The sequence below is a fragment of the Kitasatospora sp. NPDC004615 genome, assembly GCF_042873545.1.
Classification (GTDB): Bacteria; Actinomycetota; Actinomycetes; order Streptomycetales; family Streptomycetaceae; genus Kitasatospora.
In genome coordinates, this window is sequence record NZ_JBIALQ010000006.1 from 497532 (window position 1) to 554075 (window position 56544).

Genomic DNA, 56544 nt, shown 5'->3' on the forward strand with positions numbered 1-56544 from the left:
GACCCGCGGGTGGGGGGTGGGTATGGGGGGGGGGGGGGCCCCGGGGGGGGGGGGGGGGGGGGGGGGGGGGGGCCCGGGGGGGGGGCGGCCCCCCGGGGGGGGGGGGCCCCGGCCCCCACACCCCCCGCCCCCCCCGCCCCAGGTTTCCCTTACCGGGCGTACAGCGCCTCGATGTCGGCCGCGAAGTCCTTCAGGACGACGTTGCGCTTGAGCTTGAGGGACGGGGTGAGGTGGCCGCTGGCTTCGGTGAAGGTGGTGGTGAGGAGGCGGAACTTCTTGACGGCCTCGGCGTGGGAGACGGCCAGGTTGCCGTCGTCGACGGCGGCCTGGATCGCGGCGAGGAGGTCGGGGTCCTCGCGGAGGTCGGAGACCGTCGCGTCGGCGGGCTTGTTGTTGAGGGCCTTCCAGCGGGGGAAGAACTCGTCGTCGACCGTGACGAGGCAGGCGATGAAGGGCTTGCGGTCGCCGACGACCATGACCTCGCCGACGATCGCGTGGGCGCGGATGCGGTCCTCGATCACGGCGGGGGCGACGTTCTTGCCGCCGGCGGTGACGATGATTTCCTTCTTGCGGCCGGTGATGGTGAGGTAACCGTCGTCGTCGAGGGTGCCGATGTCGCCGGTGGCGAACCAGCCGTCCCGGAGGGCCTCGGCGGTGGCGGTGGGGTTGTTCCAGTAGCCGGTGAAGATGTTCGGGCCCTTGAGCAGGACCTCGCCGTCCTCGGCGATGCGGACCGCGGAGCCGGGGAGCGGCTGGCCGACGGTGCCGATCTTGGCCCGGTCGTTGGGGTTGAAGGTGGTGGCGGCGCAGGACTCGGTGAGGCCGTAGCCCTCCAGGACGGAGAAGCCGATGCCGCGGTAGAAGTGGCCGAGCCGTTCGCCGAGCGGGGCGCCGCCGGAGATGGCGGTCTTGCAGCGGCCGCCGAGCGCGTTGCGGAGCTTGACGTAGACCAGCTTGTCGAAGATCGCGTGCTTGATCCGCAGCATCAGCGAGGGGCCGCCGGCGTCCAGGGCACGGCTGTAGGCGATGGCGGTGTCGGCGGCGCGGTCGAAGATCTTGCCCTTGCCGTCGGCCTGGGCCTTGGCGCGGGCGGTGTTGTAGACCTTCTCGAAGACCCGGGGGACGCCGAGGATCAGCGTCGGCTGGAAGGAGCCGAGTTCCTCGGTGACGTTCCGGATGTCGGAGACGTGGCCGAGCTTGACCGGGACGATGGCGGCGGCGATCTCGGCGATCCGGCCGAGCACGTGGGCCAGCGGCAGGAACAGCAGGACCGAGGACTCGCCGGTGACGAACAGCTCGGGCATCCGGGCGGTGACGTTGCCCAGTTCGGCGAGGAAGTTGCCGTGGGTGAGCTGACAGCCCTTGGGGCGGCCGGTGGTGCCCGAGGTGTAGACGATGGTGGAGATCGAGTCGGGGTTCGCGATGACGCGGCGTTCGGCGATCACCTGGTCGGCGACGTCCTGGCCGGCCCGGGTCAGTTCGGCGATGCCGTCGCGTTCGATCTGCCAGGTGTGCTTGAGCCCGGGCACGGCCTCGCGGATCTCGGTGATCACGGCGGCGTGCTTGTCGGTCTCGGTGATCACGACGAGTGCGCCGGAGTCGCCGAGGATCCACTGCACCTGCTCGGCGGAGGAGGTCTCGTAGACGGGGACGGTGATCGCGCCGGCGGTCCAGATCGCGAAGTCCAGCAGCGTCCACTCGTAGCGGGTGCGGGACATCACGGCGACCCGGTCGCCCGGGCCGACGCCGGACGCGATCAGGCCCTTGGCTACGGCGTGCACCTCGGCGAGGAACTGGACGGCAGTGAGGTCCTGCCAGTGCCCGTCCGCCTTGCGGCTGAGCACAGCGACGCCCGGGTGCCGCTCCGCGTTCTGGTGGACCAGGTCGGCGAGGTTGCCGTCGCTCGGTACCTGGTAGCGGGCCGGAAGGCTGAACTCCTCGAGCAAGACTGCTCCTCGTCTGCGACGCTGCGGGACGACTGGACGTTACTGCTGGGTAGGTGAGTTCGACCAGAGGGGTCGGCCTCGGTGTTCCGATCGTCACATCGCAGGTCGGACGTGGGATGGATCGATGCGAACCCTACGGCAGACGCAATGTGACCCGCCGGTAAGGTGCCCGGGCGGAAAGTAGCCGGGCCCGCCCGCGATAGCCTCTGGTGGGCGCACAGCAGCACAGGGAGATCGCGGAGGCCGCAATGGCGGAGCACACCAGGTCGAGCATTGTCATCGACGCCACCCCGGCCGAGGTCATGGCGGTGATCGCCGATTTCGCCGCCTACCCGGAGTGGACCGACGAACTGAAGGAGATCGAGGTCCTGCAGACCGGACCGGACGGCCGCGCCGCCGAGGTGCGGCTGCTGCTGGACGCCGGCGCGATCCGCGACGAGCACTCCCTCGCCTACACCTGGGACGGCGACCGCGAGGTCAGCTGGACCCTGGTCCGGAGCCAGATGCTGCGCTCCCTGGACGGCTCCTACCGGCTCACCCCCGCCGGCCAGGGCCGCACCGAGGTCACCTACCAGCTGGCCGTGGACGTCAAGATCCCGATGCTCGGCATGATCAAGCGCAAGGCCGAGAAGGTCATCATCGACCGGGCGCTGGCCGGCCTGAAGAAGCGCGTCGAGGGCTGACCGGGTCCGTGGCCACCCGCACCGTACTCGTCAGCGGCCCCGAATCCGCCAGGATCGCCGCCGCCACCGCCCTGCACCACGCCCGGCAGGGCAGCGAAACCCTGCTGCTGGCCGCCGACGACCCGCACCGGGCCGTCGACGACCTGCTCGGCGTCCGGCTCGGGCCCGAAGCCGTCGAGCTGGAGCGCTTCCTGAGCGCCGCCAGGGTCGACGAACAGGCCGCGTTCCGCTCCGCCCTGGACGGCTACCGCGAGCGGCTCGCCCCCGCGCTCGACCTGATCGGCGCCCAGCCGCTCGATCCCGACGAGCTCGCCCCGCTGCCCGGCACCCGCGCCCTCGCCCTGCTGCGCGCGCTGCCCCGGGCCAAGGCCGAGGTCCTGGTGGTCGCCGCCCCGCCGCCCGCCGAACTGATCGCCACCCTCGCGCTGCCCGACCAGCTGGAGCGCTACCTGACCCGGCTGCTCCCCGAACAGCGCCAGGCCGCCCGCGCGCTGCGCCCGCTGCTGGCCGGACTGGCGGGCGTCCCAATGCCCACCGACAAGCTGTTCGAGGCCCGGGCCGCCGCGTCCGCCGCGCTCGCCGAGGCCGCCGCCGTGATCACCGCGCCCGGCACCACCGTCCGCCTGGTGCTGGACGCCGCCCGCCCCGCGCCGCGCGCCCTCGCCCGGATCCGGGCCGGACTCGCCCTGCACGGCCTGCCGCTGGACGCGGTGGTCGCGCACGGCGCGCACCCCGCCGAAGCCGTCGACTCCCCGGACCCGTGGCTGGCCCGCACCGCCGCCCGGCAGCGCGAACAACTCGACACGCTGGCAGAGGCGTTGGACGTCCCACTGCTGACCGCCCGGCAGCCGGACAGCACCCTGGAAGCGCTCGCCGAGCAGCTGTACCGGGCCGGCGCCCCGCGCATCCCCGCGCCCGCCGAGCCCTGGACCGAGGACCGGCTGGCCGCCGAGAACCTGCTGATCTGGCACCTGCCGCTGCCCGGCGCGGACCGCGAGGACCTCGAACTGCTGCGCCGCGGCGACGAATTGGTCCTCGGCGCCGGAACCTACCGGCGAGTCGTGGCACTCCCGTCCGCGCTGCGCCGTTGCACCGTCAGCGGGGCCGGCCTGGTCGACGGGACGCTGTCGGTGCGGTTCACCCCCGATCCCGCACTGTGGCCGCGCGGGTAGCGGAATCCGACGGACGGGAGCGTGTGATGAGTACGGAACAGCCGGGCGGGACGGGCGAGTTCGCGCCGCTGGTGGAAGAGGTGCGGAAGTTCGCGACCGCGCTCGGCGGCAAGGCCGTGGAGATCGGCGGCAAGCTGCGTGAGTCCAACCCCGAGGTGTACGGCCACCTGGCCGCCGCCGGCGGCGAGCTGCTGGCCGCGTACCGCGCCGCGGTGGCCGGTCACGAGCGGCGCTGGTCGGCGCCCCAACACGCCGAGACCGAGCGGGTGGACCTGGACGGGCCCCAAGAGGCCTCCGACAAGTAGTTAAGCCGGAAGTTCGTCAGCGTCACTTTGCGGTTTCGAGCCATCACCGAACGGGACAGTCGATATGACTCCTGAAGGCAGTTTGCCCGATGGGTCGAGGGTTGCCTTCGGATAATGTAGGCCGAACTGTGTACGTGGGCACCCCTCAGCCGGTACCGTTCCGCCTGAGCGGGAACGAGTGAATAGCTGAGGGACACATGGCTCTGACCATCGGCGTGGACGTCGGCGGTACCAAGATCGCAGCAGGTGTGGTCGACGAGTCCGGCGAGATTCTGGCCAAGACCCGGGTGCCCACCCCGGCCGACCCCCAGTGGGCGGTCGACGCCATCGCCCAGGGCGTACGGGAGTTGAAGGAGCAGTACCCCGGCGTCGCCGCCGTCGGCGTCGGCGCGCCCGGCTTCGTCAGCCGGGACCGCTCCACCGTCCTGATGGCGCCCAACATCGCCTGGGAGAACGAGCCCCTCAAGCAGCGCGTCGAGGAACTCACCGGCCTGCCCACCGTGATCGAGAACGACGCCAACTGCGCCGCCTGGGCCGAGTTCCGGTTCGGCGCCGCGGCCGATTACGAGGACATGCTGCTGATCACCGTCGGCACCGGCATCGGCGGCGGCATCGTCCTCGACGGCCGCCTGCACCGCGGACGGTTCGGCGTCGCCGGCGAGATCGGCCACCTCAACATGGTCCCCGACGGCCTGCCCTGCGGCTGCGGCGGCCACGGCTGCTGGGAACAGTACGGCTCCGGGCGCGCGCTGCGACGCTACGGCCGCGAGAAGGCCGCCGCCGACCCGATCGCCGGCAAGCGGATGCTCGAACTCAACGAGGGCCTCGCCGAGACCATTCGCGGTATCCACATCACCCAGGCCGCGGAGGAGGGCGACCCGCTGGCCCTCGCCTGCTACGCGGAGGTCGCCGACTGGCTCGGCCGCGGCATGGCCGACCTCGCCGCGCTCTTCGACCCGGCCGTCTTCGTCCTCGGCGGCGGCGTCTCGGACTCCGGCCGTCTGCTGCTCGACCCTGTCTCGGTCGCCTTCGAGAAGTACCTGACGGGCGGGCCGGCCCGGCCGCGCGCGAACGTCGTGCTGGCGTCGATGGGGTCGGCGGCGGGGATCGCCGGGGCGGCGGACCTGGCGCGCAGCTGAGAGAGCTGGCGGGCGCGGGGAGACTGGCGCGAGCTGGCGGGTGACCGAATCAGGGGCGCGTGGGGGCACCTCCCAGCCCCCTAGGGCTGGGGGAGAACTGCGCGACAAGCGCACACCACGTCCGCGAGGTCGCGATCAAGTGCAGGTCATTGTCCCGCGTCGCGATCTTGCGGGTGGGTGCCTTCCGCTTCGCGCAGTTCCCCGCGCCCCTGGTTTCGCACCCACTCGCGCCCCCGGCTGTGCTCTCCCTGTTACTGTCGGTCAGGTGACGGACACTGATGTTGCGTTGGCGTCCTCCGGGGTGGAGCCGGACGGGGCGCGGCGGGTGCGGGTGATGAGTTACAACGTGCGGTCGTTGCGTGATGACCGGGCGGCGGTGGCTCGGGTGATCCGGGCGTGCGATCCGGACGTGGTGTGTGTGCAGGAGTCGCCGCGGTACTGGAAGAGCGAGAAGGCCGCGGCGTGGCTGGCGCACCGGACCGGCATGGTGATTCTGGCCGGCGGCGGCCGCGTCGCGGCGGGGCCGTTGTTGCTCGGCAGGTTGCGGGTGGACGTGCTGGAGCTGCGGGACACGCTGTTGCCGAAGGCGCGGGGGCTGCATGCGCGGGGGTTCGCGAGTGCGTTGCTGCGGATCGGCGGGTCGCGGCCGTTCTCGGTGACGAGTTGCCATCTGAGTCTTCAACCGGAGGAGCGGCTGCGGCAGTTCGAGCTGTTGCGGCGTCAACTTCGGCCGGGGGAGCCGGGCGTGGTGGCCGGGGATTTCAACGAGCCGCCGGAGGGCCCGGGTTGGCGGGCGTTCGCGGAGGAGTTGACGGACGCTCACGCGAAGGCGCCGTGGGGCGGGACGTTCACTTCGGTGCCGGCGCAGCCGTACCAGCGGATCGACGGGGTGTTCGCGACGCCGGACATCGATGTGCTGGGCTGCGGGGTGCCGTATCCGCTGCCGGGTGTCTCGGCGGAGGACCTGCGGGCGGCGACGGATCATCTGCCGGTGCTGGCGGCACTGCGGGTGCCCGCTCCGTGACGGAACGGTCGCGCCGGGGCTGAGCGGTCTTCGGCCCCGGCGCGGGCGGGGTCAGACGACGGCGCCGCCGTTCGGGTCGTCGGGCTCGTCGTCGTTGCGGTCCTTCATGCGGGCCACCAGGGTGGCGAAGCCGCCGAGGAAGGCGATGCCGCCGACCCAGGCGGGCCAGCCGGAGACCTCGCGCCACACCAGGGCGTCGAACATGATCAGTGCCGGTCCGCCGAGGACGGCCAGCCAGGCGAACTTGGCGGTGGTTTCGGCCGGGGGCAGCGGCGGGGGCTCCGGCGGGACGAAGTGGCCCTCGTCCTCGTCCTCGGCGACGGTGTAGTCGCGGGGGCCGCCCTCGGCGGGGCGGGGGACCGGGCGGGGGGTGAAGTCGCCGAGGCCGGTGGGGCCGGTGGGCGCGCTGGGCCGCCGGGGGCGCTCGGTGACGTTCTCCGCGTCGGGCCAGGCGTGCTCGGTGGCGTCCACGGGTTCGTCGAACCGGCCGACCAGCTCGGCGAAGATCGCGTCCTGTTCGGCCTGGCTGCCGGCGGCGGGGCGCCGCGGGGCGGGCTCGGGCGCGGCTTCTTCGGCGGGTTCGGCCGCCTTCGGGTCGTCGCGGGGCAGGTCGTCGTCGTTCGCTTTGCTGGTCTCGTTCACTATCGGCCTTTCAGCCCGAGTGGTTCCCGGCATCGACCGCCGCTGCCGGGGCCAGCCGCCGGACGAAGTCGAGGCTCGCCCCGAAGATCAGACCGGCGTCGTGGTCCAGCGTGGCCACGTGGAAGCTGCGGTCGAGCAGCAGCTCCGTCACATCGGTCGAGGATATCCGGGCGAGCACCATCGCCGAGTTGTGCGGCGAGACCACGTGGTCCTGCGGACTGTGCAACAGCAGAACGGGCTGGGTCACCCTCGGCATTCCCGCCTGGACGCTCTTCCACAGCCGGGCCAGTGACCAGGCGGCGTGCAGCGGCAACCGGTCGTAGCCGACCTCGGTCGTGCCGGGCTTCGCGATGTCCGAGGCGATGCCGGGCAGCGACGGCAGCAGGTGGCGCAGGACCGGAAGAAGCACCGTCGCGGGGTTGTCGGAGCGCACCGACGGGTTGACGAGCACCAGCCCGGAGATCCGGTCGCCGTGCTTCTCGGCGAGCTTGAGGGCGAGTGCCCCGCCCATCGACAGCGCGCAGACGAAGACCTGCTCGCACCGGTCGGCGAGCTCGAGGAGGGCGGTCTCCGCGGTGGCGTACCAGTCCTCCCAGCGGGTCGGCTGGAGGTCCTGCCAGCGGGTTCCGTGGCCGGGCAGCAGCGGGACGCTGACGGTGAGTCCGGCGTCGGCCAGATGTTCGGCCCACGGCCGCATGGACTGCGGGGAACCGGTGAAACCGTGAACGAGCAGCACGCCGACCGGCCCGCCGTCGTGGCGGTAGGGCTCGGCTCCCGGCATCAGCGGCATCGGCGGAACTCCTGGAGGTGTGGGGGGTTTTCCCCGATCGTCCCACGGGCGGGTTGCCCCGTACAGAGGTGCGCGGCGGCCCTGGAACGGGTCGCCGGTGCACGGGCGGGCGAGCACAAGCATTAGGATCGTCCGGTCCGCACAACAGGAGGCCCCGGTTGTTCTACCGACTGATGAAGATGATCGTCGCGCCGCTGCTGCGGATCTTCTTCCGGCCGTGGATGGAGGGCGAGGAGAACATTCCGGACGAAGGCCCGGCCATCCTCGCCAGCAACCACCTGTCCTTCTCGGACTCGTTCTTCCTACCCGCGCTGCTCAAGCGGCGGGTGACGTTCATCGCGAAGGCCGAGTACTTCACCACGCCCGGCATCAAGGGCCGGCTGACCGCGGCGTTCTTCAAGGGCGTCGGCCAGCTGCCGGTGGACCGCTCGGGCGCCCGCGGCGCCGGCGAGGCGGCGATCCGCAGCGGCATCGCGGTGATCGAGCGCGGCGAGGTGTTCGGCGTCTACCCGGAGGGCACCCGCTCGCCCGACGGCAAGCTGTACCGCGGCAAGGTCGGCGGCCTGGCCCGCGTCGCGCTGGCCACCGGTGCGCCGGTGATCCCGGTCGCGATGATCGACACCGAGAAGGTGCAGCCGCCCGGCCAGGTGATCCCCAACTTCGGCGTCCGCCCCGGCATCCGGATCGGCCGTCCGCTGGACTTCTCCCGCTACCAGGGCATGGAGAACGACCGGTTCATCCTGCGCTCGGTCACCGACGAGGTGATGTACGAGATCATGCGGCTGTCCGGCCAGGAGTACGTGGACATCTACGCGACCGCCGCCAAGCGGCAGCTGGCCGAGGAGAAGAAGGCCGCCGACGCGGACCGCAAGGCGCAGCAGAAGGCCGAGAAGGCCGCCTCCGCCGAGCAGGAGAAGGCCGAGCAGGAGACGGCCGCAGGTCGGGAAAAGGCAGAGCAGGAGAAGGACGCCGGGGCCTGACCGGCCGTCAGGGGGGCTTGCCGTGGGGGAGCACAGACCCGCCGTGCCGCAGCCGGGGCCGTCAGGTCCGGCCGCGGCCGTGGTGGCCGGCGGGATGTCGGTGGAACTGCCGCTGTGGCGTGCCATGGGGTACTTCCGGGTGCTGGCACTCGCGTACGCGGTGCTGCGGTTCTTCACCGCGTACCGGGAGTTCCTGCACCCGGTGTCCGGCTGGATCTACCTGGGCGCGCTGACCCTGTGGACGCTGGCCAGCACCCGGGCGTTCGCCGGGCCGAAGCGGTGCACCTGGGCGGTGCTCGGCACCGACCTGCTGTTCGCGGTGTTCGGCATCGTGCAGAGCGGCTTCATCGACACCCCCGCCCGGATCCACGCCGGCGCGCCGACGCTGCCCACCATCTGGGCGGCCGGCACCGTGCTCGGCTTCGCCGGCAAGGGCGGCTGGCGGCCCGCCGCGTTCGCCGGAGCGGTGATCGGCGCCGCCAACATCTTCGGCCACGGCGGGGTCAGCCCCGACAACCTGCACAACATCGTGCTGCTGCTGGTCGCGGGCTGCGCGATCGGCTACGTCATCGAACTCGCCCGGGCCAGCGAGGCCGTGCTCACCCGGGCACTCCAGGTGGAGGCCGCCACCCGGGAACGCGAACGGCTGTCCCGGGACATCCACGACGGGGTGCTCCAGGTGCTCGCCCTGGTGCACCGTCAGCAGGGCGACGCCGCCGAGCTGGGACGACTGGCGGGGGAACAGGAACGCGCGCTGCGGGCCCTGATGACAGGCGCCCAGCAGCCGGAACTCGAGGACGGCGAGGCGGACCTGCGCCCGCTGGTCTCCCGGCACGCGGACGAGCGGATCACCGTTGCCGCGCCCGCCACCCCGGTGCTGATGCCCGCGCCGGTGGCCGCCGAACTGGCCGCCGCGGTCGCGGCCGCGCTGGACAACGTACGGACGCACGCGGGTGAGGGCGCCCGCGCCTGGATCCTGCTGGAGGACGAGCCGCAGGCCGTCACGGTCTCGGTCCGCGACGACGGCCCCGGCTTCCCGGCCGGACGGCTGGCCCAGGCGCAGCGCGACGGCCGGCTGGGCGTGTCGCAGTCGATCCGCGGCCGGATGCTGGACCTCGGCGGCAGCGCCGAGCTGTACTCGGTGCCCGGAGAGGGCGTCGAGGTGGAACTGCGGTGGCCGAGGAGGGGTGGCGATGTCTGATCAGCCGGTGCGGGTGATGGTGGTGGACGACCACCCGATGTGGCGCGACGGGGTGGCCCGGGACCTGGCGGAGGCCGGGTTCGCGGTGGTCGCCACCGCCGGGGACGGCGAGGAGGCGGTGCGCCGGGCCAGGGCCAGCGCCCCGCAGGTGGTGGTACTCGACCTCAACCTGCCCGCGCTGCCCGGCGTCGAGGTGTGCCGCCAGGTGGTGGCCGCCGACCCGGCGGTGCGGGTGCTGGTGCTGTCCGCGAGCGGCGAGCACGCCGACGTGCTGGAGGCGGTGAAGTCCGGAGCGACCGGCTACCTGGTGAAGTCGGCCGGCCGCGAGGAACTGATCGACGCGGTGAGCCGCACCGCCGTCGGCGACCCGGTTTTCACCCCCGGCCTGGCCGGGCTGGTGCTCGGCGAGTTCCGCCGCCTGGCCACCGAGCCCGGCACCCCCGCCCAGCCGGCCGTGCCGCAGCTGACCCCCCGGGAGACGGAGGTGCTGCGGCTGGTCGCCAAGGGCCTGTCGTACCGCCAGATCGCCGACCGGCTGGTGCTCTCGCACCGCACCGTGCAGAACCACGTGCAGAACACCCTCGGCAAGCTGCAACTGCACAACCGGGTCGAGCTGGTGCGGTACGCGATCGAGCAGGGGCTGGACGAGGAGCTGGGCTAGGCCGAGCAGTCCTCACCGACGGCGTTGGTGACGGGCTGGAAGGTGTCGCGGATCTCCTCGTTGGTGAAGTCGTCGAGCCCGAGGTCCTGCTTCAGGGTGGTCGTCCAGTCGGTGTCCTGGAGGTAGTCGGCGATCGCCTTGCGGAGCAGCTCGCAGGCCTTCTGGTGGCCCTTGGGCAGCATCATCATCAGGTACTGCGGCCTGCCGATCCGGGCGTTCCGGGGGACCCGGTAGGTGTGCTCGGTACCGGAACCGGAGTTGATCGCGATGCCCTGCAGGACCACGTAGTCGGCGAGCACCGCCTCGGCGGTGCCGTCGTTGAGCCGGTCGATGCACCCGCCGAGGTCCGTGGCGCTGACGGGGGGCCGACCGCCGTTCTGCTCCAGGGTGCTGTAGGCGGTGGTCTTCTCCTGCGCGCAGACGGCGAGCGGCCGGAGGTCCTCGGCTTTGTTGATCTCCCGGGTGTCCGAGGCCTTCAGCAGGACGCCGAGCGGGGTCTGCAGGTAGGGGCCGGCCATGTCGAAGTCGTGCTTCAGATCGTCCCGTTCGGAGATGTCGGCTATCACCAGGTCGACCTTGTTGTGGTTGGTCTTGCCGTCGAGGAGGGCTTCCTTCCAGTTGGCCGTGGTCACCGGCAGCGAGGTGAAGTCGCGGTGCAGTAGACCCTGCACCACCTTCTGCGCCACGTGCGGCTCGAAGCCGTCGTAGTTGCCCTTGCCGGTGAGGACCGACATGCCTGGGCGGCCGTCCTTGAAGCCGATCTTGATCGGATCGCTGTCGAACGGATTCGGCTTGCTGTCGTCGGAGCAGCCGAATGCGGCGGCGGCCAGCAGGAGCAGACAGGCCGCCAGACGGACGGTGCGTGGTGCGTGCACGGGAACCTCCTATCGCTCGAACTCGACGCGCTGGGTGTCTATCTTTCGTACGCAGCCGGGCGAGGCATTCATGCGCAGGGTGACGCGCAGGCCGTTGTGGCCGGGTGGGACGGCGACGGACAGCGGCTTGTCCGGCGGCTGCCAGCCGGTGCTCCCGCCCGGTTCGGCGGAGAGGGCGATCTGGATCCCACGGCAGCTGCCTTGGTCGGGATGCTCGTCCGTCAACTCGATGTGTGCCACCAGACGCTTCGCCTCGGGCGGGACGTTCACCAGGGCGAAGGACGCGTTGCCCGGATCCACCGACCCCGGTTGCCAGGTCACCGCCTGGTCGGGCAGCGGCGCCGGCCCCTTGTCGAGCACCAGGGCCGCCAGCCCGCCCGCCAGGGCCAGCAGCGCGACGGCGACCGCCACCGCCCGCCAGACCGGGGGTGGCGGGGACGGCACACGCTGGACGTAGCTGCGCGAGCGGTCCACCGCGACTCGGGCCTGCTGGGCCAACTGCTCCTCGACGCGGTCGATTTCGAGCAGCAGCAGGGCGGGGCTGCCGCCGGCCAGGGACCGTTCGGCCAGGCCGAGCAGCTCCAGGCCGGAGGCGCGCTCCGGCAGCGGCGCCGGGAAGCACAGCACCTGGGCGATCACCACGAAGTCGGCCCGCTGGTCCATCGTCAGCCCCCGGGCGTCCTGCACCCGGCCGAGGAACCCGACCCAGTCGCCGCGCAGTTGGGAACCGAAGGCGTCGGTCAGCCAGTCGTACAGGTGGCTGATCGCGGCGGCGGGCTGGGGGTGGTCCTCGGCCAGGTATTTGGCGATCCGCTGGGCGGCCTGCGGGAGGCCGGCGAAGTTCACCTGGACGACGTAGTCGGTCTGTTCGGCGAGGTGCTGCTCCAACTGGGGCAGCGGTACGGCCAGTTCGAACCAGCCCGACAGGATGCGCTGCAGCATGTGCCGGGTCTCCCTGGTGCAGCGGTCCATCCCTTAGCCCTCCGGGTCGATGTGCAGCAGTCTTCTGAGTTCGTCGAGCGCCTGGTCCGGTCCGGACAAGGCGAAGGCGCAGTCCAGCAGGGCGTGCAGGGCGCTGGTCGGGTCGCGGTGCTTGAGGCAGGCGGCGGCGATGCCGCTCAGGTGCAGGAATGCATGCCCGTGGTAGGGCACCTTGATCCCCGCGCCCGGGCCGAGTTGCTCGTTCATGAACTGGATCAGTTGCAGTCGCGCCGGCGGGTCCTGCAGCAGCGCGACCTCGGCCAGCAGCCGGGCGCACGCCTGGGCGGTGACCTTCCGTTCCGGCGCGGCCGGGCGTTCGCCGAGCAGCGGCAGCAGGTCGGACAGCGGGGTGATCCAGCCGCCCAGCGTGCCGACGCTGTCCGCGGTGGCCTTCAGCATGCCGATCACCCGGCCGTCGCCGTCGATCGCCATGCTGCCGCTCAACCCGAACGGGACCGCACCCAGTTGCACCCGCAGGCCGAGCCCGGAGGGGCCCGCCACGGTCAACCGGGCGGATTCCGGGCCGACTTCGCGGGTCAGCTTGTTCTCCGCGAAGCCGTGCACCAGCACGGCGGCGCCGTTGGCGACGTCCCGCCCGGCGAGCGGCACCGCGGGTGCGCCCGCCAGGCCCGGGACGTCCAGCACCGCCAGGTCCGGCGGCGGGTGCACGGCCGCGCCCGGCGGGCGTTCGGGCGGGGCCAGCAGCACCACCCGGGCCGGATGCGCCGTGCCGGAGTGGTGGGCCGTGACCGACGGGTGTCCGGCCACCACGTGGGCGCAGCTGACCACCCGGCCCGCGCCCAGGTGGAAGCCGCTGCCGAGGAACTCCCCGTCGGGTCCGGCCAGCCAGAGCGCGGCGGCCGGCGCGCCGTGCGGCGTCACTCGGCGTCGGCGGGGCGGCCGTCGGGGCGCGACCAGCCCAGCCGTACCACCAGGCTCGCCTCGCCGGACGCCTCCGCCAGCACGCTGATCAACTGGCCTGATTTCACACCCAGGTTGAGGCCGAACTCCACCTCGAAGGAGTCCGGGTCGCCGGCCTCCCGCGCGGTGTCCCGGGCCCAGCGGCCCACCGCGCGGACCGTCCGCCGCACCTCGCCCAGGCTGTGCGTCACCGCCCTGGAGACCGCCCCCGCGTCCCCGGCCGTCGGTTCCGAGCCCGCGCGGACGGCCGCGTGCAGGACGGTGCCGTCGTCGAGGACGATCTCCACCGTGTCGTGTTCCGTTGAATGCGCCATGTCCCCCTCCATTCCCGCTCGCGAAGCAGGATATGAATATCAGTCAACTCCACTCCGTACTACGCGTTTTAAGGGTTCGTTGCGGGTGTGGCGGGTGGGTCAGCTGCGTACTGCCGGGACGGCGTTCAACAGTTCGGCGACGATCTCCACGCCGTCCCTGGTGAGCACCGACTCGGGGTGGAACTGGAGGCCCGCGAAGCCCGGTCCGCGCAGCGCGTGCACGTCCCCGCTGCGCGGGTCGCGGGCCACCTCGATGCCGTCGGCGGCCAGGCGCCGCGCCGCGTCGTCGTCGCAGCGGGCGGTGAAGGTGTTGTAGAAGCCCACGGTGCGGCGGACGCCGAACAGGTCGACGCTCTCCTGCGCGCCCTGGTACGGCACGGCCTTGCGGGCCAGCGGCAGGCCGAGCTGCGCGGACAGCAGCTGGTGGCTGAGGCAGACCGCCAGCAGCGGGGCGGTCCGGGAGCCGTCCCGGGCGGCGGCCAGGGCGTCGGCGACGACCGGGCGCAGCAGTGCCATCTTCGGGTCGTCCGGGTCGGCGGGGTCGCCGGGGCCGGGGCCGAGCACCAGCGGGCCGGGGTGGGCGGCGGCCTGTTCGCGCAGCGACGGGGCGTCGTAGCGCAGCACGGTGACGGTGTGGCCGAGCGAGCGCAGCAGGTGGGCGAGCATCGCGGTGAAGGTGTCCTCGCCGTCGACCACCAGCGCGTGGGCGCCCGGGCGGGGCTCGGCGGGCTGCTGCATCCGCAGCCAGAACGGGGCGAGGCCGGCCCGCCGGGAGCCCAGCGCGGACTGCACCCGGTGGTCCTCGGCGAGCCGGGGCCGGGCGGCGGCGGCCTTCGCCGACCGGGCCGGGCGGGCGCCGATCGCGGAGAGCACGCCGGCGGCCTTGGCATGCGTCTCGGCGACCTCCGAGTACGGGTCGGAGTGCCGGACCAGGGTGGCGCCGACCCGGACCACCAGCGAGCCGTCGGCGGGGTCGATGTCGGCGGCCCGGATGCAGATCGGCGAGTCCAGCTGCTGGCCGCCGCCGGCGGAGCGCCCGATCAGCGCCAGCGCGCCCGAGTAGTAGCCGCGCCCGCCGCGTTCGTACCGGTCGATGACCCGGGTGGCGTTCTGCACGGGGCTGCCGGTGACGGTGGCGGCGAACATGGTCTCCCGCAGCACCTCCCGGACGTCCAGCGAGGTGCGGCCGCGCAGCTCGTACTCGGTGTGCGCGAGGTGCGACATCTCCTTCAGCCGGGGCCCGAGCACCTGCCCGCCAAGGTCGCCGACCGCGCACATCATCTTCAGTTCCTCGTCGACCACCATGGTGAGCTCCTCCAACTCCTTCGGGTCGCGCAGGAATTCGAGGAGGGATTCGGCGGTGGGCCCGCTCGACGGATAGCGGTAGGTGCCGGAGATCGGGTTCATCACCACGGTGCCGCCGGACTGCCGGACGTGGACCTCGGGGGACGCGCCGACCAGCACCCGGTCGCCGGTGTGCACCAGGAACGTCCAGTAGGCGCCGCGCTCGTGCTCCAGCAGCCGCCGGAACAGGGTCAGCGCGGTGGCGGTGGAGAAGCCCGCCAGCTCGGCCCGGAAATCGCGCCGGATGACGAAGTTGGCGCCCTCGCCGCGCCCGATCTCGTCCTCGATCACCCGCCGGACGATCCCGGCGTACTCCTCGTCCGCGATGTCGAACTCCCCGCCGCGCAGCTCCACCGGCGCGTCCGGCAGCGCCGCCAGCAGCTCGGCCAGCGGCAGCGCGTGCTGCTCCTCGACGGCCAGGGCGCGCAGCGGGGTGCCGTCCTGGCGGGCGGCGAAGCCGCGTTCGCGCAGCTGGGCGTAGGGGACGAGGGCGAGCAGGTCGTGCCGGGGCCCGTCGGCGGGCACGCCGTGCCGAACCGGCAGTTCGGCCAGCGTGTCGTGCTCGGAGACGGTGCCGAGCAGCAGCTCTACGGTGTCGGGGGCGAGCCGGGGCGCGCGGCGGTGCAGCAGGGCGAAGGCGGGGGCGCCGGGCGCGGTGAGCCGGGCGAGCAGGTCGGCTGCGGTGGTGGTCACGACTGCGGTGTTCCCTTCCGGGGGTTGGCTGCGGGCTTCTGCCGCCGCCTCCGGGGAGGGCCGTGACGCTGGACACAGACGCCGACGGCCGCCCCGAAGGGCGGCCGTCGTTCGTCTCTAGGGACGCGCGATCCGTGGGCCGCCCAACGGGCAGGCCCACCACCAGGAGAAGGTGTGCGTCGCGGTCATGGAGCAGACCATAGCCCACCGGCCGGACGCCCGGGGCGATGTCCACGAGCTGTCTCACCCACCGGGCGGCGTCCCCAAGCTGCCGGGGCGAACCCGTAGCCTTGCTTCTGTGACCGTGACTAACCACTCCTGGCAGTCCCTGCCCGCGGCGCAGCAGCCTGAATGGCCGGACCAAGAGGCTCTGCGCAAGACCCTTGCTGAGCTCGCCTCCTATCCGCCGCTCGTCTTCGCCGGCGAGTGCGACCAGCTGCGCGCCCGGCTCGGCGCCGTCGCGCGTGGTGAGGCGTTCCTGCTGCAGGGCGGTGACTGCGCCGAGGCGTTCGACGCCGTGTCGGCCGACCAGATCCGCAACAAGCTGAAGACCCTGCTCCAGATGGCGGCGGTGCTCACCTACGCCGCCTCCGTCCCGGTGGTGAAGGTCGGCCGGATCGCCGGCCAGTACTCCAAGCCGCGTTCGAAGAACACCGAGACCCGTGACGGCGTGACGCTGCCGGTGTACCGCGGTGACTCGGTGAACGGCTTCGAGTTCACCCCCGAGTCCCGGATCCCGGACCCGGAGCGCCTGAAGCGGATGTACAACGCCTCCGCGTCGACGCTGAACCTGGTGCGCGCCTTCACCACCGGTGGTTACGCCGACCTGCGCCAGGTGCACGCCTGGAACCAGGACTTCGTGCGCAACTCCCCGGCCGGTCAGCGCTACGAGCAGCTGGCCCGGGAGATCGATCAGGCGCTGGCTTTCATGAACGCCTGTGGGGTGGCCCCCGAGGAGTTCAAGACGGTCGAGTTCTTCTCCTCGCACGAGGCGCTGATCCTGGACTACGAGACGGCGCTGACCCGCACCGACTCGCGCACCGGCGACCTGTACGACGTCTCCGGCCACATGGTGTGGATCGGTGAGCGCACCCGCCAGCTGGACCACGCGCATATCGAGTTCGCCTCGAAGATCCGCAACCCGATCGGCGTGAAGCTCGGCCCGACCACCACGGTCGACGAGGCGCTCACCCTGATCGACCGGCTGGACCCGGACCGCGAGCCCGGCCGACTCACCTTCATCACCCGGATGGGCGCGGGCAAGATCCGCGACCACCTGCCCACCCTGGTGGAGAAGGTCACCGCGTCCGGCGCCCAGGTGGTGTGGATCAGTGACCCGATGCACGGCAACACCTTCGAGGCGTCCAGCGGCCACAAGACCCGCAACTTCGACGACGTGCTCGACGAGGTCAAGGGCTTCTTCGAGGTGCACCGCGCGCTCGGCACCCACCCGGGCGGCATCCACATGGAGCTGACCGGCGACGACGTCACCGAGTGTGTCGGCGGCGGCGACGAGGTGCTGGTCGACGACCTGCACCAGCGCTACGAGACGGCCTGTGACCCGCGGCTCAACCGCAGCCAGTCGCTGGACCTGGCGTTCCTGGTCGCGGAGATGTACCGCAACCAGTAGCCCCGGCCAGGTGTGACGAAGGCCCCTCCGTTTTCGGGTGATCCGAGGCGGAGGGGCCTTCTTCGTGCCCGAAGCATCAAGTAAGGTAAGGCTCAGTAAACAACGCCGAGCACGGAAGGGGCCGCACATGTACGTGTGCATGTGCCACGCGGTCACCGAGGCCCGGGTCAAGCAGGAGATCGACGAGGGTGCCACCACCCCGCGTCAGATAGCCCGGGGCTGCAAGGCCGGCACCGACTGCGGTTCCTGCGTGCGGCGCATCCAGGCGCTGCTCGGCGAGCACGGCGCCCGCCCGTGTCCGACGGCCCGGTTGGCCGAGCGCCTGGGCCTGGCCGGGCCGGCCGCCCCGCAGGCCGCCTGACCGGCGCCGCGGCTCAGGTCTCCGGCTGTTCGATCAGCTGCGCCAGGTAGAGCGCCTCGCCGAGCTTGTCCAGCAGTTCCAGCTGGGTGTCCAGGTAGTCGATGTGGTGTTCCTCGTCGGCCAGGATGTCCTCGAAGATGTTCGCCGAGGTGACGTCGTTCTTGGCGCGCATCACCACGATCCCGCGCTTGAGGCGGTCGATCGCCTCCACCTCGACCTGCCGGTCGGCCTCGAACATCTCCTTGACGGTCTGCCCGATCCGGACGTGGAACAGCCGCTGGTAGTTCGGCAGGCCCTCCAGGAACAGGATCCGGTCGGTGAGTGTCTCGGCGTGCTTCATCTCGTCGAAGGACTCGTGCCGGGTGTACTTGGCGAGCTTGGTCCAGCCGTTGTTCTCCTGCATCTTGGCGTGCAGGAAGTACTGGTTGATCGCGGTGAGTTCGGCGGTCAACTGCTCGTTGAGGAACTCGACGACCTCGGGATCTCCCTGCATGGCCTGCCTTCCTGACGTGGTCAATTCCGGCCGGTGCCGGTTTGCCCGCATCGTGGCAGCCGGTCGGGTTCACTTCCAGTAAGTTCACGCTTACCGGGCGGCCGGGAATCGGCGTTTCTGCCGGTACGGAAATTCGCTGACCTGCGCGAACGTCGCACGGATTGGGCCGTACGGAGGTATCTGGCCCGAACGCCTGAACGGAGGTCCGGGCGGATTTGCCTCGTGTTGCCCCCCTCCGTCGGAATGCGTTCCGGAAGGGGCGCGCGGCGGGGGCGCGCACGGTTCGCCGGGCGCCGTCTGTCACCATGGAGCCATGGGTCAGCACCAATCGGAACAGCCGCCGCCGTCTGACCCGAGGCTTCCGCCCGGCCAGCGCCGGCAGCGCGGCTGGCCCGTTCTGCACTACGGTCCGGTGCCCAGATTCAAACCGGACAGCTGGGACTTCCAGGTGTTCGGGGCGACCGCCGACGCGGAGAAGGCCAGGTGGGACTTCGCCGCCTTCCACGCGCTGCCCAAGGTGACCGTCCGCGGCGACTTCCACTGCGTCACCAAGTTCTCCATGCTCGACAACGAGTGGTGCGGCGTCGCCGCCCGGACAGTGCTCGACCTGGTCCCGCCCGACCCGGGCGTCACCCACGTCATGGTGTGGGCCGAGTTCGGCTACAGCGCCAACCTGCGGCTCGCCGACTTCGCGGATCCGGCGACGGTCTTCGCCACCCACCACGACGGGCAGCCGCTCACCCTCGAACACGGCTTCCCGGTCCGCCTGGTGGTGCCGCACCTGTACGCCTGGAAGGGCCCCAAGTGGGTGCGCGCCGTCGAGTACATGCGCGCCGACCGCCGCGGCTTCTGGGAGGAACGCGGCTACCACAACCGGGCCGACCCCTGGCAGGAGCAGCGCTACTCCTACCAGGAGCAGGACGGCGACGGCCCGATGCGCTGAACCCCGGCGGGGCGAGGCTCAGAAGAGGCTGATGGTGATGGTCACCGTCGACCCCTGCGGGCGCGGCGTCCCCGCCGCCGGGGACTGCTCCGTCACCTTGCCGAACGGCAGCAGACCGGAGACCTGAGCGGTGAAGCCCGCGTCCTGCAGGGCCTTCGCCGCGTCGTCCTTGCTCATCCCGGAGACGTTCGGCACCAGGTGCATGCCCTTGGAGACCGTCAGCGCCACCGGCGAGTTCGGGGACAGCGCCGTGCCGGGCGCCGGGTCGGTGGAGATCACCGCGCCCTTCGGCACCGAGTCGCTGAACTGCTCGGTGGTGGTGCCCGCCGTCAGCCTGGCGCCGGACAGCGCCTTGGACGCCTCGGCCAGCGGACGGTTCGCCACCTCCGGCACCGGCACCCGCTCCGGGCCGCGCGAGACGACCACCTTCACCGCGTCGCTCTTGCGGACCTTGGCGCCCACCCCCGGGTCGGTGGAGATCACCTGGCCGGCCTGCACCGACTCGCTGAACTGCTCGCTGAACGTGCCGTGCAGGCCCTGCTTGTCCAGCACCGTGACGGCCTGCTGCCGGCTCTGCCCCAGCACGCTCGGCACCGTCGCGTACACCGCGCTGGACAGCGTGTACGTCACGCCGCCGACCAGCAGCACCACCACGAGCACCACCGCCGACCAGATCAGCGGGGTGCGGCTGCGCCGGGGCGCGCCGCGGCGGCGGCGCGGCGGCGGGTCCTCGTTCACCGGGCGGATCGGCGGCAGCAGGTCCGGCGGGACGTCCAGCACGCTGGTGCGCTCCAGGCCGGGCGGGGCGCTGATCACCGCGGTCGCCTCGCCCGGGCCGAACTGCGGGGTGGGCCGGTGCGAGGCCGGCGGCTCCGCGTCCAACTGCCCGTCCGGCAGGGCCCGGCGCACCCGTTGCACGGCCGCCAGCAGCTCCACCGCGTCCCACGGCCGGGCCTGCGGGTCGCGGGCGGTGGCGGCGGCGACCAGCGCGTCCAGCTCCGGGCCCACGGCCGGGGCGGTGCGGGACGGCGCCGGGACGTCCTCGTGCAGGTGGCGGTACATCACCTGGGCGGCGTTCTCGCCGGTGTGCGGCTTGGTGCCGGTCAGCATCTCGTACAGCAGGATGCCCGCCGCGTAGACGTCCACCCGCTGGTCGGTGGCCGCGTCCTGGCGGATCTGCTCCGGAGCCAGGTACGAGACGGTGCCGAGCAGTTGGCCCGCCTCGGTGGCGGCGGTGGTGTTCGAATCGGCGGCGCCCATGATCCGGACCAGGCCGAAGTCCGCGACCTTCACCATGCCGTTGTCGGTGATCAGCACGTTCTCCGGCTTCACGTCCCGGTGCACCAGGCCCGCCCGGTGCGCCGCGCCGAGCGCCGCCAGCACCGGCTCCAGGACGTCCAGCGCGGCCCGCACCGAGAGCGCGCCGCGATCGCGCAGCAGGTCGCGCAGGGTGTGGCCGGGGACGTACTCCATCGCCATGAACACCGCGCGCGGATCCGCGCCCTGGTCCAGCACGTTGACCACATTGGGGTGCGCGAGCCGGGCCACCGCCTTCGCCTCACGGATGAACCGCGCCGTGAAGTCGGCGTCGCCCGCCAGCGAAGGATGCATCACCTTCAGCGCGACGGCCCGGTCGAGCCGGGTGTCGGTGCCGCGGTAGACGGTCGACATGCCGCCGACGGCGATCCGCTGCTCGACCCGGTAGCGCCCGTCGAGCAGCACGCCGAGCAGAGGGTCACCTATGGTCATGTCCACCCGAGGAGTCTAGGGGCCGAACCGGGTACGGTCCGGCCAGCCGGTCGCCGCGGTGCCCGGCTCGTCCCATGGAAGCCTCCTCCCGGAGGGGGACGCGCGGGGGTGCCCGGCGGTTCGGGCGCGCCGTCAGAACGCGGGGCGCTCCCGGGTGTCGGCCAGGCCGGTGGTGGGGGAGGAGGCCTCGGCGTAGTAGCGGCGCGGGATCCGGCCGGCCCGGTGGGCGAGGCGGCCGGCCTCGACGGCGCGGCGCATCGCGTCGGCCATCAGGACGGGCTCCTGGGCGCGGGTCACGGCGGAGGCCAGCATGACGGCGGAGCAGCCGAGTTCCATCGCCAGGGCGACGTCGCTGGCGGTGCCGGCGCCCGCGTCGAGGACGACCGGGACGTTCGCGGACTCCACGATCAGCTGGAAGTTGTGCGGGTTGCGGATGCCCAGGCCGGAGCCGATCGGCGAGCCCAGCGGCATGATCGCCGCGCAGCCGACGTCCTCCAGCTTGCGGGCCAGCACCGGGTCGTCGTTGGTGTACGGCAGCACGGTGAAGCCGTCGTCGACCAAGGTCTCGGCGGCGTCCAGGAGTTCGATCGGGTCGGGCAGCAGGGTGCGCTCGTCGGCGATCACCTCGAGCTTCACCCAGTCGGTGCCGAGCGCCTCGCGGGCCAGGCGGGCGGTGAGCACGGCCTCGCCCGCGGTGTAGCAGCCGGCCGTGTTCGGGAGGATCCGGATGCCGTTGCGGGCCAGCACCTCCAGCACCGAGCCCTGGGTGGCGGTGTTGACCCGGCGCATCGCCACCGTGGTCAGTTCGGTGCCGGAGACCCGCAGCGCCTGCTCCAGCACATCCAGGCTGGGGGCGCCGCCGGTGCCCATGATCAGGCGGGAGGTGAAGGTGGTGTCGCCGATGGTCAGCAGGTCGTCGGCCATCTCAGCCTCCCTGCACGGCGGTGAGGATCTCCACCCGGTCGCCGTCGCCGAGCGCCGTGGCGGGCCACGAACTGCGCGGCACCACGGCCTCGTTGACGGCGGCGGCGACGCCGGTGTTGGCGGCGGACACCTCGGCGACCAGCACGTCCAGCGTGGTGGCGGCGGGCAGCGTGCGGGGTTCGCCGTTGACGGTCAGGGCGACGGTGTTCATGCGGGCACCTCGGTGCGGAAGCGGTCGGGGGTGAAGTCCGCGGCCAGCGGGTGGAGTTCGCCGGTGGCCAGGTAGTCGGCGAGCAGGTCGGCGGTGACGGGGGTGAGCAGCACGCCGTTGCGGTAGTGCCCGGTGGCGGCGACCAGGCCGGGCAGCGCGGTCGGGCCGAGCAGCGGCGCGTTGTCGGGGGAACCGGGCCGCAGCCCCGCGCCCGTCTCCACCAGCGGCAACTCGGTGATGCCGGGGACGAGTTCGTGCGCATCCCGGAGCAGCTCGTACACGCCGCCCGCGGTGACGGTGGTGTCGTGGCCCATCTCCTCGGTGGTCGCGCCGATCACCAACTCGCCGTCGGCGCGCGGCACCAGGTACAGGTGCTGGCCGCGCACCACGGCGCGCACATTGCGGGACAGGAACGGCGCGTACAGCTTCGGGACGCGCAGCCGCAGCACCTGCCCCTTGACCGGGCGGATGGCCGGCAGCACCCCGTCCGGAAGGCCCGGCAGCAGGTGGCTGCGCGAGCCGGCCGCCAGCACCGTCCGGTCGGCCGTCAGCTGCTCGCCGCTCAACAGGCGGACGCCGAGCGCCCGTTCGCCGTCCGTCACCAGTTCGGCGGCCTGGGTGCGGTGGAAGGCGACGCCGAGCAGCTTGCAGGCCGCGACCAGCGCGGCGGCGAGGCGGCGGCCGTCCACCTGGTGGTCCTCGGCGACGTGCAGGCCGCCGCGTATGCCCGGGGCCAGCATCGGCTCCAGCCGGCGGCACTCCCGGCCGGTCAGCCACGTGGACTCCAGGCCCAGCCGGCCGTGGAAGGCGTGCAGTTCGCGCAGTTCCTCGCGGTCGTCGGAGTCCAGCGCGACGGCCAGCGTGCCGGTGCGGCGGTAGCCGGTGTCCAGGCCGGTCAGCTCGGTCAGCTCGGCGGCGAACGCCCCGTAGCGCTCGTTGGACGCCATGCCCAGGCGCAGCAACGGCTCCTCGCCGTACTGGAGTTCGGTGACCGGCGCGAGCATGCCCGCGGCGACCTGGGCCGCGCCGCCGCCCGGCGACGGGTCCACCACCGCGACGCTCAGCCCGCGCTGCGCGGTACGCCAGGCGACGCCGAGGCCGATGATGCCCCCGCCGATCACCAGCACGTCGGAATGTGCCACAGCGCTTCTTCTCCCTTCGCCGGCATGACCCGGATCAGGTTCGGACGGTCGCGGGCCGCCACAGCCCGCCTCTCAGCCCGGTGCGCCGGGCTCCCGTGATAGTTCAGTCCCTCCACTTTAACGCCGGTGCCCCTGCCGACATCAGGCCGGTTAGGGTGGACGCCGTGGCTGAACTGAGGGCAACGGACCGGGTCGTCGTGGTCGGGGCGGGCATGGCGGGCGCACAGGCCGCCCTGAACCTGCGACAGGGTGGCTGGCAGGGCGCGATCACCCTGGTCGGCGAGGAACTCCACCTCCCGTACGACCGGCCGCCGCTGTCCAAGGACGTGCTGCTCGGCAAGACCGACGCCACCGCCTTCGAGATCGACTGGACCGACCTCGGCGTCGAATTGCGCACCGGCCACCGCGCCACCAGCCTGAACGCCGGCGTGCTGCACACCGACCGCGGCGAACTCCCGTACGGTGCCCTGGTGATCGCCACCGGCGCCGACCCGCGCACGCTGCCCGGTCTGCCCGACGCCCGCACCTTGCGCACCGTCGACGACGCGCACGCGCTGCGCGCCGCGCTCACCCCCGACAAGCGGATCGTGCTGGTCGGCGCGGGCTGGATCGGCGCCGAGACCGCCACCGTCGCCCGCGCCCTGGGCTGCCACGTCACCGTCGTCGAGGCCGCCGCCACCCCGCTGGCCGGGGCGCTGCCCGCCGAACTCGGCACCCTGATGACCGAGTGGTACGCCGCCGCCGGCGTCGAACTGCGCTGCGGCGTCGGCGTTGCCGGGGCCGCCGACGGCGGGGTGCTGCTCGCCGACGGCACCCACCTGCCCGCCGACGAGGTGGTGGTCGGCATCGGCGCCCGCCCCGCCACCGGCTGGCTCGCCGGCAGCCCGCTCGCCCTCGACCCCGACGGCACCGTCCCGGTGGACGACCGGCTGCGCACCGCGCTGCCCGGCGTCTGGGCGGTCGGCGACTGCGTCTCCTACCCGTCCGCCCGGTTCGGCACCCGGCTCGCCGTCCAGCACTGGGACCACGCCCTGCACTCCGGCGGCGCCGTCGCCGCCTCGGTGCTCGGCACCCTGGACGCGCCCTACGACCCCGTCCCGTACTTCTGGTCCGAGCAGTTCGACCGCATGGTGCAGTACGCGGGCCGGCACGCCGGCGCCGACCACCTGCTGTGGCGCGGCTCCCCGTCCGAGCGCGACTGGACGGTGCTCTGGCTGCGCGACGGCAAGCTGGTCGCGCTGCTCGCCGTGGACCGGCCGCGCGACCTCGCGCAGGGCCGCCGCCTGATCGAACGCGGCACGGTGCTCGATCCGGCGCTCGCCGCCGACCCGGCCGTCCAGCTGAAGGCCGCCGCCGGGTAGCGGGTGGGTAGGCTGGGTGCCGTGAGCAAGATTGATCCCAAGATTGACGCCCTGGTCCCCGCGTGGCTGTACCTGCCCGACATCTCGGAGCGGTGGGGCGTGGTGATCACCGAGGTCCGCGACATGGTGAAGAACCGCACCCTGCTGGCCGTCCGCCGCGGCGCGAACAACTCCCTCCAGGTGCCCGCCGACTTCATCGAGGACGACGGCCCGGTCAAGCACCTGGTCGGCACCCTCACGGTGCTCCGCGACTGCGGCTTCTCCGACGAGGAGATCCTCGAGTGGATGTTCACCGAGGACCCGTCCCTCCCCGGCAGCCCGATCCAGGCCCTGCGCGAGAACCGCGGCACCGAGGTCAAGCGCCGCGCCCAGGCCATGGCACTGTGACGCCCCGGCAGCAGCTCGCCGACGCCAGGCTCTACCTCTGCACCGACGCCCGGCGCGAGCAGGGCGACCTGGCCGACTTCCTGGACGCCGTGCTGGCCGGTGGCGTCGACATCGTCCAGCTCCGGGACAAGAACCTGGAGGCCCGCCAGGAACTCGAGTACCTCGAGGTCTTCGCGGACGCGGCCAAGCGCCACGGCAAACTGCTGGCCGTCAACGACCGCGCCGACGTCGCCTTCGGCGCCCGCCCCGACGTGCTGCACCTCGGGCAGGACGACCTGCCGGTGGCCATGGCCCGCGCCATCCTCGGCGAGGACGTGCTGATCGGGCGCTCCTGCCACTCCGAGGCCGAGGTGGACGCGGCGATCACCGAGCCCGGCGTCGACTACTTCTGCACCGGCCCGGTCTGGCCCACCCCCACCAAGCCCGGCCGCCACGCCCCCGGCCTCGACCTGGTCCGCCACGCGGCTGCCGTGAGGCCTGTCCGGCCGTGGTTCGCGATCGGCGGCATCGACCAGGACAACCTCGACCAGGTCCTGGCTGCCGGCGCCACCCGCATCGTGGTCGTCCGCGCCCTCACCGCCGCGGAGGACCCGGGCGCGGCGGCGGCACAACTGGCTGCCAGGCTGCGGTAGGTGGGCAGGGAGGGGGGCGCGAAACTGGGGGCGCGGGGAACTGCGCGACAAGCGCTCACCATGTCCGCAAGGTCGCGATCAAGTGCAGGTCATTGTCCTGCGTCGCGATCTTGCGGTTGGGTGCCTTCCGCTTCGCGCAGTTCCGCCCCCTCGGCTTCGCCTGGGGGTACCCCCAGCGCCCCTGGTTTCGCACCCGTTCGCGCCTCCCTGGAACCGCGGCACGGCTCGGCGGCCTCCGTGCAGTCGTGAATCCCATATCCCCGGCCCGCCGGGCCGTGCTGCTCGCCCCGGTCGCCGTTCTCGCCGCGGCAGTGGCTTTCGTCGCGCAGCGGCCGTTGCATCACCGTGCCGGGTGGCAGCCGTGGCTCGGGACGGTCAATGCGGCGGTGTTCTGGTCGTTGGCCGCGTTGCCGCTGTCGGCCGTGCTGATGCGGGTGCTCTCCCGGCGCCGAGCCGCCTTCGCCGAGGTCGCCATGGTGCACGGGACGGTGCCGTGGGTCTGGATGATCCTGCTGCCGGGCCCGGGGGCGGGTGTCGCGCCCCGACGGGTAAGCCTGGTGCCGTTTCGGGACCTGTACGAGGTCCTCTCCCAGGGCACGCCGGTGACTGCGACGGTGCAGATCGGCGGCAACCTGCTGGTGTTCGCGGCGCTCGGCTTCTTCGCGCCGATCCGGTTCCGATCGCTCACGGTGCCGCGGGTGCTGGCGCTGGGTGCGGCCTGCTCGGTGCTGGTGGAGACGGCCCAGTACGTGCTGTGGCTGGACCGGGTCTCCTCGGTGGACGACGTCCTGCTGAACGCCGCCGGCGCCGGGCTGGCCGCACTTGCCTCCCGGCGGTGGCGGGACCGCTGATCAGTACTTGCGCACCGTCGCCGCGTCCGCCAGGGCCTGGAGCACCTCGCGGGTCGGGCCGTCGGCGATCGGGGCGTTGTGCAGGGCGGTCAGTGCCTCGGTGAGCAGCTGGTCGATGCGGGCCTCGACGATCGCCGGGGCGCCGCTGGCGGAGATCAGCTCGCGCAGCTCGGCCACCTCGTCCGGGGTGAGGTCGGGCGCACCGAGCCGGGTGTCCAGGGTCTTGGCGTCGACCTCCGAGAGGCCGCGCATCGCGTGGGCGACGAGCAGGGTGCGCTTGCCCTCGCGCAGGTCGTCGCCGGCCGGCTTGCCGGTGACCGCCGGGTCGCCGAACACGCCGAGCAGGTCGTCGCGCAGCTGGAAGGCCTCGCCGAGCGGCAGGCCGAAGTTGCCGAGCGCCTCGACCAGGTCGGGGCCGGCGCCGGCCAGCAGTGCGCCGACCTGCAGCGGGCGCTCGATGGTGTACTTCGCGGACTTGTAGTGCAGTACCGTCCGCGCCCGGTCCAGCGCGTCGGCGTCGGTGGAGTCGCCGGCCACCGGCTCCAGCACGTCCAGGTACTGGCCGAGCATGACCTCGGTGCGCATCAGGTCGAACGCGGGCTTGGCGGCGGACACCGCAGGGGCGGGCAGGCCCGAGCGCTGGAACAGCTCGTCGCACCAGATCAGCAGCAGGTCGCCGAGCAGTACCGCGGCGGACGCGCCGTACTGTTCGCGGTCGCCGCGCCAGCCGTTGGCCCGGTGCATGCCCTCGAAGCGGCGGTGCACGGACGGCAGGCCGCGGCGGGTGTCGCTGCGGTCCATCAGGTCGTCGTGCACCAGGGCGCTGGCCTGGAGCAGTTCCAGGGCGGCCGCGGCGCGTTCGATGCCGGGTTCCTCGGCGCAGCCGCCGGCCGCGCGCCAGCCCCAGTAGCAGAACGCCGGGCGCAGCCGCTTGCCGCCGTCGAGCAGGAACTCGCGCAGCGCGCCGGCGACCGGACCGAGCTGGTCGGAGATGCCGGAGAGCAGGGCGGTCCGTTCGGCCATGAACGCGCTGAGCGCGGCGTTGACGCGGTCGCGCACGTCCTCCGCATCGACGGGGTTGCGGGGAAGACGGATGGAGGAGGGCACCTGGAACTCCGGATAGATTGGTCTGACAGTCAGACTAACGCCCCCGCCTGGGTGCACTCGTCCGCCGACGCCCGGGCCGGACCGCCGGGACGCGCCCGGGGGAATCTCGATTACTGTCTCAACCCCTGGACTCGGTTTGTCCGGGCCGCGCCGCCGAAGGCTAACCTGCCTTCATGGCACTCGGGATTCCCTCCACCAGAAGCGACCGCGCCCAGACCGTGCGCGACCTGCTGGCGGCAGGCGACCGCTCCTTCTCCTTCGAGTTCATGCCGCCCCGCAACGAAGAGGGCGAGCGCAAACTCTGGGACGCGATCCGCCGCGTCGAGGCGCTCGACCCGAACTTCGTCTGCATGACCTACGGCGCCGGCGGATCCTCCCGAGGCCGCACCGTCAACCTGGTCGGCCGGATCGCCACCGAAACCACCCTGACCCCCGTCGCGCACCTCACCGCCGTCGACCATTCGGTGGCCGAACTGCGCAACATCATCGGCCAGTACGCCGACGAGGGCGTGCGCAACGTGCTCGCCGTCCGCGGCGACCCGCCCGGCGACCCGATGGGCGAGTGGGTCCGTCACCCCGACGGCGTCAGCTACGCCTACGAACTGGTCGAACTCATCAAGGGCATCGGCGACTTCTGCGTCGGCGTGGCCGCGTTCCCGCAGATGCACCCGCGCTCCAGCGAGTGGGACGAGGACATCAAGCACTTCGTCGCCAAGTGCCGGGCCGGCGCGGACTACGCGATCACCCAGATGTTCTTCGAGGTCGAGGACTACCTGCGGCTGCGCGACCGGGTCGCCGCGGCCGGCTGCGAGACGCCGATCATCCCGGAGATCATGCCGGTCACCAACATCCGCCAGCTGGTCCGCTTCCCCCAGCTGTCCGGCTCCGACTTCCCGCCCGACTTCCGCCGCCGCCTGGAGGCCGCCGCCGACAACCCGGCCGAAGTCCGCGCCGTCGGCCTCGAACACGCCACCGTCATGGCCGAGAGGCTCCTCGCGGAGGGCGCCCCCGGCCTGCACTTCATCACCCTCAACCACAGCACCTCGACGCTGGAGATCTACCAGAACCTGGGCCTCCACAAGCACTGACCGCCGTCCGGGTGGACGGGATGCTGTGGTGTTTGCCCGGAGGCGGTACAGTCGCCCGCAATCGCGCGGTGATGGTGGCGTCTGGAGGTTGCGGGGATGGGCATCGGAAACCTGTTCCTCTATGGCGCGTTGGCGCTGGTCGCGGTCTGGCTGACGGCCGAACTGCTGCTGCAGAACCGGGCCGCGCTGCACTGGCGGGCGCTGGCCCTGGTGGGCTTCCTCGGGGTGGTCGCGGGGATGACGCAGTCCTCCGTTCCGGTGATAGTCGCGGGCGCCGCGGCCTTCGCGGCCGGGCAGGCGATGGTCACCCTCTCGGTCAAGCGCGGCCGCCCGGTGGGCTGGTCGCTGCGCCGCGCGGACGGCACCCTCCCCGGCCCGCTGGCCAAGGTCCCGCTGCTTGCCGCGGCCACCGGCGGGGCGACCGCCGCGGCGGTGGTGGCCGCGGCGGCCCCGAAGGTCGGCGAGGTCGGCCCGGTCGAGGACGAGCCGGTGGACGAACAGCCGTACGCGTACGAGGAGTTCCAGGAGATCGACGCGGGCATCTACACCGACGAACCGGTCGCCTACCAGCAGCAGCCCGACCAGCAGCAGTACTACTACCAGCAGCCGGAACCGCAGTTCGGCCACCAGCAGCAGGCCTACCAGGACCCGTACGCCCAGCAGCCGCAGCTGATCGGCTACGACGAGTACGGCCAGCCGGTCTACCAGTACCCGCAACAGCAGCAGTACCAGCCGGAGCAGTACCAGCAGCAGCCGTACATCCCGCAGCAGCCGGGCGAGCAGCAGCACAACTGGGGCTACCAGCAGCAGTACTGAGCCGCCGTCAGGCCGGACCGACCAGCCCGGCCGTGATCGAGGCGGACATCCCGACCCGGGCCAGCCCGCCGCCGGGATGGGCGTACGCGCCGATCAGGTACAGGCCGGGCTCGCCCGCCTCGTTGGCCTGGCCGAGCCGCCCGCCGGCCAGCGCGGGTGCCGGGACGGAGGCGGTCAGCCGGGTCTCCCGCCAGCGCAGCCGCGCACGCAGGTCGACGCCCGCGGCGGCCAGCCGGGCCAGCAACTCGTCGGCGTAGGCGTCCTGCTGAGCGTCGGTCAACTCCAGCCCGGCCGGGACGGTGACGGTCAGCACGGCCGCCTCGGAGTCGGGCCCGGGCACCAGCAACGGGTCGTCCGGGCGCAGCAGTTGGACGGTGGGACGCTCGGGCAGGGTGCGGTCGGCGAAGACCGCGCGGGCCTCGGCGGCGACGTCCGCGCCGTGCAGCACGGTGCGGTGCGCGGTGCCGGCCGGGCGGGCACCGTTCAGCGCGAGCAGCACCGTGAAACGGCCGGGCGCGGGCTCGGCGGGCGCGGCGACACCCAGCCCGGGAACGGCCGACAGCACCAGGTCGGCGGCCAGCGTCCCGTCGTCGGTGCGGACACCGGTGACCCGGCCGCCCGAACGCTCCAACTCCCGTACGGGCGTGCCGAAACGGAACTCGACCCCGCGCTTCTCGCAGCGCTCGAACACCGCGTCGGCGAGCGCCCGCAGACCGCCGTCCACGTACCAGACGCCGAACGACTGCTCCATGTACGGCAGGACGGTCGCCGAGGCGGGCGCGGTCAACGGGTTCAGGCCGTACCGCAACGCGTACTCGGCGAGCAGCGCCGACGGGCCGGGCGCACCCGCCAACTCCTGGGCGGCGACATCGGCCAGCGTGTGGCGCCCGCGCGGCAGCAGCCGGGACAGCCCGCGGCGCGGCGGCACCGGGTACGGATCGGCCGGGTCGACCGCCGGACGGGGCTCCTCCAGCAGCGGACGGCGGGTGGCCTCCCACACCGTGCGGCCCCGGTTGACCATGTCGTTCCACCGCGCACCCGCGCCCGCGCCGAAAGCCCCGTCCAGGGCCTCGCCGACCCCGCCCCGCGACGCGTTCGGCAGCACCAGCTCGGTGCCGTCCGCGAACAGGTGCCGGCTCTCCGGATCCACCGGCCGCAACCCGACCAGCTGCTCCAGCGGCTCCCGGCCGGTCTTCAGCGCGAGGTCCCGGTACACCGCGGGCAGCGCGAGCAGACCCGGCCCGGTGTCGAACCCGAACCCCTCCCGCCGGTACGCCCCCACCTGCCCGCCGTACGTCCCGGCCGCCTCCAGCACCGTCACCCGGTGCCCGAGAGTGGCCAGCCTGGACGCGGCGGCCAGACCGCCCATACCTGCGCCGACGACGAGAATGCGAGCCATGGCAGGAGATCTTATGCGGCCTTCACGTGGCGCTGCCGGGGAGTGCCCGCCTGCGAGGGCGCGTCCACGTTCAGGTCACTGTGCGGGGTCGCGATCTTGCTGCCGGGTGCCTTCCGCCTCGCGCAGTTCTCCCCCAGCCCTGGCGGGCTGGGAGGTGCCCCCACGCGGCCCCTCGTTGCGCTCTCCCTGGTTTCGCACCCTTGCCTTCGCCTGCCGGCGCTCCTTGCGGCGCAGCCAGAAGCGTCGGATCCGGGACACCGCGAACCACACCAGCAGCACGCCGAGCAGCAGCAGGACCGCCGCCGCCGAGGCGGCGAGCCAGGGGTGGAAGACCGCGAGGGTCACCAGGCCCGCCACGGAGAGGTCTTCGGCGAGGCTGACCAGGATGTTGGTGGCGGGTTCCGGGGAGGTGTTCACGGCCATTCGCAGGCCCGCCTTGACGCCGTGGCTGAGCAGGGCCGTCGTTCCGCCGATCGCGCCGGCGGCGACTTCGCCGAGGGAGCCGGGGTCGTGGGCCGCCATCAGGGCGCCGACGGTGGCGCCGGCGATGGGGCGGACGAAGGTGTGCAGGACGTCCCAGACGCTGTCGACGTAGGGGATCTTGTCCAGCACGGCCTCGCAGAGGAAGAGCGCCGCGGCGGCGATCAGCACGTCGGTGCGTTCCAGCACCGGCGGTACCGTCTCGGCGCCGCCGAAGCGGCCGAACAGGCCCAGCAGCAGCACCACGGCGTAGGCGTTGATCCCGCTCGCCCAGCCACTGGTGAAGATCAGCGGAACGGCTCCCACCACAGCCCCCCTTCGCTCGCCCGGCTCTCGGGCGGAAATCCGGCCCACCGTACCCGCCCCCGCCGACCGCCGGGGGTGTCTGAGTACGCGTACTCAGATCACCGGTTGAGTACTCGGGCGGGTTCCCGCTGTGACGCCGCGACGGCACAGTAGTGGGCAACGGGAAGGCCGCCGCCGGGTGAGCCGCCCGAAGCGCCCGGGGCAGGCCACCGTCAACGGGGGACAGCTGGCCCGCACCACAGGCCCTGGGCGCGACCAAACGGCCGCCCGACGGGGCCGGGCACCGCCGACACGGGGCGGCGGAGCCCGGCTTCGACCGGGGGAGCGGCCGTGGGGACGACCGGCCGGGCACGAACGGTCCGGAGTTGTCAGACCCCCCGTTCACGATGGATGCATGACCGGGCCGACCGGCCCGGGCAAGGTCCGGAGTGAACGGGGGAGACCCATGACCATCAGCCGTCCTGAGCCTGTCGCCCGCCCTGCCGTCGATCAACCCACCGTCGACCAGCCCACCCTGCCCGCCGCGCGCGGAGCCGACGTCCACCCGGTGCTGCGGCGGGTTCCCGTCTCGCCGGCCGCGCTCGAACTGCTCCGGCACGCGCACCGCACCCTGGTGCACGCCCGCGGCCGGCAGGATCCGCTGGAGCGCTACGCCACCGCCCATCTCGCCGCGCTGCGCGCCACCGCCGCCGTGCTCGCGGTCCGCGGCCGTCCGGAGCGCAGCCCGCGCCGCCGGCACGCGATCCGTCCGGCCTGGGAGCTGCTGTCCGAGGTCGCTCCCGAACTCACCGAGTGGGCCGCCTACTTCGCCGCCGGCGCCCGCCGCCGCGCCGCCGCCGAGGCCGGCATCGCCGGTGCCGCCGGGGAACGCGACGCGGACGACCTGATCCGCAACACCGCCCTCTACCTGCGCATCGTGGAGCGGATCCTGGCCGTGCACCCCTGAGCCCGGCACCGGCGCCGTACCGGAGGCGCCCTCTCCGGCCGGATAGGGTGAGGGCGTTCCCGCCGTGGAAGTCCTGCCTATGAGGGGTGCCGCCTTGTATCCGACTCGTCCCCGCAGTGCGCTGCGTACCGCCGTGGTGTGGGAGGTGCTGCGGTCGGCGCTGGAGCGGCGCTCCGCCGAGCTCGGACGGCCGGTCCTGGAGGTCGTCGACACCGGCGGCGGCACCGGCAACTTCGCCGTGCCGGTGGCCCGGCTGGGCCACCGGGTCACCGTGGTCGACCCCAGCCCCGACGCGCTGTTCGCCCTGGAACGGCGGGCCGCCGAGGCCGGGGTCACCGACCTGGTGCGCGCCGTTCAGGGCGACACCCAGACGCTGCCCGAGCTGGTTCCGGCCGGCTCGGTCGACGCGGTGCTCTGCCACGGCGTGCTGGAGGTCGTCGACGACCCGGCCGAGGCGCTCGGCAACCTGGTCGGCACGCTCGGCAAGGGCGGCTTGGTCAGCCTGCTCGCCGCCAACCGCAACGGTGCCGTGCTGGCCCGCGCGGTGGCCGGCCAGTTCGCCGACGCCCGCGCCGTGCTGGACGCCCCCGACGGCCGCTGGGGCGCCGGAGACCCGATGCCCCGCCGCTTCACCGGCGACCAGCTCGGCACCCTCGCCACCGACGCCGGCCTGAAGGTCACCTCGGTGCACGGTGTCCGGGTCTTCGCCGACCTGGTCCCCGGCGTCCTGGTCGACACCGAGCCCGGCGCGTTCGACGCCCTGCTCAAGCTGGAGCTGGCCGCCGCCGAGCAGCCCGCCTTCCACGCTGTCGCCACTCAGCTCCACCTGCTCGCCGAAGCGGTCTGACCGCCCGGAGACGCGTACCGGGGCACCAAGTTGCGGGTCCGCTCGTTGCAGAGGTGCGGGCCCTGCGTCGCAGTGGCCCGACCCACGCCTGATTGACCACGCCGAACAGGGCCGGTGGACCGTATGATCTGGGTAAAGCCGGTAAGCATGACGGCCAGACCGGTGGGGCATATGGACCACACAGGCCCGAGCCAGGGGTGGCGGACCGGTCGCCCCGCGACCGACGAGTAGGAGGACTCCGTGCCGCTCTCGGAGCACGAGCAGCGACTGCTCGAGCAGATGGAGCGAGCGCTGTACGCCGAAGATCCCAAGTTCGCGTCAGCGCTTGAGGGAACCGGCCTGCGCACCTACACCCGTCGGCGGGTCTACCTGGCCGCGGCGGGGTTCGTGGCGGGCATCGCGCTGCTCATGGGCGGCCTGGTCGCGCAGGTCATCTGGGTCAGCGTGGTCGGGTTCCTGGTAATGCTGGGCTGTGCGGTCCTCGCGGTCACCGCGTGGCGTCGAGGCCCGGCCGGACACGGTCCACGGCAGGCGGCAGCGCCTCGCCGGAAGACCGGTGTCGTGGACCGAATGGAACAGCGCTGGCAGCGGCGCCGCGATGAGCAGAGCGGGCTGTAGCGCAACCGGAACCAATACAGAGATCCGCCCGAGGAGGGAGTTTTCCTCCTCGGGCGGATCTCTTTTTGCACTGCCGGGGCGGTCAGTCCTTCGGCGCCCGCCGGAACGGCCGGGGCAGCCGGTCGCGGACCGCTGCGCGGACCCTGGCCGTGCGTTCGGCGGTGCGTTCGCGGAGGGCGGCCACGCGGTCCTGGGTGCGCCACCAGAAACGGACGGTGGAGGCGGGCAGCAGCAGGGCGCGCAGCCGCCGGCGGCGGGTGGCCTGGGTGAGCAGGCCCGTACGGACGGTGTGGACATCGCTGCCGAGTTGCGGGGACGGGTCGGACTCGCGGGCGTACATGACGCGTTCGGTGGCGAGCGCGACCCGGCCGGCGGCCTCGGCGGCGGCGGGGGCGAGGTGGGCGTCCTCGGCGAGCCGGCGGGCGGCGTTCCGGGGAGTGCGTGCCTCGTCCGGGGGCAGGCCCAGGTCCCAGGCGGAGTCGACGAGTTCGGCCCAGGCGGCGAGCACCTGCTCGTCGCTGAGCCGGGGCCCGTCGGCGCCGGGCGCGTGCCGTCCGACGCCGAGGCGGCGCTTGCGGAGCCGTCGCCGCAGCACCATGGGCGTGGCCGCCAGGACGAGCAGCAGGAGCAGGCCGGCCGCGGCGAGCAGGGCGGGCCAGGTCTGCCACCACGGGGTGCTGGTGGTCCGGTGCTCGGCGAGCACGGCCTCGTCGGCGCAGTCGCCGATCCGGTGCTGCTGCTGCGTGACGCAGGAGCTGGACGCGGACGGCCCGGCGGAGGGCTGGTCAGCGGACGCGGAGGCGCTGGGCTGGGTGCTGGGCTGGGCCGAGTTGGCGGTCTTCGGGAGCGAGTACAGCGGGACGGTGCCCCGGCCGGGGGTGGGCTCGAAGCGCATCCAGCCGAGGCCGGAGAAGTACAGCTCGGGCCACGCGTGGTAGTTGGAGCTGCGCACGATCCGGTTGGAGGCGTCGCCGGTGCCGGGGGTGAAGCCGATGGCGACCCGGGACGGGATGCCGAGCTCGCGGGACATCGCGGCCATGGTGGCGGCGAAGTGCACGCAGAAGCCCTCCTTGTCCTGGAGGAACTTGGCGATGGCGTCCGGCCCGGTACGCGGTTCGATCTTGGTGTTGTAGGTGAAGTCGCCCTTGGTGAAGTACTGCTGGAGGGCGACGGCCTTGTCGTACGGGTTGTCGGCGCCCTGGGTGATCTTCTTGGCGGTCTCGCCGACCACGGAGGGCAGGTTGTTCGGCAGCCCCAGGTAGCGCCGGGTGATGTCCTCGGGCGGCGGGGCGGCCGCGCGCAGTTGGGTGGCGTCGGCGGCGACGCTGTACGAGCCGACCTTGTACGACAGACCGTTGGTCTTCTGGCCGTTGACGGCGGCCACGGTGCGGGAGGTCTTGTCGAAGCGCCAGTTGCTGGTGGACGGCAGTTCCATCCAGGACACCGGGTACGGCATCGGCAGCCAGGTGGTGCCGAGCCGGTCGGAGATCTTGATGTTGGTGTTGACCGTGGTGTTGGAGATGCCGGGGCCCTGGCCCTCGGGCTGGGGCAGCGTGGTCGGCAGCGGCTCGGCGGACTGCTCGCCGGCCTTCCACTCCGCGCCGTCGAACTCGCTGAGCGCGGCGACCCGCAGGTAGAGCTGGTCGGCGTCGGTGGCGTTGGTGGAGAAGCGCAGCAGTTCGGTGTCGTCGTTGGCGCGCAGGTTGGCGGTGAGGGCGACCACCAGGTTGAGCGAGCGTTCGTCGCCCGCCCCGGTGCCGCTCCCGTTGCCGTTGCCCTGGCCGCCGAAGCCGCTGAACAGTCCGGCGCCGGTCGCGGGTGCGAGGGCCGGCAGCAGGACGGCGGCGGCCAGCGCGATCAGACCGACCCGGCGGCCGCCGTTGGACATCGCCACGGCGGAGCGGCCGGTGCCGTGGAAGACCCGGCCCCAGCGGGTGAGCCGGTCCTGACCCTCGGTGTACAGCAGGACCAGGTAGCCGGCCGCGGCGAACAGGAACCACAGCCACATGCCGCCGGGCGAGTCGGCCAGGCCGCAGCCCACCGAGTACAGGGCCAGCAGCGGCAGGCCCGCGGCGGCGGCCCGGCGGTAGGTGACGGCCAGGGCGTCGACCAGGACGGCGACCAGGGTGACCGAGCCGACCACGACCAGCCGCAGGCCGTCGGTGGTCGGGGCGGGGATCGCGTACTCCTGGATGTCGCTTCCGCCGGAGGCCAGCAGCGTGGAGACGGCGTCCAGCGCGCCCGGGCCGGGCAGCACGCCGAAGCTCATCGCGGACTGCACGGTGGACAGCATCAGCACGTACAGCACCGCGAGCAGCTGGAGCGGCAGCACCAGGGCCCGGGGCAGCGGCAGGGCGCGCAGGCCGGAGCCGACGGCGGCCGCGGCGACGATCATCAGCAGGCCGTGCGGGGCCAGTGCGAAGGAGTCCTTGAACAACGGGGACAGGGACAGCGCCGCCAGGGCGGTCGCCAAGGCAGCGCAGAGCGTCAACTTGGCCCGGGTGGTCACGCGCCGACCTCGTCTCGGTAGGGAACGGAGTTCTGGGTGCGGTCGGCGGCCCGCCACAGCGCGGGCAGCGAGTCGCCGGCCCGCACCGGGAGGACGGTCCAGCCGGCCGCGCGCAGCCGGCCGACCGCCGAGTCGGTCTGCTCGTCGGAGGCGTCCGGGAAGAGGTGCCGCAGGCCCGCCCAGGTGCCGGTGTCCAGCAGCAGGGCGACCGCGCCGCCCACGCGGCGGCGCAGCCGGGACAGGCGCTCGATCTGCTCGTCGTCGAGGTCGCCGACGATCGCCACCAGCAGGCCCTCGCCGCCCAGCCGCAGCACCTCCTCGGCGCGGGCCAGGCCGGTGCCGTCGGAGTGCTCGACCACGGCGAGGGCGTCCAGCAGCACGCCGACGCTCTCGGCGGCGGTGGTGGCGGAGGCGCCCTGCTGCGGGTGGGCCCGGCCGGTGTCGGTGAGCAGCCGGGTCTGGTAGCCGCGCTGCACCAGGTCGACGGTGACCGAGGCCGCGCAGGACACCGCCCACTCGAACGAGGAGGCCGGGCCGGAGCCGCGGTGCGCGATCTCCCGGGTGTCCAGCAGCACGGTGGCGCGGGCCCTGAGCGGCTGCTCCTCCCGGCGGACCATCAGCTCGCCGTAGCGGGCGGTGGACTTCCAGTGCACCCGGCGCAGGTCGTCGCCGTGCCGGTACTCGCGCGGGATCACGTCGTCGTCGCCGGCCAGCGCCAGCGTGTGCGTGTTGGACTCGCCCTGCCCGGCGGACTCACCGGGCAGCCGCACCGGCGGCAGGTCCTGGACCTGCGGGACCACGGTGAGCACATCGGCGGCGCTGAACGCGCGGGTCAGCTCGCACATCCCGAACGGGTCGGACAGCCGCAGCTGCAGCGGGCCGAGCGGGTAGCGGCCGCGCAGGTCGGAGCGGACCCGGTAGGACACCTCTCGGAAGCCGCGCGGCTCGACCCGGTCCAGCACGAAGCGCGGACGGGGCCCCAGCACGTACGGGACCTTGTCCTCCAGCAGCAGCAGGCCGGTGGGCACCCGGGAGATGTTGTCCAGCCGCAGGTGCACCCGGGCCTCCTGCCCGGCCGCCGCACGCTGCGGGCTGAGCCGGCGGCCGGAGGCGACCCGGTAACGGGTGCGCACCAGCAGCAGCGCGGAGGCCAGCGGCAGCATCGCGAGCAGCACGCCGACCTGGAACAGCGCGCTCTGCCCGAACAGGTACGCGCAGAGCGCGGCGGTCAGGCCCGCGGCCAGGAAGGAACGCCCGCGGGTGGTGAGCCCGCTCAGGGCGGCGCGCAGCCCGGAGGGCCGGGTGGGGCCCGCCACCTCAGCGGCCCTGCGGACGCGGGAGCGGCAGTCGGGACACCAGGTCGAGCACCACGTTCTCCACGGTGCGGCGGCTCAGCTGGGTCTCCGAGGTGGGCAGCAGACGGTGCGCCAGCACCGGCACGGCCAGCGCCTGGATGTCGTCCGGCAGCACGTAGTCGCGGCCGTCCAGGGCGGCGTGCGCGCGGGCCGCGCGGACCAGGTGCAGGGTGGCCCGGGGGGAGGCGCCGAGCCGCAGCTCGGGGGTGTTGCGGGTGGCGGCGACCAGGTCGACGGCGTACCGGCGGACCGGGTCGGAGACGTACACGCCCTTGACCACGTTGATCAGCTTGAGCAGGTCGGAGGCGTGCGCGACCGGCTGCAGCTTGTCCAGCGGGTTGGCGGCCGAGTGCAGGTCGAGCATCGCGTACTCGGCCTCGGGGCTCGGGTAGCCGATCGAGATGCGGGCCATGAAGCGGTCGCGCTGGGCCTCCGGCAGGGCGTAGGTGCCCTCCATCTCGACCGGGTTCTGGGTGGCGATCACCATGAACGGCGAGGGCAGCTCGTAGGAGGTGCCGTCGATGGTGACCTGACGCTCCTCCATCGACTCCAGCAGCGCCGACTGGGTCTTCGGCGAGGCCCGGTTGATCTCGTCGCCGACCACGATCTGCGCGAAGATCGCGCCGGGCCGGAACTCGAAGTCCCGCTGGTGCTGGTCGAAGACGTTGGTGCCGGTGACGTCGGACGGCAGCAGGTCCGGGGTGAACTGGATCCGGCGGACCGTGCAGTCCACCGAGCGGGCCAGCGCCTTGGCGAGCATGGTCTTGCCGACGCCGGGCACGTCCTCCAGCAGCAGGTGGCCCTCGGCGAGCAGCACGGTCAGCGCGATCCGGACCGCCTCGGGCTTGCCCTCGATCACGCTCTCGACGGACGCCCGGACCCGGTCGACCACCGCCGTCAACTCCGCCAGCCCGGCAGGCTCCCGGCGCTCGTGCCGGTCCGCCGTCGGCTGCTCCGAGCCCTGCCCGTTGATGGTCGTCACCCGTACGCTCCCATGTGCAGCAGTCACCGGGCGGCTGGTTCGACCTCCGCCCACCCCGAATACTTGGCGCATTCTTCCCTGTCCCCCGGCCAGAAGTCACCCGGCCGGGCGACTCGCGAAGGCTGTCCCGGTTTGGGACGAGGGTGCGGGCCGAACGGTTTCAGCGGATTTCGCGGAGCAGCCCGGTGTGCACGTCGAAGACGAATCCGCGCACGTCGTCGCGGTGCGGCAGGAACGGCGAGGTCCGTACCCGCTGCATGGACTGGCGGACGTCGCCGTCCAGATCGCTGAAGGCCTCCACCGCCCACTGCGGGCGCTGGCCGACCTCGCGCTCGAGTTCGTGTCGGAAGTCCTCGGTCAGGCCGAGCAGTCCGCAGCCGGTGTGGTGGATCAGCACCACCGTGCGGGTGCCCAGGGCGCGCTGGCTGATGGTCAGGGAACGGATGGTGTCGTCGGTGACCACGCCACCCGCGTTGCGGATGATGTGGGCGTCACCGAGTTCCAGGCCGAGTGCGGCGAACAGGTCGAGCCGGGCGTCCATGCACGCCACCACGGCGACCTTGCGCACCGGACGGGCGTCCATGCCGCCGTCCCGGAAGGTCTCGGCGTAGGAGCGGTTGGCTGCCACGAAGCGGTCGGTCTCGGACGGCCGGTCGGTGCCGGGAGCAGGTGCCATGGCGACGACGGTAGTGGGGTCGCGCGGGCGGCGGGGCCCACCTGCGAAAGCCTTTACCAGCCCTCTTCGGACGGCTTCGACCCGGTTCGACCGGCGCACCCGGAGCGTTCCGCGCCCCGTCCGGTCGGGGGCCCTCAGGACTGGTCCGACCTGCGCAAACCGATACGGCCGGGCGGGTGGTGCGCCGTCGCGGAGCGTTGACTGGCGAGGCGTGGGCGATAGTCTGGCGGCGCAGTGGAGCACGGCGGAAGGCACCCGGCAACCGGGCGCCCGGCCGCTCTCCGCACCGGGCCCACCGGCCCGTACGCAGCCCGCGGCCTCCTCCCGCTCCGTGCCCACCTGGCGCACCTTCCCCGGCGCCGGGCGGTCGCTCCTTCCCCCGAGCGAGCGGGCGGGGACCACGGGTGGCGTGCGGAACCGGCGGGCCGGTAGGCGAGAATGGCGGGGCCACACCTGCACCTGAGGAAGGGCCCCGCCCCCGTATGAGTACCGACAGCCCCAACCCCCGGCACATTCCGGTGATGCTGGAGCGCTGCCTGGACGCGCTCGCCCCGGCGATCTCCGCGCCCGGCGCCGTGGTGGTGGACGCCACCCTGGGCCTGGGCGGCCACAGCGAGGCACTGCTGACCCGCTTCCCCGAGGTCCGGCTGGTCGCCGTGGACCGCGACCCGCAGGCACTGAAGCTGTCCGGCGAGCGGCTGGCCCGCTTCGGCGAGCGCGCCACCCTGGTGCACGCGGTCTACGACGAGATCCCGCAGGTGCTGGCCGACCTCGGCATCCCCGCTGTGCAGGGCGTGCTGTTCGACCTCGGCGTGTCCTCGATGCAGCTGGACGAGGCCGACCGCGGCTTCGCCTACGCCCAGGACGCGCCGCTGGACATGCGGATGGACCAGACCCGCGGCATCTCCGCCGCCGAGGTCCTCAACACCTACAGCCACGGCGACCTGGCCCGGATCCTGAAGGTGTACGGCGAGGAGCGGTTCGCCGGGAAGATCGCCTCCGCGGTGCTGCGGGAACGCGAGAAGGAACCGTTCACCACCAGTGCTCGTCTGGTGGAGTTGGTGCGGAATGCCATTCCGGCCGCCACCCGGCGGACCGGCGGCAACCCGGCCAAGCGGACCTTCCAGGCGCTGCGGATCGAGGTCAACGGCGAACTGGAGGTGCTGGACCGGGCCATTCCCGGCGCACTGGACGCCCTCGCGATGGGCGGTCGGATCGTCGTGATGTCCTACCAGTCATTGGAGGACCGCCTGGTCAAGCAATACCTCCAGGCCGGGGCCACCTCGACCGCCCCGCCGGGCCTGCCGGTGATCCCCGAGGAGCTCCAGCCCTGGCTGAAGTTGCTCACCCGAGGAGCCGAACTGGCGACCGAGGAGGAGATCGAGGAGAACCGGCGCGCCGCACCCGTTCGGCTGCGCGTGGCGGAGAGGATCAGGGAGACCCGGAGGTAGCCAGCCGCCGGGAGCAGCGGAACGAAGGGGAGTGGAGCGGTGCCGGTGGCCGGCGAGCGGACCCGGGGGCGCGTCCCCGGGCAGGGGGGCAGGGCACGGATCACCGTCCGGCCCGGGGCGCGCTCGATGCGGGGGCGCGCCCCGTTCGCGGTGCTGGTGGTGACTCTGCTGTCGGCCGGGCTGCTCGGCCTGCTGATGCTCAACACCGCCCTCAACGAGGGCTCGTTCACGATGTCCCGGCTGAAGAAGCAGACCACCGAGGCCACCGACCAGCAGCAGTCCCTCCAGCAGGAGATCGCCGCCCAGTCCGCGCCCGACGCGCTGGAGCAGCGCGCCCGCGAGCTCGGCATGGTCCCCGGCGGCGCCCCGGTCTTCCTCGGCGCCGACGGCAGCGTCACCGGCAAGCCCAAGGCCGCCGAGGACAACCCGCCGGTGCCGCGCAGCAGTTCCGATCCCTGGCAGCGCCCCGGCGGCGCCTCCGGCTCGCCGTCGCCCTCGGCGGCGCCGAGCTCCGGCGACCCGGGCATCGAGCTGGCCCCCGCGCCGCCCGCCAGTGCCCCGGCCGGGGCCCAGCGGTGAGCCGTCCGCCAGGCGACGCCGACCGCCCGCGCCGCACCCCGCCGGCCGGCGGCCGCCCCGCCGCGCCCCGCCGCCGGGTCGGCGAGCCGCGCCGTTCCGCCGACGGCGCCCCGCCGCGCCCGGCCCGTCCGGCCCGCCCGCGGCCGTCCGACGGGGAGCGCCGGCCCGCCGCCCGGCCCCGGCCGCGCCCCGACGTCCGCCGCCCCGCCCCGGGCCGCCGCCCGGCGTCCGCCCCGCGGGCCATCAAGCTGGCCGATCCGAAGCGCCGGCTGCGGCTGGTGACGGTCAGTCTGGGCCTGGTGTTCGCGATCTTCGCGGGCCGGCTGGTGCAGCTCCAGCTGCTGGACTCCGACGCGCTGGCGGCCGGCGCGGGCGCCAACAAGTACGTGCGGGTGAAGCTGCCCGCCGAGCGCGGCTCGATCACCGCCGCCGACGGCACCGTGCTGGCCACCACCGTGGACGCGTACGACATCACCGCCGACCCGACCATGTTCACCCCCGAGGCGACCCACCTTCCGGACGCCCCGGAGCAGGCCGCGGGGCTGCTCGCGCCGATCCTCGGCGTGTCGAAGGAGAAACTGGCGGGCTCGCTGCACCCGAACGCGAAGAACCCGAAGAGCCAGTACGCCCTGCTGACCTCCCGTCAGACCCCGCAGGCCAAGGCGCAGATCGCCGACCTGAAGTCCTCGCTGGCCAGGCAGACCGACACGGCCAACTGCCGGGGCCAGCGCGAACTGCTCGGCAAGCCCGCCGAGAAGGGCGGCCGGCAGTTCCTCGACAACGCCTGCGTGAACCCGCTGGCCGGGGTGTTCTGGGAGCAGTCGACCAAGCGCAGCTACCCGGCGAACGGCCTGGCCGCCAACCTGGTCGGCTTCGTCAACGCCGAGGGCACCGGCACCGGCGGCCTGGAACTCCAGTACCAGCAGCAGCTGGCCGGCGAGGACGGCTACTCCACCTACGCCTCGGCCGGGGGCCGCCGGGTCGCCACCGCCGGCGGCAGCCGGCAGGACGCGGTGCCCGGCAACGACCTGCGGCTGACGGTGAACCCGGACATCCAGTGGGCGGCGCAGCGTGCCATCACCGACCAGGTGTCCAACTCCGGTGCGGAGAAGGGCTATGTGATCGTCCAGGACGTGAAGACCGGTCAGGTGCTGGCGATGGCGTCATCCCCGGGCTTCAACCCGAACGACCTGTCCTCGGCCCGCGCCGACCAGCTCGGCAACCCGGCCCTGCAGGACGCCTACGAGCCGGGCTCCACCGCGAAGCTGATGACTATGGCCGCGGTGCTGGACACCGGCTCGGCGAACTGGGACACCCACGTCACCGTGCCGAACACCCTGCAGCGCTCCGACCGGGTGTTCCACGACGACATCGACCACGAGACCTGGTACCTGACGCTGGCCGGCGTGCTCGCCAAGTCGTCCAACATCGGCACCATCGAGGCCGCCGAACACCTGGGCGCCACCCAGGCCGAGTCCAACAAGGTGCTCGCCGGGTACCTCGACAAGTTCGGCATCGGCAAGCCCACCGGGCTGGGATTCCCCGGGGAGACCCGCGGCATCCTGGCCAAGCCGGAGGACTGGAACGGCTCGCAGCAGTACACCATCCCGTTCGGCCAGGGCCTCTCGGTGAACGCCCTGCAGGCCACCTCGGTGTTCTCCACCATTGCCAACGGCGGCGTACGGGTCGCGCCCAGTCTGCTGGCCGGCACCACCGGCCCGGACGGGCGGTTCACGCCCGCGCCGGCCGGGGCGCAGAGCCGGGTGGTGACGGAAGCGACCGCGAAGACGCTGACCGAGATGCTGGAGTCCGTCGTCACCGACGAGCAGGGCACCGGCAACAAGGCGCAGATCCCGGGCTACCGGGTGGCCGGAAAGACCGGCACCGCCGACCGGGTGGACCCGAAGACCGGCAAGTACTCCGGGTACACCGCCTCCTTCATCGGCTTCGCGCCCGCCGACCAGCCCCGGGTGACGGTCTCCTGCGTCATCCAGCACCCGGTCAACGGGCACTTCGGCGGGCAGCTGTGCGGGCCCGTGTTCAAGCAGGTGATGGAGTTCACCCTCAAGACCCTCCAGGTTCCGCCGAGCGGCAGCGAGGCGCCGAACCTGCCCGTCGACTGGAAGCCCTGAGATGAGCGACACCCCCGACACTTCGCGGCGCGCCGAGCGCGATGTGAGCAGCGTCACGACCGGGGCCCGGTTTGGCCCAGGGGGGCATGGGGCCGATAGCCTTCCGGCCGTGCCGAAATCCGATCAAATCTCCGCGAGTCCCCCTCGTCCGAGCCGCGCCGCGGCGCTGCCCCTCGCCGAGGCGGCCCGGCTGCTCGGGCTGCCGCCCGTTGACGGGCCCGCCGTCACCGGCATCACCCACGACTCCCGGGCGGTGCGTCCGGGCGACGTGTACGTCGCCTTCCCCGGCGCCAACCACCACGGTGCGGCGTTCGCCGCCGGTGCGGTGGCGTCCGGCGCGGTCGCGGTGCTCACCGACGCCGCCGGCGCGGAGCTGGCCGCCGGCGCGGGCGTGCCGCTGCTGGTGGTGGACAGCCCGCGAGCGGTGATGGGCGAGCTTGCCGCGGCGGTCTACGGGGCCGCCGCCGAGCGGATGCTGATGATCGGCCTGACCGGCACCAACGGCAAGACCACCACCTCGTACCTGGTCGAGGGCGGCCTGCGCGGGGCCGGCCGGCTGCCCGGCGTGATCGGCACCGTCGAGATGCGGGTCGGCACCGAGCGGATCAAGTCCGAGCGCACCACCCCCGAGGCCACCGACCTGCACGCGGTGCTCGCCGTGATGAACGAGTCCGGCGCCGACTCGGTGGTCATGGAGGTCTCCAGCCACGCGCTGGTGTACGGCCGCACCGACGGCGTGGCCTACGACGTCGCGCTGTTCAACAACCTGACGCCGGAACACCTCGACTTCCACCCCGACATGGAGGACTACTACCGGGCCAAGGCCCGGCTGTTCGAGCCCGGCAAGGCCCGGCTCGGCGTCGCCAACCGCGACGACTCCTACGGCCGCCGGCTGGCCGGCGAGGCCCGGATCCCGATGGTGACGTTCTCCGCCGCGGGCGACCCGGCAGCCGACTGGCGCGCCGTCGACGTCCAGCTCGGCCCGGCCGGCTCCACCTTCACCGTGCTCGGCCCGGACGGCGCCCGCGCCGAGGCCTCGGTGCCGCTGCCCGGCCCGTTCAACGTCTCCAACGCGCTCGGCGCGATCACCGCGCTGGTCACCGCCGGCATCGAGCTGGACGCCGCGGTCGCCGGGGTGGCCCAGGTCCCGGGCGTGCCCGGCCGGCTGGAGAAGGTCGACGCCGGGCAGGCGTACGTCGCCGTGGTCGACTACGCGCACAAGCCGGACGCGCTCAGCGCCGTGCTCGCCTCGCTGCGCGAGGTCACCAAGGGCCGGCTGCACGTCGTCGTCGGCTGCGGCGGCGACCGCGACCCGTACAAGCGCGCCCCGATGGGCGCGATCGCCGCGCGGCTCGCCGACACCGCCGTCCTCACCAGCGACAACCCGCGTTCCGAGGACGCGCTGGCGATCCTCGCCACCATGCTGAGCGGCGCCGCCGAGGTGCCCGAGGACGAGCGCGCCGAGGTGCTCGCCGTCCCCGACCGCGCCGAGGCGATCGCGCTGGCCGTCGCCCGGGCGCACGCCGGGGACACCGTCCTGGTGGCGGGCAAGGGCCACGAGCTCGGGCAGTACGTCAAGGGCGAGGTCCGCCCGTTCGACGACCGCGAGGTACTGCGGGTCGCGATGGAGCAGTTGATGGAGGCAGACCGGTGATCGCACTTTCCCTGGCCGAGGCCGCGAAGGCGGTCGACGGCACCCTGGACGCGGCCGACCCGGACGCGCTGATCACCGGCGCGGTGGTCACCGACAACCGGAAGATCGAGCCCGGCGGCCTGTTCGTGTGCGTGCTCGGCGAACGCGTCGACGGCCACGACTTCGCCGCCAAGGCGGTCGCCGACGGCGCGGTCGCGGTGCTCGCCACCCGCCCGGTCGGCGTGCCCGCGATCCTGGTCGACGACGTGGTCGTCGCGCTCGGCCGGCTCGCCCGCGCCGTGGTCGCCCGCGCCCCGCAGGCCGCGCTGGTGGGCCTTACCGGATCCTCCGGCAAGACCTCCACCAAGGACCTGATCGCCCAGGTGCTGTCCGTTGCCGGTGAGACGGTGTACGCCACCGGCAACGCCAACAACGAGATCGGCCACCCGCTGACGGCCCTGCGGATCACTCCGACCACCCGTCACCTGGTGATGGAGATGGGCGCCCGGCACAAGGGCGACATCGAGTACCTGACCGGCATCACCCCGCCCACCGTCGGCCTGGTGCTGAACATCGGCACCGCGCACGTCGGCGAGTTCGGCTCCAAGGAGGGCATCGCCGAGGCCAAGGGCGAGATGGTGGAGGCGCTGTCGGCCGACGGCGTCGCCGTGCTGAACGCCGACGACCCGCTGGTGCGTGCCATGAGCAGCCGCACCAAGGCCCGCGTCGTGCTGTTCGGCGAATCCTCGGACGCACACATCCGTGCCACCGATGTTCGCCTGGACGCCACCGGGCGGCCACAGTTCACGCTCAGCACCCCGGCCGGTTCCGCACCCGTGCAGCTGCGCCTGTACGGTGAGCACCACGTCTCGAACGCCCTCGCCGCCGCTGCGGTGGCGGTGGAGCTCGGGATGCCCGTCGACCGCGTCGCCGAGGCACTCGGCGAAGCCGGTGCGCTGTCCCGTTGGCGCATGGAGGTGGTCGACCGGGCCGATGGCCTGACCGTCGTCAACGACGCCTACAACGCGAACCCGGAGTCCATGCGGGCCGCGCTGCGGGCACTGGCGACGATGGCGGGCAAGGGCCCGGAGCGCCGCCGCACCTGGGCGGTGCTCGGTGAGATGCGGGAGCTCGGCGAGGACAGCTTCGACGAGCACGACGCCATCGGACGGCTCGCCGTCCGGCTCGACATCACCAAGCTGGTGGCGGTCGGCGGACGCGAGGCGGCCCGGATGGAACTGGGCGCGAGAAACGAAGGTTCGTGGGGTGAGGAGTCGGTGCTGGTGTCCGACGCGGACGCGGCGATCGAGCTGCTGCGCAGTCAGGTGCGGCCGGGGGACGTGGTCCTGGTGAAGGCATCCCGTTCGGTCGGCCTCGAGAAGGTCGCCGAGGCACTGCTCGCGGACGGTGCCGCGAAGTGAAGCAGATCCTCTTCTCCGGCCTGATCGGCCTGGTGCTGACGCTGCTCGGCACCCCCGCCCTGATCAAGCTGCTCGCCAAGCACGGGTACGGCCAGTACATCCGTGACGACGGCCCCAAGGCGCACCACAGCAAGAAGGGCACGCCCACCATGGGCGGCATCGCCTTCATCCTGGCCACCCTGATCGCCTACTTCGCCACCAAGGCGATAACGGGCGAGTCGCCCACTGCCTCCGGTCTGCTGGTGCTGTTCCTGACCACCGGACTGGGCCTGGTCGGCTTCCTGGACGACTACATCAAGGTGGTCAAGCGCCGCTCGCTGGGCCTGCGGGCCAAGGCGAAGCTGCTCGGCCAGTCCTTCGTGGCGCTCGCCTTCGCCATCCTGGCGCTCCAGTTCAGCGACAGCCGCGGCCTGACCCCGGCGTCCACGCACCTGTCGTTCGCGCAGGACTTCAAGTGGGCCGTCGGCCCGGTGCTGTTCGTCCTCTTCGCCTACTTCATGATCGCCGCGATGTCGAACGGCGTGAACCTGACGGACGGTCTGGACGGCCTCGCCACCGGCGCCTCGGTGATGGTCTTCGGCGCCTACACCTTCATCGGCCTGTGGGAGCACACCCAGAACTGCGCCTACGCGATCAAGGCCACCGCGTCCTGCTTCGAGGTCCGCGACCCGCTGGACCTCGCCGTGGTCGCCGCCGCCCTGATGGGTTCCTGCTTCGGCTTCCTGTGGTGGAACACCTCGCCCGCGAAGATCTTCATGGGTGACACCGGCTCGCTCGCCCTCGGCGGCGCCCTGGCCGGCCTGGCCATCGTCTCCCGCACCGAGCTGCTGCTCGCCGTCCTCGGCGGCCTGTTCGTGATCATCACCCTTTCGGTGATCATCCAGGTCGGCTCGTTCCGGATGACCGGCAAGCGCGTTTTCAAGATGGCGCCACTCCAGCACCACTTCGAACTCAAGGGCTGGAGCGAAGTCCTGATCGTGGTCCGGTTCTGGATCATCCAGGGCCTGTGCGTCGCCGTCGGACTCGGACTCTTCTACGCGGGATGGGTGACCGGATGATCAACCCGGAGTGGGCCGGCCTGCCGGTCGTCGTCGCGGGACTCGGCCTCTCCGGGGTCAGCGCCGCCCGAGTCCTGCACGGGCTCGGCGCGCACGTCACCGTCGTGGACGGCGGCACCGGCCCCGCGCTGGACGCCAAGGCCGCCGCCCTCACCGAACAGGGCATCGCCGTCCGCCTCGGCGACGGCACCACCCTGCCCGAGGGCACCCGGCTGATCGTCACCTCGCCCGGCTGGGCCCCCGACAGCCCGCTGTTCGGCGCCGCCGAGCAGGCCGGCGTCCCGGTCTGGGGCGACGTCGAACTCGCCTGGCGGCTGCGCACCCCGCACCCCGCCACCGGCGAGCCGGCCCCCTGGCTGGCCGTCACCGGCACCAACGGCAAGACCACCACCGTCCAGATGCTGGCGTCCATCCTCACCGCCGCCGGCAAGCGCACCGCCGCCGTCGGCAACGTGGGCGTCTCGGTGCTGGACGCGGTCCTCGCCGAGGAGCCCTACGACGTCCTCGCCGTCGAACTCTCCAGCTACCAGCTGCACTGGGCGCCCTCGCTGCGCGTCCACTCCGGCGCGGTGCTCAACCTGGCCCCCGACCACCTCGACTGGCACGGCTCGATGGAGGCCTACGCCGCCGACAAGGGCCGGATCTACCAGGGCAACCAGGTCGCCTGCGTCTACAACCTCGCCGACCCCGCCACCGAGGCACTGGTCCGCGAGGCCGACGTCGAGGAGGGCTGCCGCGCGATCGGCTTCGGCCTCGACGCCCCCAGCATCTCCAACCTCGGCGTCGTGGACGGCCTGCTGGTCGACCGCGCCTTCGTCCCCGACCGGGACCGGGCCGCCGCGGAGATCGGCGCCGTCGCCGACATCCACCCGCCGGCGCCGCACAACATCGCCAACGCGCTCGCCGCCGCCGCGCTCGCCCGGGCGTACGGCGTGGACGCCAAGGCCGTCCGCGACGGGCTGCGCGCCTTCCGGCCCGACGCCCACCGCATCGCGCACGTCGCCGAGGTCGACGGCGTGACCTACGTGGACGACTCCAAGGCCACCAACACCCACGCGACGGCCGCCTCGCTGGCCGCCTACAGCCCCGTGGTGTGGATCGCCGGCGGCCTCGCCAAGGGCGCGACGTTCGACCAGCTGGTCGCCGACGCGGCCCCCCGGCTGCGGGCCGCCGTGCTGATCGGCCAGGACCGGCAGCTGATCCGCGAGGCGCTGGCGCGACACGCCCCGGAAGTCCCGGTGTTCGAACCCGCGCCCGGGAAGACTGGCGCCGAGGCGATGGCCGAGATCGTCCGCGTGGCGGCCGCCGCCGCGCAGAAGGGCGACACCGTCCTGCTCGCACCCGCCTGCGCGTCGATGGACATGTTCACCAACTACGGTGAGCGCGGGGACATGTTCGCGGCGGCGGTTCGAAGCATCTAGGGACGTGTGGGGGCACCTCTCAGCCCTAGCGGGCCGGGAGGTGCCCCCACGCGCCCCTGTCCAGTGGCCCCGAAATGATGAAGGAGACGGACGTGCCGCCCAGCGAGAAGCAGCCGCGTCTGCGACTGGTCTCGGCGACCACGACCACCTTCAAGTCCGCAGGACCCGTCGCGCGGGTGCGCGCAGCGCGTGAGCGGTTCGGGTACTTGATGGCCCGTCCGTTGACGCCCTACTACCTGATCCTGGGTTCGGCGGCGCTGCTGGTGGTGCTCGGGCTGGTGATGGTGTTCTCCGCCTCGCAGAGCGTGGTGGTGGACTTCGGGCTGCCGATGACGTTCTTCTTCCGCAAGCAGCTGATCGCCGTGCTGCTGGGCGGGGCGATCGCCGTCGCGCTCACCCGGGCGCCGGTGAAGGTGCTGCGCACCGCCGTGTACCCGCTGCTGTTCGGGGTGGTGGCCGCGCTGGTGCTGGTGGCGATCCCGGGCATCGGGGTGCGGATCAACGGCAACCGGAACTGGATCAGCCTGGGCTTCTTCCAGATCCAGCCGTCCGAGTTCGCCAAGCTCGCGCTGCTGCTGTGGGCGGCCGACCTGCTGGCCCGCAAGCAGCGCACCCACATGCTCAACCAGTGGAAGCACCTGCTGGTCCCGCTGGTGCCCGGCACCGTCGTGCTGATGATGCTGATCATGCTGGGCGGCGACATGGGCACCACGATGGTGCTGGTCGCGATGCTGTTCGGCCTGCTCTGGATGGTCGGCGCGCCGCTGCGGCTGTTCGCGGCCACCCTGGGCATCGCGGTGGTCGCGTGCACCGCGCTGATCATCACGGTGCCGCACCGCCTGGGCCGGCTGGCCTGCGTCGGCGTCACCAAGCCGGACCCCAACCTGGACTGCTTCCAGGCACTGCACGGACTGTACGCGCTGGCCGCCGGCGGGCCGTTTGGATCCGGACTGGGTGCGGGCGTCGAGAAATGGGGGCAACTCCCAGAGGCGCACACCGACTTCATCTTCGCGGCGACCGGCGAGGAGCTCGGCCTGGTGGGGACGCTGTCCGTGCTCGCGCTCTTCGCGGCACTAGGCTACGCGGGTATCCGTGTGGCTCTCAGCACCACGGACCCGTTCGTCCGGTACGCGGCGGGCGCCGCCACCACGTGGATCATGGCTCAGGCCGTGGTCAACCTGGGGTCGGCGCTGGGACTCCTGCCCATCGCGGGCGTCCCGCTGCCGCTGTTCTCGTACGGTGGTTCCGCGATGCTGTCGGCCATGTGCGCCATCGGGCTGCTGCTGTGCTTCGCGCGCAGCACCCCGGCGGCGAAGGCAGCGCTGGCTGCCCGGCCCCGCCGATGGCGTAAAGGGGCCAACTCCCGGTTCGGGTCCGTCCTGGACCGGGTGGTGCCAGGTAGGAAAACCACAGCGCGGAAGGTCCCCGGGCCAACGCGCAGGGAGCGGTGAATTTCGGTGCATGTCGTACTCGCCGGCGGCGGGACCGCCGGCCACATCGAGCCGGCCATGGCGCTCGCGGACGCGCTGCGCAGGCACGACCCGTCCGTCGGAATCACCGCCCTCGGCACCGAGCGCGGCCTGGAGACCCGGCTGGTCCCGGAGCGCGGCTACGAGCTGGCGCTGATCCCGGCGGTGCCGCTGCCCCGTAAGCCCACCCCCGAGCTGATCACCGTCCCGGGCCGGCTGCGCGGCACCGTGCGGGCCGCCCAGGAGGTCATCGAGCGGGTCAACGCCGACGCGGTGGTCGGCTTCGGCGGCTACGTGGCGATGCCCGCCTACCTGGCCGCCAAGCGCGCCGGGGTGCCGATCGTGGTGCACGAGGCGAACGCCCGTCCGGGCCTGGCCAACAAGATCGGCGCCCGCTACAGCGACTTCGTGGCGGTCTCCACCCCGGACTCCAAGCTGCGCGACTCCCGCTACATCGGCATCCCGCTGCGCCGCACCATCGCCACCCTGGACCGCGGCACGGTGCGCGCGGAGGCCCGGCACTACTTCGGCCTGGACCAGCGCCTGCCCACCCTGCTGGTGTCCGGCGGCTCGCAGGGCGCCCGCCGGCTGAACGAGACGGTGCAGGCGATCGCGCCCCGGCTCCAGCAGTACGGCGTGCAGATCCTGCACGCGGTCGGCCCGAAGAACGAGCTGCCGACCATCGACGACATCCCGGGCATGCCGCCGTACCGCGCGGTGCCGTACGTGGACCGGATGGACCTGGCGTACGCGGCGGCCGACATGATGCTCTGCCGGGCCGGCGCGATGACGGTGGCCGAGCTGGCCGCGGTCGGCCTGCCGGCCGCGTTCGTGCCGCTGCCGATCGGCAACGGCGAGCAGCGGCTGAACGCCCAGCCGATGGTGAAGGCCGGCGGCGGCCTGCTGGTGGACGACGCCGACCTGACCACGGACTGGGTCCTGAAGAACGTGCTGCCGGTGCTCACCGACCCGGCGAAGCTGTGGGAGATGTCGCGCTCCGCCGCCGAGTTCGGCCGCCGGGACGCCGACGACCTGCTGGTGCAGATGGTGTACGAGGCGATCGAGGCCGGCCGCGGCGGCCGCCGCCGTGGCTGACGAGGACTACGAGGAGGAGTTCGGGGAGGACGGCGACGAGGCCCGTCCGCCCCGGCTCCGACTGTCCCGCCGGGGCGTGCTGGTGCTGGCGGTGCTCGGCGCCCTGGTGCTCGGCGCGCTCGGCTGGACGGTGTTCCTCTCCTCCGCGCTGGAGGTCCGCCGGGTGGCCGTCCAGGGCCTGGACTCCGGTAAGTTGAGCCAGGACGAGGTGGAGCGGGCGCTCGGCTCCACCGCCCGCGGCCCGCTGGCCCGGGTGGACCTGGGCCGGGCCGAGCAACTGGTGGGCAAGGTGCCCCGGGTGGCCCGGGTCGAGGTGTGGCGCGGCTGGCCGCACACGCTGCGGGTGAAGGTGACGGAGCGTCAACCGGTGGCGGCGATCCGTGCCGAGGACGGCCGGTTCGTCCAGGTCGACGCGCTGGGTGTGGAATTCGCCACCGAGCCGCAGCCGCCGAGCGGCGTACCGCTGGTGGCGCTCGAACTCGGCCAGCCGGCCAACGACGCACTGGCCGTCATCGACCGCCCCACGCTGGTCCGTTCGGCGATCACGGTCGCCGCCGGCCTCCCGTCGGAGGTGGCGAAGCAGGCCGGTTCGCTCACGGTCTATTCGTACGACGACATCCGCCTCCAACTCGCCTCCGGCGCAACGGTTCGCTGGGGCAGCGCGGAGGACACCGCCCGCAAGGCACGGGTGTTGACGGCCCTGCTCGGCCGGAAGGCGTCGAATTACGACGTGAGTGCGCCGGATGCCCCGGCGGTGTCCGGCTGATCCGGTAAGTTCATTGCCCGGGGGAGGTATTGACGGAGCCGAGGCTCCGGTCCGACCCTTGGTGGTCACCCCGGTTTCACCGGGGGGTCGATGATCACATAGGCTCAAAAGAAAAAGGGAAGCTCGGCGTGTTCGTTGGAACACGCGTTGGTTGCGACCTACTGTCCTGTGTCAACGAGCTGTGCTTGACAACGAACTGACACCGGCACAGCGATAACCCTCAACCTCAAGTTTAGGGTTCGGGTTGGAACCACGTGCTTCCCACCCATCGACATCCGTCGGCCTTCGTATCCAGGGGAGCCGACCCGGAAATTCGAGGCGAGAGGCCCCGACGTGGCAGCACCCCAGAATTACCTCGCGGTCATCAAGGTCGTCGGCATCGGTGGCGGAGGCGTCAACGCCATCAACCGGATGATCGAGGTCGGGCTCAAGGGCGTCGAGTTCATCGCGATCAACACCGATGCGCAGGCCCTCCTGATGAGCGACGCCGACGTGAAGCTCGACGTCGGCCGTGAGCTCACCCGCGGCCTCGGCGCCGGCGCCAACCCGGAGGTCGGCCGGAAGGCCGCGGAGGACCACCGCGAGGAGATCGAGGAGGTCCTCAAGGGGGCCGACATGGTCTTCGTGACGGCCGGCGAGGGCGGCGGCACCGGCACCGGCGGCGCGCCCGTGGTGGCCAACATCGCCCGCTCGCTCGGCGCGCTGACCATCGGTGTGGTCACCCGCCCGTTCACCTTCGAGGGCCGCCGTCGCGCCAACCAGGCCGAGGACGGCATCGCCTCGCTGCGCGAGCAGGTCGACACCCTGATCGTGATCCCCAACGACCGGCTGCTGTCGATCTCCGACCGCCAGGTCTCGGTGCTGGACGCGTTCCGCTCCGCCGACCAGGTGCTGCTCTCCGGTGTCCAGGGCATCACCGACCTGATCACCACCCCCGGTCTGATCAACCTGGACTTCGCCGACGTCAAGTCGGTGATGTCGGACGCCGGTTCGGCGCTGATGGGGATCGGCTCGGCGCGCGGTGAGGACCGCGCCAAGGCCGCCGCCGTGATGGCGATCTCCTCGCCGCTGCTGGAGGCCTCGATCGACGGCGCCCGCGGTGTGCTGCTGTCCATCTCCGGCGGCTCCGACCTCGGCCTGTTCGAGATCAACGAGGCGGCCCAGCTGGTCAGCGAGGCCGCCCATCCCGAGGCGAACATCATCTTCGGTGCGGTCATCGACGACGCGCTCGGCGACGAGGTCCGGGTCACCGTGATCGCGGCCGGCTTCGACGGCGGGCAGCCGCCGGCCATCGTCCGCGAGCCGGTGGTCAAGTCGGCCTCCAGCTCGGCGTCGAGCAGCAGCTCCCCGGCCGCCCCGGAGCGTCCGGCCACCCGCCCGTCCTACGGTTCGATCGGTTCGGTCACCCGCTCCGACGAGCCGACCCGTCCGTCCGAGGCCCCGGTGCCGGTGACCACCGCCGCGCCGGTGCCGCCGCAGGTGCAGCCGGTGCGCCAGCCGTACGTCGAGAGCCCCGCCGAGGAGCTCGACGTGCCGGACTTCCTGAAGTGATCCAAGCGGCCTTTCGCAACGGTGCTCACTTCGCCTCCACCACCCGGTGGGGCGGGGTGAGCACCGCGCCGTACGGGGAGCTCAACCTCGGCGGTGCGGTGGGCGACTCGCCCGAAGCCGTAGTGCAGAACCGTTTCTTCGCAGCCCGCGAACTGGGACTGGATCCGGCCGATGTGGTCTGGATGAACCAGGTGCACGGCGCCGACGTCGCGGTGGTGACGGACCGCCAGCCCGCCGGGTACGCCCCGACGGTGGACGCGGTGGTCACCGACCGTCCGCTGGCCCTCGCGGTGCTCACCGCCGACTGCGTGCCGGTGCTGCTGGCCGACCCCGAGGCCGGCGTGACCGGCGCGGCGCACGCCGGGCGACCGGGCCTGGCGGCCGGGGTCGTGCCCGCGGTGGTCGCCGCGATGCGTGAACTCGGGGCCCGCCCCGAGCGGATCCTCGCCGCCACCGGCCCCGCCGTGTGCGGCCGTTGCTACGAAGTGCCGGAGGCGATGCGCGCCGAGGTGGCCGCGCTCGTCCCGGCCGCCCGGTCGGAAACCTCCTGGGGCACTCCCGCCCTGGACGTGCCGGCCGGCGTCGCCGCCCAACTCGCCGAGGCGGGCGTGCGCGATGTGGTGCGATCTTCTGTCTGCACCATGGAATCCCCGGACCACTACTCCTACCGTCGGGAGCAGCGGACCGGCCGACTCGCAAGCTACGTCTGGCTGGGGCCTGCACTCTCATGACGAACGACATCTTCGGTCCGTTCCCCGGTGGCGCCGACTTCGCGGCCGCCCTGACGGACGCTCAGCGCGCCCGCTTCGACCAACTCGGCGCCAACCTCGACGTGGTCGAGCGGCGGATCGCCGACGCCTGTGCCGCGGCCGGGCGCCCGCGCGAGGAGGTCACGCTGATCGTGGTGACCAAGACCTACCCCGCCGAGGACACCGCGCTGCTCGCCGGACTCGGCGTCACCGACGTTGCGGAGAACCGCGACCAGGACGCCGCCCCGAAGGCCGAACGCTGCGTCAACCTCCCGTTGACCTGGCACTTCGTCGGCCAGCTGCAGACCAACAAGGCCCGTTCGGTGGTCCGTTACGCCGATCTGGTGCATTCGGTGGACCGCGACCGTCTGGTCGACTCGCTCGCCGCGGCCGTCCGCAACGCCGAACGGCCGCCGCTGGGCTGCCTGGTGCAGGTCGCTCTTGACAAGGAGTCGGGCGAGGGCGAGCACCGTGCGGGCGTGGCGCCCGCTGACGTGCTCGCGCTGGCCGGGAAGATCGCCGACACGCCCGGGCTGCGAATGGACGGTGTGATGACGGTCGCACCGCTCGCGGGTCCCCTGGCGGGCGACCCCGCGCGCTCCTTCGCGCGCCTTGCGGAAATCGCAAGCGCCGTACGCGCCGAGCATCCGACTGCCACGATGGTTTCGGCAGGGATGAGCGGAGATTTGGAGCAGGCGATCGCCGCCGGAGCGACACATGTACGCGTCGGTACGGCGGTACTCGGAGTGCGGTCACCGCTCGGGTAACGTCACCGAGTAAGTAGATCAGACTGCAGGACAAAATAGGACAGAACCTAGCAGATGATCAGTCTGCTGGGCAACCGTGGATCGCATCCGAGCGCACACCTCCGCGGTCTGACGGACCGTCGGCCTGACCGGCCGTGACCATCACGGCGTCCGCAGGTGAACGGTGGGCGCATGAGCGGAGGAGACAGCAGCATGGCCGGCGCGATGCGCAAAATGGCGGTCTATCTCGGCCTGGTCGAGGACGAGACCTACGACAGCCAGGGGTACGACCCCGACGACGACTACGACACGGACCCGGAGCCGATCCGCACCGGTCGCACCGAGGACCTGCGGGCCGCGGCCCCCGCCGCGGCGGCCGCCGCGCAGCCGGCGCCCGTGGCCCAGATCGCGCCCCAGCCGGTGCCCGCCGCGGTGCCGATCCGTCAGGAGCAGCCGCGCATGGCTCCCGTGTCGTCCATCACATCCGAGCGCCACCGCAACCTGGAGAAGAGCACCCCGGTGATCATGCCCAAGGTCGTCAACGAACGAGAGCCCTACCGCATCACCACGCTGCACCCCCGGACCTACAACGAGGCCCGTACGATCGGGGAGCAGTTCCGTGGCGGCACGCCCGTGATCATGAATTTGACCGAGATGGACGACACGGATGCCAAGCGGCTCGTAGACTTCGCGGCTGGACTGGTCTTCGGTCTGCACGGCAGTATCGAGCGCGTGACACAGAAGGTGTTCCTCCTGTCGCCTGCTAACGTCGATGTCACGGCGGAGGACAAGGCTCGGATCGCCGAGGGTGGGTTCTTCAACCAGAGCTGACCCGGCCACGACTTTCTGTGTGGATCAGTTTGACAGTGCGTCACTGACGGACTGCCGGTCAGGGAGAGGGAGAAGTGATGGGGATCTTCGGTTCGGTGCTCTATTGGGTGCTGACCGTGTTCCTGTTGATCCTGCTCTTCAGGCTGGTGATGGACTGG

Annotated in this window: 55 protein-coding genes and 1 riboswitch (1 of these 56 cut by a window edge); of the genes, 35 read left to right on the forward strand and 20 right to left on the reverse strand. The window is 72.6% G+C overall.

Going from position 1 to position 56544, the window contains the following annotated elements:
• Positions 1–149: 149 nt before the first annotated feature.
• On the reverse strand, positions 150–1946 hold the full coding sequence (locus tag ACFYS8_RS23385) for an AMP-dependent synthetase/ligase (RefSeq protein WP_387643682.1): 1797 nt from the start codon (positions 1944–1946) through the stop codon (positions 150–152).
• A gap of 248 nt (positions 1947–2194) precedes the next feature.
• Here ACFYS8_RS23385 and ACFYS8_RS23390 point away from each other — a divergent pair, with 248 nt between their 5' ends.
• The 5 genes from ACFYS8_RS23390 to ACFYS8_RS23410 all read left to right on the forward strand — a co-directional run bounded on the left by ACFYS8_RS23390 (position 2195) and on the right by ACFYS8_RS23410 (position 6269).
• Positions 2195–2629, forward strand: a complete 435-nt coding sequence (locus ACFYS8_RS23390) for an SRPBCC family protein (protein WP_387643684.1) — start codon at positions 2195–2197, stop codon at positions 2627–2629.
• A gap of 8 nt (positions 2630–2637) precedes the next feature.
• A complete protein-coding gene (locus ACFYS8_RS23395; RefSeq protein ID WP_387643686.1) occupies positions 2638–3801 on the forward strand; it encodes an ArsA family ATPase in 1164 nt (387 codons plus the stop codon).
• 26 nt (positions 3802–3827) lie between these two features.
• On the forward strand, positions 3828–4106 hold the full coding sequence (locus ACFYS8_RS23400) for a DUF5304 family protein (protein WP_387643689.1): 279 nt from the start codon (positions 3828–3830) through the stop codon (positions 4104–4106).
• 197 nt (positions 4107–4303) lie between these two features.
• Positions 4304–5245 carry an ROK family glucokinase gene (locus ACFYS8_RS23405; RefSeq protein WP_387643691.1) on the forward strand — a complete coding sequence of 314 codons (942 nt, stop codon included), beginning with the start codon at positions 4304–4306 and terminating at the stop codon, positions 5243–5245.
• Positions 5246–5510: 265 nt separating this feature from the next.
• The gene (locus tag ACFYS8_RS23410) at positions 5511–6269 is read left to right on the forward strand and encodes an endonuclease/exonuclease/phosphatase family protein (protein ID WP_387643694.1); all 759 of its coding nucleotides are present in this window, start codon (positions 5511–5513) and stop codon (positions 6267–6269) included.
• 51 nt (positions 6270–6320) lie between these two features.
• Here the strand turns inward: ACFYS8_RS23410 and ACFYS8_RS23415 are convergent, their stop codons facing one another.
• Both ACFYS8_RS23415 and ACFYS8_RS23420 read right to left on the reverse strand, forming a co-directional pair.
• A complete protein-coding gene (locus ACFYS8_RS23415) occupies positions 6321–6911 on the reverse strand; it encodes a hypothetical protein (protein ID WP_387643696.1) in 591 nt (196 codons plus the stop codon).
• 10 nt (positions 6912–6921) lie between these two features.
• Positions 6922–7701: an alpha/beta hydrolase gene (locus tag ACFYS8_RS23420; protein ID WP_387643699.1), complete on the reverse strand. Its 780-nt coding sequence runs from the start codon at positions 7699–7701 to the stop codon at positions 6922–6924.
• A 173-nt stretch (positions 7702–7874) separates the two neighbouring features.
• Here ACFYS8_RS23420 and ACFYS8_RS23425 point away from each other — a divergent pair, with 173 nt between their 5' ends.
• From ACFYS8_RS23425 to ACFYS8_RS23435, 3 genes are all read left to right on the forward strand, one after another.
• Positions 7875–8681 (forward strand): 1-acyl-sn-glycerol-3-phosphate acyltransferase, encoded by an 807-nt coding sequence (locus ACFYS8_RS23425; protein ID WP_387643865.1) that lies wholly within the window; start codon positions 7875–7877, stop codon positions 8679–8681.
• 94 nt (positions 8682–8775) lie between these two features.
• Entirely contained in the window at positions 8776–9882 is a 1107-nt protein-coding gene (gene macS / locus ACFYS8_RS23430; RefSeq protein ID WP_387643868.1) for a MacS family sensor histidine kinase, read from the forward strand.
• Positions 9875–10543 carry a response regulator gene (locus tag ACFYS8_RS23435; protein ID WP_387643702.1) on the forward strand — a complete coding sequence of 223 codons (669 nt, stop codon included), beginning with the start codon at positions 9875–9877 and terminating at the stop codon, positions 10541–10543. Before macS ends, ACFYS8_RS23435 begins: the two co-directional genes overlap by 8 nt.
• Here the strand turns inward: ACFYS8_RS23435 and ACFYS8_RS23440 are convergent.
• The 5 genes from ACFYS8_RS23440 to ACFYS8_RS23460 all read right to left on the reverse strand — a co-directional run bounded on the left by ACFYS8_RS23440 (position 10540) and on the right by ACFYS8_RS23460 (position 15671).
• The gene (locus ACFYS8_RS23440) at positions 10540–11418 is read right to left on the reverse strand and encodes a transporter substrate-binding domain-containing protein (RefSeq protein ID WP_387643704.1); all 879 of its coding nucleotides are present in this window, start codon (positions 11416–11418) and stop codon (positions 10540–10542) included. The two genes, ACFYS8_RS23435 and ACFYS8_RS23440, sit on opposite strands and share 4 nt — an antisense overlap.
• Before the next feature lie 9 nt (positions 11419–11427).
• Positions 11428–12360 carry a hypothetical protein gene (locus ACFYS8_RS23445; RefSeq protein WP_387643706.1) on the reverse strand — a complete coding sequence of 311 codons (933 nt, stop codon included), beginning with the start codon at positions 12358–12360 and terminating at the stop codon, positions 11428–11430.
• 33 nt (positions 12361–12393) lie between these two features.
• Positions 12394–13281: a trypsin-like peptidase domain-containing protein gene (locus ACFYS8_RS23450; RefSeq protein ID WP_387643709.1), complete on the reverse strand. Its 888-nt coding sequence runs from the start codon at positions 13279–13281 to the stop codon at positions 12394–12396.
• A complete protein-coding gene (locus tag ACFYS8_RS23455) occupies positions 13278–13634 on the reverse strand; it encodes a CU044_2847 family protein (protein WP_387643711.1) in 357 nt (118 codons plus the stop codon). Before ACFYS8_RS23455 ends, ACFYS8_RS23450 begins: the two co-directional genes overlap by 4 nt.
• A 99-nt stretch (positions 13635–13733) precedes the next feature.
• Positions 13734–15671, reverse strand: coding sequence for an anthranilate synthase family protein (locus ACFYS8_RS23460; protein ID WP_387643714.1), 1938 nt, complete (start codon positions 15669–15671; stop codon positions 13734–13736).
• Positions 15672–15969: 298 nt separating this feature from the next.
• Between ACFYS8_RS23460 and ACFYS8_RS23465 the strand changes: the two genes are divergently transcribed.
• Together ACFYS8_RS23465 and ACFYS8_RS23470 are read left to right on the forward strand one after the other, a co-directional pair.
• A complete protein-coding gene (locus tag ACFYS8_RS23465; RefSeq protein WP_387643716.1) occupies positions 15970–17301 on the forward strand; it encodes a class II 3-deoxy-7-phosphoheptulonate synthase in 1332 nt (443 codons plus the stop codon).
• A 127-nt stretch (positions 17302–17428) separates the two neighbouring features.
• Positions 17429–17662: a bacterioferritin-associated ferredoxin gene (locus ACFYS8_RS23470; protein WP_380481029.1), complete on the forward strand. Its 234-nt coding sequence runs from the start codon at positions 17429–17431 to the stop codon at positions 17660–17662.
• 13 nt (positions 17663–17675) lie between these two features.
• Here the strand turns inward: ACFYS8_RS23470 and bfr are convergent, their stop codons facing one another.
• Complete coding sequence (gene bfr, locus ACFYS8_RS23475) at positions 17676–18155, reverse strand: bacterioferritin (protein ID WP_387643719.1); 480 nt, start codon at positions 18153–18155, stop codon at positions 17676–17678.
• Between the two features lie 313 nt (positions 18156–18468).
• On the opposite strand from bfr, the gene ACFYS8_RS23480 reads away from it, so the two are divergent.
• Positions 18469–19098, forward strand: coding sequence for a sulfite oxidase-like oxidoreductase (locus ACFYS8_RS23480; protein ID WP_387643722.1), 630 nt, complete (start codon positions 18469–18471; stop codon positions 19096–19098).
• Between the two features lie 18 nt (positions 19099–19116).
• Here the strand turns inward: ACFYS8_RS23480 and pknB are convergent, their stop codons facing one another.
• From pknB to thiO, 4 genes are all read right to left on the reverse strand, one after another.
• A complete protein-coding gene (pknB, locus tag ACFYS8_RS23485; protein WP_387643871.1) occupies positions 19117–20847 on the reverse strand; it encodes a Stk1 family PASTA domain-containing Ser/Thr kinase in 1731 nt (576 codons plus the stop codon).
• A 132-nt stretch (positions 20848–20979) separates the two neighbouring features.
• Positions 20980–21771: a thiazole synthase gene (locus ACFYS8_RS23490; RefSeq protein WP_387643724.1), complete on the reverse strand. Its 792-nt coding sequence runs from the start codon at positions 21769–21771 to the stop codon at positions 20980–20982.
• Position 21772: 1 nt separating this feature from the next.
• Positions 21773–21982, reverse strand: coding sequence for a sulfur carrier protein ThiS (gene thiS, locus ACFYS8_RS23495; RefSeq protein ID WP_387643727.1), 210 nt, complete (start codon positions 21980–21982; stop codon positions 21773–21775).
• On the reverse strand, positions 21979–23124 hold the full coding sequence (gene thiO / locus ACFYS8_RS23500; RefSeq protein WP_387643730.1) for a glycine oxidase ThiO: 1146 nt from the start codon (positions 23122–23124) through the stop codon (positions 21979–21981). The genes thiS and thiO overlap by 4 nt, the downstream gene beginning before the upstream one ends.
• Positions 23119–23231, reverse strand: a riboswitch (TPP riboswitch). It overlaps the preceding gene by 6 nt.
• Positions 23232–23279: 48 nt before the next feature.
• On the opposite strand from thiO, the gene ACFYS8_RS23505 reads away from it, so the two are divergent.
• The 4 genes from ACFYS8_RS23505 to ACFYS8_RS23520 all read left to right on the forward strand — a co-directional run bounded on the left by ACFYS8_RS23505 (position 23280) and on the right by ACFYS8_RS23520 (position 26355).
• Positions 23280–24485 carry an NAD(P)/FAD-dependent oxidoreductase gene (locus ACFYS8_RS23505; protein WP_387643732.1) on the forward strand — a complete coding sequence of 402 codons (1206 nt, stop codon included), beginning with the start codon at positions 23280–23282 and terminating at the stop codon, positions 24483–24485.
• A 21-nt stretch (positions 24486–24506) separates the two neighbouring features.
• Positions 24507–24872, forward strand: coding sequence for an Rv2175c family DNA-binding protein (locus ACFYS8_RS23510; RefSeq protein ID WP_387643735.1), 366 nt, complete (start codon positions 24507–24509; stop codon positions 24870–24872).
• Positions 24869–25504: a thiamine phosphate synthase gene (gene thiE / locus ACFYS8_RS23515; RefSeq protein WP_387643737.1), complete on the forward strand. Its 636-nt coding sequence runs from the start codon at positions 24869–24871 to the stop codon at positions 25502–25504. The genes ACFYS8_RS23510 and thiE overlap by 4 nt, the downstream gene beginning before the upstream one ends.
• Before the next feature lie 245 nt (positions 25505–25749).
• Positions 25750–26355 (forward strand): VanZ family protein, encoded by a 606-nt coding sequence (locus ACFYS8_RS23520; RefSeq protein ID WP_387643740.1) that lies wholly within the window; start codon positions 25750–25752, stop codon positions 26353–26355.
• On the opposite strand, the gene ACFYS8_RS23525 is transcribed toward ACFYS8_RS23520, so the two are convergent.
• Positions 26356–27462, reverse strand: coding sequence for a polyprenyl synthetase family protein (locus ACFYS8_RS23525; protein ID WP_387643743.1), 1107 nt, complete (start codon positions 27460–27462; stop codon positions 26356–26358).
• A gap of 173 nt (positions 27463–27635) precedes the next feature.
• On the opposite strand from ACFYS8_RS23525, the gene metF reads away from it, so the two are divergent.
• A complete protein-coding gene (gene metF, locus ACFYS8_RS23530) occupies positions 27636–28550 on the forward strand; it encodes a methylenetetrahydrofolate reductase [NAD(P)H] (protein ID WP_387643745.1) in 915 nt (304 codons plus the stop codon).
• Positions 28551–28646: 96 nt separating this feature from the next.
• Positions 28647–29366 (forward strand): hypothetical protein, encoded by a 720-nt coding sequence (locus ACFYS8_RS23535; RefSeq protein WP_387643747.1) that lies wholly within the window; start codon positions 28647–28649, stop codon positions 29364–29366.
• 7 nt (positions 29367–29373) lie between these two features.
• Here the strand turns inward: ACFYS8_RS23535 and ACFYS8_RS23540 are convergent, their stop codons facing one another.
• Together ACFYS8_RS23540 and ACFYS8_RS23545 are read right to left on the reverse strand one after the other, a co-directional pair.
• Positions 29374–30765: a phytoene desaturase family protein gene (locus tag ACFYS8_RS23540; protein ID WP_387643749.1), complete on the reverse strand. Its 1392-nt coding sequence runs from the start codon at positions 30763–30765 to the stop codon at positions 29374–29376.
• Between the two features lie 75 nt (positions 30766–30840).
• Complete coding sequence (locus tag ACFYS8_RS23545) at positions 30841–31551, reverse strand: DUF4126 domain-containing protein (RefSeq protein WP_387643752.1); 711 nt, start codon at positions 31549–31551, stop codon at positions 30841–30843.
• Positions 31552–31996: 445 nt separating this feature from the next.
• Between ACFYS8_RS23545 and ACFYS8_RS23550 the strand changes: the two genes are divergently transcribed.
• The 3 genes from ACFYS8_RS23550 (at position 31997) to ACFYS8_RS23560 (ending at position 33962) form a co-directional block, all read left to right on the forward strand.
• Positions 31997–32497 (forward strand): SAV_6107 family HEPN domain-containing protein, encoded by a 501-nt coding sequence (locus tag ACFYS8_RS23550; protein WP_387643755.1) that lies wholly within the window; start codon positions 31997–31999, stop codon positions 32495–32497.
• Between the two features lie 94 nt (positions 32498–32591).
• A complete protein-coding gene (locus ACFYS8_RS23555) occupies positions 32592–33344 on the forward strand; it encodes a methyltransferase domain-containing protein (RefSeq protein ID WP_387643758.1) in 753 nt (250 codons plus the stop codon).
• A gap of 240 nt (positions 33345–33584) precedes the next feature.
• On the forward strand, positions 33585–33962 hold the full coding sequence (locus tag ACFYS8_RS23560) for a DUF3040 domain-containing protein (protein WP_387643760.1): 378 nt from the start codon (positions 33585–33587) through the stop codon (positions 33960–33962).
• A gap of 82 nt (positions 33963–34044) precedes the next feature.
• On the opposite strand, the gene ACFYS8_RS23565 is transcribed toward ACFYS8_RS23560, so the two are convergent.
• The 4 genes from ACFYS8_RS23565 to ACFYS8_RS23580 all read right to left on the reverse strand — a co-directional run bounded on the left by ACFYS8_RS23565 (position 34045) and on the right by ACFYS8_RS23580 (position 39484).
• A complete protein-coding gene (locus ACFYS8_RS23565; RefSeq protein ID WP_387643763.1) occupies positions 34045–36471 on the reverse strand; it encodes a transglutaminaseTgpA domain-containing protein in 2427 nt (808 codons plus the stop codon).
• Positions 36468–37787 carry a DUF58 domain-containing protein gene (locus tag ACFYS8_RS23570; RefSeq protein ID WP_387643766.1) on the reverse strand — a complete coding sequence of 440 codons (1320 nt, stop codon included), beginning with the start codon at positions 37785–37787 and terminating at the stop codon, positions 36468–36470. The genes ACFYS8_RS23565 and ACFYS8_RS23570 overlap by 4 nt, the downstream gene beginning before the upstream one ends.
• Before the next feature lies 1 nt (position 37788).
• Positions 37789–38799 (reverse strand): AAA family ATPase, encoded by a 1011-nt coding sequence (locus tag ACFYS8_RS23575; RefSeq protein ID WP_387643874.1) that lies wholly within the window; start codon positions 38797–38799, stop codon positions 37789–37791.
• A 169-nt stretch (positions 38800–38968) separates the two neighbouring features.
• The gene (locus tag ACFYS8_RS23580) at positions 38969–39484 is read right to left on the reverse strand and encodes a beta-class carbonic anhydrase (RefSeq protein WP_387643772.1); all 516 of its coding nucleotides are present in this window, start codon (positions 39482–39484) and stop codon (positions 38969–38971) included.
• A 482-nt stretch (positions 39485–39966) separates the two neighbouring features.
• Between ACFYS8_RS23580 and rsmH the strand changes: the two genes are divergently transcribed.
• The 15 genes from rsmH to ACFYS8_RS23655 form a co-directional block, all read left to right on the forward strand.
• Positions 39967–40935 (forward strand): 16S rRNA (cytosine(1402)-N(4))-methyltransferase RsmH, encoded by a 969-nt coding sequence (rsmH, locus tag ACFYS8_RS23585; RefSeq protein WP_387643775.1) that lies wholly within the window; start codon positions 39967–39969, stop codon positions 40933–40935.
• A gap of 126 nt (positions 40936–41061) precedes the next feature.
• The gene (locus ACFYS8_RS23590; protein WP_387643777.1) at positions 41062–41514 is read left to right on the forward strand and encodes a septum formation initiator family protein; all 453 of its coding nucleotides are present in this window, start codon (positions 41062–41064) and stop codon (positions 41512–41514) included.
• Positions 41511–43646 carry a peptidoglycan D,D-transpeptidase FtsI family protein gene (locus ACFYS8_RS23595; protein ID WP_387643780.1) on the forward strand — a complete coding sequence of 712 codons (2136 nt, stop codon included), beginning with the start codon at positions 41511–41513 and terminating at the stop codon, positions 43644–43646. Before ACFYS8_RS23590 ends, ACFYS8_RS23595 begins: the two co-directional genes overlap by 4 nt.
• 1 nt (position 43647) lies before the next feature.
• Entirely contained in the window at positions 43648–45300 is a 1653-nt protein-coding gene (locus ACFYS8_RS23600; protein WP_387643782.1) for a UDP-N-acetylmuramoyl-L-alanyl-D-glutamate--2,6-diaminopimelate ligase, read from the forward strand.
• Positions 45297–46700, forward strand: coding sequence for a UDP-N-acetylmuramoyl-tripeptide--D-alanyl-D-alanine ligase (gene murF / locus ACFYS8_RS23605; protein WP_387643784.1), 1404 nt, complete (start codon positions 45297–45299; stop codon positions 46698–46700). The genes ACFYS8_RS23600 and murF overlap by 4 nt, the downstream gene beginning before the upstream one ends.
• Positions 46697–47758, forward strand: coding sequence for a phospho-N-acetylmuramoyl-pentapeptide-transferase (gene mraY / locus ACFYS8_RS23610; RefSeq protein WP_387643787.1), 1062 nt, complete (start codon positions 46697–46699; stop codon positions 47756–47758). Before murF ends, mraY begins: the two co-directional genes overlap by 4 nt.
• Positions 47743–49179, forward strand: coding sequence for a UDP-N-acetylmuramoyl-L-alanine--D-glutamate ligase (gene murD / locus ACFYS8_RS23615; protein WP_387643790.1), 1437 nt, complete (start codon positions 47743–47745; stop codon positions 49177–49179). The genes mraY and murD overlap by 16 nt, the downstream gene beginning before the upstream one ends.
• A gap of 74 nt (positions 49180–49253) precedes the next feature.
• The gene (ftsW, locus tag ACFYS8_RS23620; RefSeq protein WP_387643793.1) at positions 49254–50630 is read left to right on the forward strand and encodes a putative lipid II flippase FtsW; all 1377 of its coding nucleotides are present in this window, start codon (positions 49254–49256) and stop codon (positions 50628–50630) included.
• Positions 50631–50636: 6 nt separating this feature from the next.
• On the forward strand, positions 50637–51743 hold the full coding sequence (murG, locus tag ACFYS8_RS23625) for an undecaprenyldiphospho-muramoylpentapeptide beta-N-acetylglucosaminyltransferase (protein WP_387643796.1): 1107 nt from the start codon (positions 50637–50639) through the stop codon (positions 51741–51743).
• Positions 51736–52509 (forward strand): cell division protein FtsQ/DivIB, encoded by a 774-nt coding sequence (locus ACFYS8_RS23630; protein ID WP_387643799.1) that lies wholly within the window; start codon positions 51736–51738, stop codon positions 52507–52509. Before murG ends, ACFYS8_RS23630 begins: the two co-directional genes overlap by 8 nt.
• A 333-nt stretch (positions 52510–52842) precedes the next feature.
• A complete protein-coding gene (ftsZ, locus tag ACFYS8_RS23635; RefSeq protein ID WP_387643802.1) occupies positions 52843–54060 on the forward strand; it encodes a cell division protein FtsZ in 1218 nt (405 codons plus the stop codon).
• Positions 54057–54791 carry a peptidoglycan editing factor PgeF gene (gene pgeF, locus ACFYS8_RS23640; protein ID WP_387643805.1) on the forward strand — a complete coding sequence of 245 codons (735 nt, stop codon included), beginning with the start codon at positions 54057–54059 and terminating at the stop codon, positions 54789–54791. Before ftsZ ends, pgeF begins: the two co-directional genes overlap by 4 nt.
• Positions 54788–55576: a YggS family pyridoxal phosphate-dependent enzyme gene (locus ACFYS8_RS23645; RefSeq protein WP_387643808.1), complete on the forward strand. Its 789-nt coding sequence runs from the start codon at positions 54788–54790 to the stop codon at positions 55574–55576. The genes pgeF and ACFYS8_RS23645 overlap by 4 nt, the downstream gene beginning before the upstream one ends.
• 192 nt (positions 55577–55768) lie before the next feature.
• Entirely contained in the window at positions 55769–56386 is a 618-nt protein-coding gene (locus ACFYS8_RS23650; RefSeq protein ID WP_387643811.1) for a cell division protein SepF, read from the forward strand.
• 77 nt (positions 56387–56463) lie between these two features.
• Positions 56464–56544, forward strand: the 5' portion of a protein-coding gene (locus ACFYS8_RS23655) for a YggT family protein (protein WP_033216891.1). 210 nt of this gene lie beyond the right edge of the window; only the first 81 of its 291 coding nucleotides appear in the window; it begins with the start codon at positions 56464–56466; its stop codon lies beyond the right edge, outside the window.

Bases quoted from the DNA above. Each gene is read 5' to 3' on its own strand.
- ACFYS8_RS23390 (WP_387643684.1), top strand. From the start codon at position 2,195: ATGGCGGAGCACACCAGGTCGAGCATTGTCATCGACGCCACCCCGGCC.
- ACFYS8_RS23400 (WP_387643689.1), top strand. From the start codon at position 3,828: ATGAGTACGGAACAGCCGGGCGGGACGGGCGAGTTCGCGCCGCTGGTG.
- ACFYS8_RS23405 (WP_387643691.1), top strand. From the start codon at position 4,304: ATGGCTCTGACCATCGGCGTGGACGTCGGCGGTACCAAGATCGCAGCA.
- ACFYS8_RS23420 (WP_387643699.1), bottom strand. From the start codon at position 7,701: ATGCCGCTGATGCCGGGAGCCGAGCCCTACCGCCACGACGGCGGGCCG.
- ACFYS8_RS23425 (WP_387643865.1), top strand. From the start codon at position 7,875: ATGAAGATGATCGTCGCGCCGCTGCTGCGGATCTTCTTCCGGCCGTGG.
- macS (WP_387643868.1), top strand. From the start codon at position 8,776: ATGTCGGTGGAACTGCCGCTGTGGCGTGCCATGGGGTACTTCCGGGTG.
- ACFYS8_RS23435 (WP_387643702.1), top strand. From the start codon at position 9,875: ATGTCTGATCAGCCGGTGCGGGTGATGGTGGTGGACGACCACCCGATG.
- ACFYS8_RS23445 (WP_387643706.1), bottom strand. From the start codon at position 12,360: ATGCTGCAGCGCATCCTGTCGGGCTGGTTCGAACTGGCCGTACCGCTG.
- ACFYS8_RS23455 (WP_387643711.1), bottom strand. From the start codon at position 13,634: ATGGCGCATTCAACGGAACACGACACGGTGGAGATCGTCCTCGACGAC.
- ACFYS8_RS23470 (WP_380481029.1), top strand. From the start codon at position 17,429: ATGTACGTGTGCATGTGCCACGCGGTCACCGAGGCCCGGGTCAAGCAG.
- bfr (WP_387643719.1), bottom strand. From the start codon at position 18,155: ATGCAGGGAGATCCCGAGGTCGTCGAGTTCCTCAACGAGCAGTTGACC.
- ACFYS8_RS23480 (WP_387643722.1), top strand. From the start codon at position 18,469: ATGGGTCAGCACCAATCGGAACAGCCGCCGCCGTCTGACCCGAGGCTT.
- pknB (WP_387643871.1), bottom strand. From the start codon at position 20,847: ATGACCATAGGTGACCCTCTGCTCGGCGTGCTGCTCGACGGGCGCTAC.
- ACFYS8_RS23490 (WP_387643724.1), bottom strand. From the start codon at position 21,771: ATGGCCGACGACCTGCTGACCATCGGCGACACCACCTTCACCTCCCGC.
- thiS (WP_387643727.1), bottom strand. From the start codon at position 21,982: ATGAACACCGTCGCCCTGACCGTCAACGGCGAACCCCGCACGCTGCCC.
- metF (WP_387643745.1), top strand. From the start codon at position 27,636: ATGGCACTCGGGATTCCCTCCACCAGAAGCGACCGCGCCCAGACCGTG.
- ACFYS8_RS23535 (WP_387643747.1), top strand. From the start codon at position 28,647: ATGGGCATCGGAAACCTGTTCCTCTATGGCGCGTTGGCGCTGGTCGCG.
- ACFYS8_RS23540 (WP_387643749.1), bottom strand. From the start codon at position 30,765: ATGGCTCGCATTCTCGTCGTCGGCGCAGGTATGGGCGGTCTGGCCGCC.
- ACFYS8_RS23550 (WP_387643755.1), top strand. From the start codon at position 31,997: ATGACCATCAGCCGTCCTGAGCCTGTCGCCCGCCCTGCCGTCGATCAA.
- ACFYS8_RS23580 (WP_387643772.1), bottom strand. From the start codon at position 39,484: ATGGCACCTGCTCCCGGCACCGACCGGCCGTCCGAGACCGACCGCTTC.
- rsmH (WP_387643775.1), top strand. From the start codon at position 39,967: ATGAGTACCGACAGCCCCAACCCCCGGCACATTCCGGTGATGCTGGAG.
- ACFYS8_RS23590 (WP_387643777.1), top strand. From the start codon at position 41,062: ATGCGGGGGCGCGCCCCGTTCGCGGTGCTGGTGGTGACTCTGCTGTCG.
- ACFYS8_RS23600 (WP_387643782.1), top strand. From the start codon at position 43,648: ATGAGCGACACCCCCGACACTTCGCGGCGCGCCGAGCGCGATGTGAGC.
- murD (WP_387643790.1), top strand. From the start codon at position 47,743: ATGGGTGACCGGATGATCAACCCGGAGTGGGCCGGCCTGCCGGTCGTC.
- ftsW (WP_387643793.1), top strand. From the start codon at position 49,254: ATGATGAAGGAGACGGACGTGCCGCCCAGCGAGAAGCAGCCGCGTCTG.
- ACFYS8_RS23645 (WP_387643808.1), top strand. From the start codon at position 54,788: ATGACGAACGACATCTTCGGTCCGTTCCCCGGTGGCGCCGACTTCGCG.
- ACFYS8_RS23650 (WP_387643811.1), top strand. From the start codon at position 55,769: ATGGCCGGCGCGATGCGCAAAATGGCGGTCTATCTCGGCCTGGTCGAG.